We start from the raw sequence: 54,725 nt of genomic DNA, 5'->3' as shown, positions 1-54,725 counted from the left end.
GTAACCCCCCCGGCCGGGCCCGTCCCGGGCCCGACCCCCCGGGCCCCCCCCGCCCCCCCCCGGCGCGCGGGGGGGGGGGGGGGCCCCCCCCGCCCCCCCCGCCACCGTTCTCGTCGTCGTGGCGGCTGCTGCTTCGCCTACTTCTTCTTGCTGCGCTTCTCGCGCACGCGGACGGAGATGTGGATCGGCGTGCCCTCGAAGCCGAACTCCTCGCGCAGGCGGCGCTCGACGAAGCGGCGGTAGCCGGCCTCCAGGAAGCCGGAGGCGAAGAGCACGAAGCGCGGCGGCTTGGTGCCGGCCTGGGTGCCGAAGAGGATGCGCGGCTGCTTGCCGCCCCGGATCGGGTGCGGGTGGGCGGCGACGATCTCACCGAGGAAGGCGTTCAGCCGGCCGGTGGGCACCCGGGTCTCCCAGCCCTCCAGCGCCGTCTCGATCGCCGGGACGAGCTTGTCCATGTGCCGGCCGGTGCGCGCCGAGACGTTGACCCGCATCGCCCACGGGATCTGCACCAGGTCCCGCTCGATCTCCCGCTCCAGGTAGAAGCGGCGCTCCTCGTCGAGCTGGTCCCACTTGTTGTACGCGATGACCAGCGCACGGCCCGCTTCCACGGCCATCGTGATGATCCGCTGGTCCTGCACGCTGATGGATTCGCTCGCGTCGATCAGGACGACCGCGACCTCGGCCTTCTCCACCGCCGCCGCGGTGCGCAGCGAGGCGTAGTAGTCGGCGCCCGCCTGGAGGTGGACCCGCTTGCGGATGCCCGCGGTGTCCACGAACTTCCAGGTCTTGCCGCCCAGCTCGATCAGCTCGTCGACCGGGTCGCGGGTGGTGCCCGCCATCTCGTTGACGACCACCCGCTCCTCGCCGGCGAGCTTGTTCAGCAGCGAGGACTTGCCGACGTTCGGGCGGCCGATCAGCGCGATCCGGCGCGGCCCGCCGAGCGGGGTGCCGAAGGTCTGCGCGGGCGCCTCGGGCAGCGCTTCCAGGGCGGCGTCCAGCATGTCGCCGGTGCCGCGGCCGTGCAGCGCGGAGATCGGGTGCGGCTCGCCCAGGCCCAGCGACCACAGCATGGCGGCGTCGGCCTCGCCGGACGGCCCGTCCACCTTGTTGGCGACCAGCACGACCGGCTTGCCCGCCCGGCGCAGCAGCTTGACCACGGCCTCGTCGGTGTCGGTGGCGCCGACCTTGGCGTCCACCACGAAGACCACCGCGTCGGCGGCCTCGATCGCGAACTCGGCCTGCATCGCCACCGAGGCGTCGATGCCCAGGACGTCCTGCTCCCAGCCGCCGGTGTCGACGACCTTGAAGCGGCGGCCGTTCCACTCGGCCTCGTAGGTGACCCGGTCGCGGGTCACCCCGGGCTTGTCCTCGACGACCGCCTCACGGCGGCCGATCATGCGGTTCACCAGGGTCGACTTGCCGACATTGGGGCGGCCGACGACGGCGAGGACGGGCAGCGGGCCGTGCCCGGCCGCGGCGATGTCGCCCTCGACCTCCTCCAGGTCGAAGCCCTCCTGCGCGGCGAGCTCCATGAACTCCGTGTACTCGGCGTCACCAAGCGCACCGTGCTCGTCGCCGGTGGGGGTCTGGTCGTTCATGAAGTCCGTTCCTCGTTCTCCGTCAATCGGCGGCCGCTCGTGCGCGGGCCGCCCTACAAGTCTCGTTCAGTGCCCGGTCAGGCGCCTGGCCCGGGCAAGGTGAGCGGTCAGCCGCTCCTGGATGCGCACCGTCGCCGCGTCCAGCGCCGTACGGGTGCGCCGGCCGCTGCCGTCGCCCGCCGCGAACGCGTCGCCGAAGACCACGTCCACCCGGCTGCGCAGCGGCGGCACCGCCTTGCTGACCCGGCTGCGGCGCGCCGCGCTGCCCAGCACGGCCACCGGCACCACGGGGGCGCCGGAGCGCACCGCGAAGTACGCCAGGCCGGCGCGCAGCGAGGCGAAGTCGCCGTCGCCCCGGGTGCCTTCGGGGAAGATCCCCAGCACCCCGCCGCCGGCCAGCACGGCCAGCGCGTCGGTGACGGCCTTGCGGTCGGTGCCGTCCCGGTCCACCTTCACCTGGCCGATGCCGCGCAGGAACGGGTCCAGCGGGCCGACGAACGCCTCCTTCTTGATCAGGAAGTGCACCGGCCGGGGCGCGGTGCCCATCAGCATCGGGCCGTCCAGGCCGTGGGTGTGGTTGACCGCGAGGATCACCGGCCCGGTGGCCGGCACCCGCCAGGCGCCCAGCACCCGCGGCTTCCACAGCCCGTACATCAGGCCGATGCCGATCCGCCGCCCGACCACGGCACCGCCCGGGCTGGGCGTCCGCCCGCCGGCCGCGTCCGCCGCCCGTCCGCTCCGCGTCACCGCGCCGCCTTCGCGGCCATCGCCGCCTCGGTGAGGGTGACCACGCACTCGACGACCTGGTCCAGCGTGAGGTCGGTGGTGTCCACCTCGACCGCGTCGTCCGCCTTGGCCAGCGGCGAGGTCTTCCGGGAGGAGTCGGCCGCGTCCCGCTTGGCCAGCGCCGCCTGGGTGGCCGCCAGGTCGGCGGCGTCCTTGCCGGTCAGCTCGCCGCTGCGGCGGGCCGCGCGGGCCGCCGGCGACGCGGTGAGGAAGATCTTCAGGTCGGCGTCGGGCAGGACGGTGCTGCCGATGTCCCGGCCCTCGACGACGATGCCGTGCGGGGCCGCGGCGGCGATCTCACGCTGCAGCTCGGTGATCCGGGTCCGCACCTCGGGGACGGCGCTGACGGCGCTGACCGCCGAGGTGACCTCCTGGGTACGGATCGGGCCCGCGGCGTCCAGGCCGTCCACCGTGATGGTGGGCGCGGCCGGGTCGGTACCGGAGACGATCACGGGCTTGGCCGAGGCGTCCGCCACGGCGACCGCGTCGTCCACATCGACGCCGTTGTTCAGCATCCACCAGGTGATCGCGCGGTACTGCGCACCGGTGTCCAGGTAGCCCAGCCCGAGCTTGCCGGCGACGGCCTTGGAGGTGCTGGACTTGCCCGTGCCTGCGGGGCCGTCGATGGCGACAATCACTGCGGCCGGGGCGGTCCGGGCGGGGGTTTCCACGGTGTCGGGCACCTTCCTCGATCACGGGGCGGGACGGGGGCCGCTGCGCGGGGCCCCGCACAAGGTTACTGGCAAGCAGGAGCGCCCCGCGCAGCCCGTACGCCCCCGGCCCGGAACCGGGCCGTGCCGCGGGCGGCGGGCCCTACTGACGTATCGACCAGCCCCGCTCGCGCAGCTCGGCGGTGAGCACCGGCGCCGCCTGCGGCTCGACCATGAGCTGGATGAAGCCCGCCTGCTGGCCGGTGGCGTGCTCGATCCGTACGTCCTCGATGTTGACCGCGGCCCGGCCGGCGTCCGCGAAGATCCGGGCCAGCTCGCCGGGCTGGTCGCCGATGTGCACCGAGACGATCTCGTACGCGGCCGGGGCGGCGCCGTGCTTGCCCGGCACCCGCTCGCGGCCCGCGTTGCCGCGCCGCAGCACGTCCTCGACGCCGCGGGCGCCCGCGGCGCGCTCGTCCTCGTCGGCCGCCTCCAGCGCGCGCAGCGCCCGTACGGTGCGCTCCAGGTCCGCCGAGACCTCACCGAGCACGTCGGCGACCGGCCCCGGGTTGGCGGCGAGGATGTCCATCCACATCCGGGGCGCGGACGCGGCGATCCGCGTCACGTCCCGGATGCCCTGCCCGCACAGCCGTACGGCCGTCTCGTCGGCGCTCTGAAGGCGGGCGGCGACCAGGCTGGAGACCAGCTGGGGCGTGTGCGAGACCAGGGCGACGGCCCGGTCGTGCGCGTCCGCCTCCATGACGACGGGCACCGCGCGGCACAGCGCGACCAGCTCCAGCGCGAGGTTGAGCACCTCGGTGTCGCCGCCCTCGGCCGGGGTCAGCACCCAGGGCCGGCCCTCGAAGAGGTCGGCGGTCGCGGCGAGCGGCCCGGAGCGCTCCTTGCCCGCCATCGGGTGGGTGCCGAGGTAGGCCGTCAGGTCGCAGCCCATCGCCTCCAGCTCGCGGCGCGGGCCGCCCTTGACGCTGGCGACGTCGAGGTAGGCGCGGGCGGCGCCGCGCCGGATCAGTGCGGCCAGCGTGGGCGCGACGTGCGCGGGCGGTACCGCCGCCACGGCCAGGTCGACCGGGCCGGGCGGCTCCTCGGCGGTGCCGGCGCCGAGCGCGGCGGCGGTCTCGGCCTGCGCCGGGTCGTGGTCGGCCAGGTACACCTGGACGCCGCGGGCCTTCAGCGCGAGGGCGACCGAGGTGCCGATCAGGCCGGTGCCGATGACGAGCGCGGTCCTCACTGGGCGATGTCCTTCCGCAGGGCGCCGGCGGCACCGAGGTACACGTGCGCGATCTCCGCCTTGGTGCGGTCGGTCTCGACGTGCGCCAGGACGCGCACCACGCGCGGCATGGCGCCGGCGATGTCCAGCTCCTGCGCGCAGATGAGCGGGACGTCGGTGATGCCGAGCCGCCGGGCGGCCACCGCCGGGAAGTCGCTGCGCAGGTCGGGGGTGGCGGTGAACCACACACTGATCAGGTCGTCCGCGACCAGGCCGTTGCGCTCCAGGACCGCGGTCAGCAGAGCGGACACCTGCTCATGCAGATGTCCGGCTTCGTCCCGTTCCAGTTGCACGGCCCCGCGCACCGCTCGTACCGCCACGTCACCGCTCCCCTGAGTTTCCACACGCGGCGCCCGGCACGCACCAGCGTCCGCCGCCGACTCCTGCGGGCAAGCCTAGCCAGGTCCCGGCCCCGGTCACGACGCCGGCCGGTCCGCGAGACGCGGACCGGCCGGTGCGGGGGCGCGCGTGGTCTTCAGGGCCGCCCTGCCGCCCGGGACGGCCGTCGGGTGACGAGGTCCTGGAACGCGGGGTCCGGCGGTATCCGGCCGTCCGGCGTGAGCCGGTCCACGGCCTGCGGCAGGGCATGGGCGAGCTGCTCCGCCGCCTCCTGGGCGCTGACCCCGTTCTCGGCCGCGACCCGCTGCAAGGTCTCGCCGGGCAGTGCCTTCGCAACCTGCTCGGGGGTGACCGGTTCGTTGGCGCCGCGCCCCACCCAGGAGTGCGCCTGCCGTCCCAGCTCTCCTTGGAGGAGTTTGCCGAGCACGACCTGTATGCCACCACGGCCGCCGGGGCCGCCCCCGTACCCGGTGCCGCCGTGCCCGCCGGGACCGGTGCCGCCGAGCGCCCCCAGCAGCGATCCGACGAGGTTTCCCGCCGCGCCGCCCGGGCCGCCGCCGGGCCGCCCGCCCATCAGTCTCCCGAGGTCTGGTGATCCCGTCATGTCCGTGCCTTTCCACGAATTTCCGGCAGATTCGATGAGGACCGCGCGACGAGTGACTTCCTTCAAACGTACCGACGCCCGGGGTTTCCGCCACCCGGAACCGGCTGGCGCCGGCCTCCCCCACCAGCCACAATTCCCCGCATGCCGTCCTTCGCCGCAGGCCACGCCCTGGTCACCGGCCACACCGTCTACGCCTGCGTCATGGGCTCGCGCGCCTTCGGGCTCGCCACCGACGCCAGCGACACCGACCGGCGCGGGGTCTACCTCGCGCCCACCCCGCTGTTCTGGCGCTTCGAGAAGCCGCCGACGCACGTGGAGGGGCCGCGCGAGGAGGAGTTCTCCTGGGAGCTGGAACGGTTCTGTGAACTGGCGCTGCGGGCCAACCCGAACATCCTGGAGTGCCTGCACTCCCCGCTCGTCGAACACGTCGACGCCACCGGCCGCGAACTGCTCGCGCTGCGCGGCGCGTTCCTCTCCCGCCAGGTGCACCGCACCTTCACCGGCTACGCGGCCGGCCAGGTCAAGAAGCTGGAGGCGGACGTGCGACAGCACGGCGCGCCCCGCTGGAAACACGCGATGCACCTGCTGCGGCTGCTGCGCACCGCCCGCGACCTGCTGCGTACGGGCGTGCTCACGCTGGACGTGGGCGAGGCGCGCGAGGAGCTGCTCGCCGTCAAGCGCGGCGAGGTCTCCTGGACCGAGGTCGAGCGCCGGATGACCGTACTGACCGAGCAGGCCGCGGCGGCCGAGTCCGGCTCCCCGCTGCCGCCGGAGCCGGACCGCCGGCGCGTCGAGGACTTCCTGTACCGGACCCGGCGCGCGTCAGCGCTCCGCAGCGCCGAGACGGGCCCGTACGAGCAGGTCGTGTAGCGCGTCGTGGCCGCCGGGCGCGTCCGGCAGCGCGGAGGCGGCCTGCGCCGCGTCCAGCCGGGCGTGCAGCTCCGTCACGTCCGCCCGCAGCCGCGCCGCGTCCACCAGGTCGGCGGCCGGCCCGTGCTCCGCCTCGGCCTTCGCCGCGATCAGCTCCGGTACGTACGCAGGCGCCGGCACCAGCCCGGTGAGCGTGGGCAGATGGGCCACCACCTCGCCACTGCCCATCAGGTGAATACCGGTCAGCAGCACCCGCAGCGTGTAGAGCAGCGGTTTCAGCTCGCCGGTCTTCTCGAAGAGGCGCCACTGGGTGGTGGCGAAGCCGCGGTAGTGGTGGGCGTGGTGGCGGGTGAGGACGGCGGGCGCCAGCGCCACCAGTTCCGCGTGCACCGCGCTGGTGCGCACCACCAGCGGCGACAGCAGCTGTTCCAGCACATAGCCGTTGCGCCGCAGCATCAGCCGCGCGAACTTGCGCAGGTCGTGGGTGACGAGATCGACCTCGACGCCGTCCCGGTCCGACATCCAGGAACGGGTCTCGTCCGGCTCCCGCAGCCCGACCAGCGCGGCGGCGGGCAGCAGGTGCACCCCGCGCAGGTCCACGTCCGAGTCGCGGGACGGGAAGCCGTACAGGTGGGCGCCGGAGACCGTGGCGAAGACCAGCGGGTCGTCCTCCCCGGCCGTCACCGCACCGAGGTCCAGGGCGGGCAGCCCGGCCCCGTCCAGAGCACCCTCACGCATCCCACGCCTCCCCCAGCGCCAGCAGCTCGTCGCGGTACTCGATCCGGCCCGCCCAGTCCGCGGGCCAGGCCGCGGCGCCCAGGTGGGCGCCCGCGAAGGCACCGGCGAGGCAGGCGATCGAGTCGGAGTCGCCGGAGGAGCAGGCGGCGCGGCGCAACGCGGTCAGCGGCTCGGCGGGAAAGAGCAGGAAGCACAGCAGGCCGGTGGCGAGCGCTTCCTCGGCGATCCAGCCGGCGCCGGTGGCCAGGCACGGGTCGGCCTCCGGGGCGGGCGCGCGCAGCGCCGCCTCCAGCCGGTCCAGCACGCCGAGGCAGTCGTCCCAGCCTCGGGCGATGAAATGCTCCGGGGAAGGGTCCTGGGCGTGCCGCCACAGGTCGCCGAGCCAGTCCGCCCGGTAGACGGTGCGGCTCCGCGTCGCGTACGAGCGCAGCAGCCCGGTCAGCTCGCCCGGCCGCGCGCCCTGCGCGAGCACGTACACCGCGTACGCCGTCAGGTCGCCGGCGGCGAGGGCGGTGGGGTGCCCGTGCGTGAGGGCGGACTGTAGCTGCGCGGCGCCGGCACGCTGCTCCGGGCTCAGCCCCGGCACCAGCCCGACGGGCGCCACCCGCATGTTGGCGCCGCAGCCCTTCGAGCCGGTCTGGCTGGCCTCCGTCCACGGCCGCGTGCCGTCGCTGAGCAGCTGGCACGCCCTGAGGCAGGTGTTGCCGGGCGCCCGGTTGTTGTCCGGGGAGCGCCACCACTCGACGTACTCCTGCCGTACGGGCGGGAGCAGCCGGGCGGCGCCCAGGCCGCCGGCCCCGTCCGCCACGGCCGTGCGCAGGCCGCGCCCGAGGGCGAGGGTCATCTGCGTGTCGTCGGTCACATACGCGGGATCGGGCAGCGCCATCTCCCGCCACGGACCGCACGCGGCCTCGATCGCGGCCACGTTCTTGAACTCGGTCGGGAACCCGAGCGCGTCACCGAGCGCCAGCCCGATGAGCGATCCGGTCGCGGCGGACGCCATGAAAAGAACCACCCCTTAATCGTCACAGTGACAATAAGGGGTGGTTCCGCCGTCGGGCAAGGCGCCCGGTGCCTACAGGTCCACCTCGCGCATCAACATGCCGACCTCGGTGTTGGTCATCCGGCGCAGCCAGCCGGACTTCTGGTCGCCCAGCGCGATCGGGCCGAAGCTCGTCCGCACCAGCTTCTCGACCGGGAAGCCCGCCTCGGCCAGCATCCGGCGCACGATGTGCTTGCGGCCCTCGTGGAGGGTGACCTCGACCAGGTAGTTCTTGCCGGTCTGCTGCACCACGCGGAAGTGGTCGGCGCGGGCGTAGCCGTCCTCCAGCTGGATGCCGTTCTTCAGCTGCTTGCCCAGGTCACGCGGGAGCGGGCCCTGGATGGCGGCCAGGTAGGTCTTCTGCACGCCGTACCGCGGGTGGGTCAGCCGGTGGGCCAGCTCGCCGTGGTTGGTGAGCAGGATGATGCCCTCGGTCTCCGTGTCCAGGCGGCCCACGTGGAACAGCCGCGTCTCGCGGTTGGTCACGTAGTCGCCCAGGCACTGCCGCCCGTCCGGGTCCTCCATGGTCGAGACCACACCGGCCGGCTTGTTCAGCGCGAAGAAGAGGTACGACTGCGTGGCGACCGTCAGGCCGTCCACCTTGACCTCGTCCTTCTCCGGGTCGACGCGGACACCCTGCTCGGTGACGATCCGCCCGTTGACCTCGACGCGCGCCTGGTCGATCAGCTCCTCACAGGCGCGGCGCGAGCCCATGCCGGCCCGGGCCAGCACCTTCTGCAAGCGCTCACCGTCCTGGTCGCCGAACGTCTTCGGCGTCTTGACCTGCGGCTTGTCGTGGCGGGCGCGGTTGCGCTCCTCCACCTGCGCGTCGTACTCACGGGGGCGCGCGGGGGCCTGGCCGCGGCCACTCTGCCGCCCCTTGGCGCCGGGCTTGCCGCCGGTCTTCGGGCTCGTACGGGGGCCGCCCTTGGCGCCGCCGCGCGCCGCCGCGCCGCGGCCCCGGCGCTCGCCGCCGCGCTCCGGGGCACCGCCGCCGGCCCCGCCGCGACCGCCGGAGCCCCCGCGGCCCGCGCCGTCGCCGCGGGCCTGCCCGCCCTCGCCCACGTCGTAGCGGCGCTCCTCGGGACGGGGCCGGCCGGCGCGCTGCTGCTTCTCGTCCTTCTTGTTGCCCGCACCCCGGTAGTTGCCCCTACCGGCGTCCCTGTTGTTCCTGCCGCTGCTTCGCATCAATGATCCGTCTGAGAGTCGCCGCTGTCGTCTACGTCGAACGACGGAACACCTTCCCGGGAATCGCCTTCGACCGCCTCCGCCTCCGGGAGGAAGGGAGCGAGCTCCGGGAGCTCGTCCAGGCCACGCAGGCCCATCCGCTCCAGAAAGTAGTTCGTCGTCCTGTACAGGATCGCACCTGTTTCGGGTTCCGTCCCCGTCTCCTCCACCAGACCGCGCTGGAGAAGGGTGCGCATCACGCCGTCACAGTTCACACCGCGTACGGCCGAGACCCGCGAACGGCTGACCGGCTGACGGTACGCGACCACGGCCAGAGTCTCCAACGCGGCCTGCGTCAGCCGGGCCTGCTGGCCGTCCAGGACGAAGCTCTCCACGGCGTCCGCGTACGCCGGGCGCGTGGAGAAACGCCAGCCCCCGGCCACCAGCCGCAGGTCGAACCCGCGCCCCTGCCGGGTGTACTCGTCCGACAGCTCCCGCAGCGCGAGCGCCACCTCGCGGCGGGGCCGCTCCAGCACCTTGGCCAGGTGCTCCTCCGTCGCGGGCTCGTCCACGACCATGAGCACCGCTTCGAGCGCGGGCTTGAGCTCCAGCTCGGCGACCCCGAGCGCCCCGGCCGGGCCGGCGTCCTCCGCGTGCGCCTCCGCCACGCCCCTCACACCCTCTCTCCGTCTTCCTCCGCCGTACGGTCCGGTCCGGCCTCCCGGTCGAACTCGTCCGTGACCACCGGTTCGGCCTCCGCGCCGCCCGTCCAGCGGACCGTCAGCGCCCCCAGGGCCTCATCCTGGTCCAGCTCCACCACCCGCTCCCGGTACAGCTCCAGCAGCGCCAGGAAGCGGGCGACGACGGTGAGCGTGTCCGGCGCGTCCTCGGTCAGCTCCGCGAAACCGGCCATCCCGGCCGCGCGCAACCGTGCCACCAGCACCTCGGCCTGCTCCCTGACGCTCACCAGCGGCGCGTGGATGTGGTCCACGTACACCTGCGGCTTCGCCCTGGGCTGCATGGCCTTCACGGCCAGCCTGGCGAACCCCTCGACCCCGATGCCGATCACGACCTCGGGCAGCAGCTCGGCGTGGTGCGGCTCCAGGCCGACGGTACGGGGGTGGCGGCGCCCCTCGTCCTCCAGGCGCTCGCTGAAGATGTCCGCGATGCGCTTGTACGCGCGATACTGCAGCAGCCGCGCGAACAGCAGGTCGCGCGCCTCCAGCAGCGCGAGGTCCGCCTCGTCCTCCACCTCGGCCGCGGGCAGCAGCCGGGCCGCCTTCAGGTCCAGCAACGTCGCCGCGACGACCAGGAACTCGGTGGTCTGGTCGAGGTCCCAGTCCGGCCCCATGGCCCGGATGTGCGCCATGAACTCGTCCGTCACCTTGGACAGGGCGACCTCGGTCACGTCCATCTTGTGCTTGGAGATCAGCTGGAGCAGCAGATCGAACGGCCCCTCGAAGTTCTCCAGCCGAACGGTGAACTTCCCGTCACCGGCCTCACCGTCCGCGAGGGACGGGGCGGGGTCTTCGATCGTGGGCATCGTGATCCAGGAGGAGGGCGACGGACGCCCCCAAGCGTAGCCTTCCCGGGGGCAGCCGAATCCCAAGGCGCGCGCCGGGTGCGCATACTGCGCGGTCTGTCCGGTGAAGGTGCGCGTCCTGTGCCTTACGCCCGGTGGGGGTGCGCGTCCTGCACCTTACGCCCGGTGGGGGTACGCCCCTTTTCGCGGTCTGTCCGGTGGGTGGGGCTCGGGGCCCCTCCGGGATCTCTCCTCGGCGCCGTTGAGCCCGCGCGGACGTAATACGTAACCAAGTCGCCCGGTCGTCCTGCGGGGAGACCCCGGAGTGTCCCCGAGCCCTGCCGTCGGGCGACTATCCCGTCGTCGCGGCTGGGCACTGACACCACAAGGCCGCCACTCCGCGCCGCGCGGAGTGACGCCCCGGCCGGCGCATACGTGTACGCGAGCCTTGCCACCTGGTGGGCGCCCGCCCCGGTCACCGTTCTTTTCCACCCCCACCGGGCCGAGCACGCCCAACGACCGGAGGGGGCGTGCAGGGGGCCATCCCCGCAGGACGACCGGGCGACTAGGTTGCCGAATACCCCCGCGCGGGCTCAACGGCGCCGAGGAGATGGTCCCCTGCACGCCCCCGCACCACGACGAAACCAAACGCGATCAGCGCGCAGCGCAAAGGCCCACACCCCCACCCGCCGCGATAGCGGCATGCTCAGCGACCCCGCAACCGCCGCACCAAAATGCTCGCGTCCCCACGCGACTCCAGGTCCGCCAGAACCACCGCCACCGCCTCGCGGACGATCCGCCCCCGGTCGACCGCGAGCCCGTGTTCCCCGCGGAGCACCAGGCGGGCGTGTTCGAGGTCCATCAGTTCCTCGGCCGACACATAGACCGTGATCTTCTCGTCGTGCCGCTCCCGCCCACTGGGGCGCCGGTTCGCGCCGCGGCCCCGGCGACGGGCCGGGACGGGCTGGGCGCCGCCGGACGCCACCGCGTCCGCGGCGTCCTGCCGGCGACGCCCCTTCGGGGCCTCCGCTTCCGCTTCCGTGCCGCGCCCCCGGCCCGCGTGTTCGGCCGACGCCGGGCCCTCCGCCCCGGGCCGCCGCTGCCGCGGGGTCGTTTCCTCGCCCTGCGTGAACTCGGCGGATTCCGCGGAGTCCGTGGGCTCGGGCTCGCCGCCCGGCGCGGGCACACGCGGCGTCTCCCCGTTGACCGGGGAGGCGCCGTTGGTCTTGCGGGGCGCCGGGGACTGCAGCCCCGACCCCCCGGTCGTGCGGAACAATTCGTCGGCTCCGGGCAGACTCACTCGGCGTGACACCGGGCGAGCACCTCCCTGGCCAGCTGACGGTAGGCGGCGGCACCGACGGAGTTGGACGCGTACGTGGTGATGGGTTCACCCGCGACGGTGGTCTCGGGGAAGCGCACCGTACGGCCGATGACGGTGTGGTAGACGTGGTCGTCGAAGGCTTCCACCACACGCGCGAGGACCTCGCGGCTGTGCACGGTGCGGGAGTCGTACATCGTCGCCAGGATGCCGTCGAGTTCCAGGTCGGGGTTGAGCCGCTCCTGGACCTTCTCGATCGTCTCGGTGAGGAGCGCCACACCGCGCAGCGCGAAGAACTCGCATTCGAGCGGCACGATGACCTTGTGAGCCGCCGTCAGGGCGTTGACGGTGAGCAGGCCAAGGGAGGGCTGGCAGTCGATGACGATGTAGTCGTAGTCGGCCATCAGCGGCTTCAGCGCACGCTGGAGCGTCGACTCGCGCGCGACCTCGCTGACCAGCTGCACCTCGGCGGCTGACAAATCGATATTGCTGGGCAGCAGGTCCATGTTCGGGACCGCGGTCTTCAGCAGCACCTCGTCGGCCGACATGCCCCGCTCCATGAGCAGGTTGTAGACCGTCAGGTCCAGCTCCATCGGGTTGACGCCGAGCCCGACGGACAGCGCGCCCTGCGGGTCGAAGTCGACGAGCAGCACCCGCCGGCCGTATTCGGCGAGGGCGGCACCCAGATTGATGGTCGAGGTGGTCTTTCCCACCCCGCCTTTCTGGTTGCACATCGCGATGATTTTGGCGGGGCCGTGGTCGGTCAACGGTCCTGGGATCGGGAAGTAGGGAAGCGGGCGTCCCGTGGGGCCGACGCGTTCGCGGCGCTGGCGGGCGGCGTCCGGTGCGAGCGTCGCCGCGTATTCGGGATCCGGTTCGTACTCCGCGTCGGGGTCGTAGAAGTGCCCCTCGGGCAGGTCGTCGTAGTCGGCGAGCCGGGTGGGATCTGAGCCGCCCCGGTCGCCGGCCATGGCGTTCACGTGATGGCCGTCCATGCTCTGGTGGGCTGTCGTCGTGGTGCTCTGATGGGCTGCGAAGGTGTGGACAGTGACGGAGCCGACAGCCTGGAGCCCCGAGGGACCCTGGCCCCGTGCAACCGCTCCTGGTCGACCACCTCCGGGAGTAAATGTCGACTCATTCACAAGTCGTCTTACCTCCTTGGATGTGACCAGGAAACTTATCGATAGGTCAGCGTGGCACTATGCCGACGGTTGGCGACTCTATGGCGTGTCGGGCGTTCGCAGCAACACAATCCACCGGACCCGGCCCGATGTGTCGGCAATCGAACATGCCGATGTCAAGGGTGCAAGCAGCACAAGCCCGAGGTTTCGCGGGTGTGCGAATCGGTTAAAGGGTTACGTTCTCGGCGAGTTGAGGACCGTCCGTGCGGTTTCGGTCGTGCGGCGTGTCGGCGAACGGCCGCGGCCGGGCCTTGCGGACAAGGCCCGGCCGGCAGTGCGTCATTGACGCGCGCTATTGACGCCTCAGCCGAGGAGCGTGTTCAGGTCGGTGGCCTCCAGGCCGTGCGCCTCGGCGACCGGGCCGTAGACGACCTTGCCGTCGTGGGTGTTCAGGCCCTTGGCGAGGGCGGCGTCGCGGCGCAGCGCCTCGACCCAGCCGTTGTTGGCCAGCGACACGATGTACGGCAGCGTGGCGTTGGTCAGCGCGTAGGTGGAGGTGCTGGGCACCGCGCCGGGCATGTTGGCCACGCAGTAGAAGACCGAGTTGTGGACCTGGAAGGTCGGCTCCGCGTGGGTGGTGGGACGGGAGTCCTCGAAGCAGCCGCCCTGGTCGATGGCGATGTCGACAAGGACACTTCCGGGCTTCATCTTGGCGACCAGCTCGTTGGTGACCAGCTTCGGGGCCTTGGCGCCCGGGATGAGCACCGCGCCCACGACGAGGTCGGCCTCGACGACGGCCTTCTCCAGCTCGTAGGCGTTGGAGACGATCGTCTGCACCTTGGTGCCGAAGATCCGGTCCGCCTCGCGCAGCTTGTTGATGTCCTTGTCGAGCAGGGTGACGTGGAAGCCGAGGCCCACGGCGATCTGCACGGCGTTCCAGCCGGAGACGCCGCCGCCGATGACGACGGCCTTGCCCGCGGCCACGCCCGGCACACCGCCCGGCAGCACACCGCGGCCGCCGGCCTGGCGCATCAGGTGGTAGGCGCCGACCTGCGGGGCGATGCGGCCCGCGACCTCGGACATCGGGGCGAGCAGCGGCAGCTGGCGGCCCGCGGTCTCCACCGTCTCGTAGGCGATGGCGGTGGTGCCGGACTCCAGGAGGGCGTCGGTGCACTCGCGGGAGGCGGCCAGGTGCAGGTAGGTGAAGAGCGTCTGGTCCTTGCGGAGGCGGTGGTACTCCTCCGCGATCGGCTCCTTGACCTTCAGGAGCAGGTCCGCGGTGGCCCAGACCTCGTCGGCGGTGTCGAGGATCTCGGCGCCGGCCGAGACGTACTCCTCGTTCGGGATGGCGGAGCCGAGGCCGGCGTCCTTCTCGATGACGACCTGGTGGCCGTGGCGGACCAGCTCGTGCACACCGGCGGGCGTGATCGCCACCCGGAACTCGTTGTTCTTGACCTCGCGGGGGATGCCGACCTTCACGTCGATCACGGTCCTTGTAAGAGAGCTTGCAGGAAAAATCCATGCATGCGAGGCATGCCGGGACTGACCGCGGTGTCCGCGGCCTGGCCAGTCTATTTAAGGATTCTGTGTTGTCTAGCCTTGCAAAGCATCTATTACTGAGAGGAGCACCACCGATTTCGTAGGTCACTGTGGGTGATCTGAGAGGAGACGTTCCCCTATCCCCCGGTGGAGCCGTGCGGCTGCCGGGTCGCCGAGCCGGTCGAGGGTGTCCGCGATCCGCAGCTGGAGGGCGGCCTCCAGCCGTCCGTCCCGGGCCTCGGCGGCCAGCGAGAGGGCCGCGGTGCAGGTCCGCAGCGACTCCTCGGGCCGTCCCGCGTACTCCTGCACCCGCGCCACCTCGCCCAGCGCGCGGGCCTGTCCCGCCACATCCCCCAGCCGCCGGTACGCGCCACAGGCGGCCCGCCACTCCTTGAGCGCCTCGCCCCACCGCGCCGCGTAGGTGTGCACCGCGCCGATCCGGCCGTGCAGCCGCGCCCCGTCCGCGCTCTCGCCGCGGGTCAGGCGCAGCTCCAGCGCGCGCCCGTACCAGTCGGCGGCCCGCTGCCAGTCCCCCAGCTCCGTGTAGGTACCGCCCAGCGACTCCAGTGCCCGTACGGTCGCGATGGGGTCCCGGACCTCGCGCGCGGCGCTGAGTGCGCCCCGGTAGCGGGCCATCGCGTCCGTGGTCCGCCCGGCCTGCGCGTCCAGGTCGCCGAGGTTGAGCAGCGCCGCGGCCCGCTCCCGCGCCAGCCCGCGCCGTTCGGCGACCTCCAGCACCAGGCCGTGCAGCCCGTACAGGTCCGGCGCGGCGGCCTCGGCGCCCTGGTGGGCGATCAGCGTACGGACGATCGCGGCCATCAGCCGCCGGTCCAGGGTGTCCAGCTCGCCTTCCTCGACGGCGATCCGGGCCGCCTCCAGGAGGGCGGGGCGGCGGCTGCGCAGCCAGGCGGCGGCCGAGGCGGTGGAGGCGAAGCGCAGTGAGCGCGGCAGTCCGGCCACCTTCTGCCGGGCCGGCGACCCGGCGGGCTCCCCCAGCGCCCGGCAGGACTGGAGCAGCCGTACGGTGCGCTCCAGCATCCGCGCCCTGGCGAGCTGGATCTCGGCGGGCCGCTCCTTGTCGTACAGCGCGGCGCGGACGAGCGGTGCCAGGCAGCCGGGCATGCGGTACTGCGCCTGGAGCCCGGCGCTCCCGGCGGCCCCGGAGCCGTGCCCCCCGGGCTCCGCCGCTTCCTCCTCGACGGGCCTCAGCAGCCCCCGGGCGGCGAAGTCCCGCAGGGCCGATTCGGCCGCGGCGACCGAGCACCCGGCCAGGGCGGAGGCGATGTGCGCGTCCGCCAGGCCGGCCGGGGCGAGGGTGAGCAGCCGCAGGGTGCGGGCCGCGACCGGCGGCAGGGAGTCGTACACGAGGCGGAACGCGCGGGCCAGGGGGCGGCCGCCGGCCGGTTCGCCGGCCTGCTCCGGCACCTCGCGCAGCGCCTGGAGCAGGTCGGCGACGGAGGACTTGGGCCGTCCGGCGAGCCAGCCGCCGGCCAGCACGAGCGCGGCGGGACGGCCGCCGCACTCCTCGGCGACGGCGTCGGCGGAGCGCGGGTCGACGGTGATGCGGGTGGCGCCCGCGTACCGGCTGAGCAGGGCGACGGCGGACGCGTTGTCCAGGCCGCCCAGGGTGCACGGCCGGACGTCCGTGATGCCGGTGAGCGGGCCTTCGGAGACCGCGACGACCAGGCAGCCGGCGGCGTCCGGCAGCAGTGGTTCGACCTGCTCGGCACCGGCCGCGTCGTCCAGCAGGAGCAGCGTGCGGCGCTCGGCGAGGGCCCCGCGCAGCGCCTCGGTCAGCTCGTCCTCGGCGGCGCCCGGCTGGACCGGGACACCGAGTTCGGTGAGCAGGTCGCGGGCGACGAGGTCGAGGGGGACGGGGCTGCCGCCCGGGGTGGTCAGGGCGGCCCGGAGTACTCCGTCGGGGTAGTCGTCGGCGAGTTGCCGGGCCAGTTCGGCGGCGAGGGCGCTGCGGCCGGAGCCGGGCCGTCCGGCGATCAGCAGGACGCGGCTGCGGGCGCCCCGGCGGCCGGAGAGGGTGTCCAGGCCGGTACGGGCGATGTCGGCGCGCAGGGCCTTGAGCTCGCGGCGGCGGCCGGTGAAGCCGCCGGCCGCGGTGGCGGCGGGCGGCACGGTCCGGCGGGCGGCCGGGCGCCGGGTGCCGGGGCGGTCCGGAGCGGGGCGCCCGCCGGCGGCGGTCCGGTCGGCCGGGGCCGCACCGTCCGGGTCCGGCCCCGGCCGCCGCCGTGCCGCCGTCGCGGGCCCGCCCGCCTTCCCCGGCGGGACACCTCCCCCGCCCACCGCCTGATCCGTCACGGGTCACGCTCCCGTCCACCTGCGCTTACGAGCCCGCCGCGGTCGCGGAACGGGCACGCGGTCGAGCGTAGTTCACGACCCGTCACGCGCCCGGTGGAGCACGACGGTTGGGTCACCCGTCCGGATCAGATCATCATCGGACCGCAGGGGCGCGGACGGGTGACGCGGCGGCGCTCACGCCTCGAACGGGCGGGCCGGCCACGGCGCGTCGGCCGGGCGCAGCGCGTCCAGGCCCTCCCCCGCCCGGGCGGCGGCCAGCGCGAGGACCCCGACCACCAGGCAGTTGTTGTGCAGTTCGCCGGCGAGCGCGCCGCGCACCAGGTCGGCGACCGGTACCCGCGCCAGCTCCATGTCGGCCTCCTCCTCGGACACCTCGAAGCGCTCGCCCTCCACCTCGGACAGCTCCCGGGCCAGGAAGATCCGTACGGCCTCGTCGCAGCCGCCGGGAGTGGTGTAGACGTCGGTCAGCACCCGCCAGTCCTCGGCCTTGACGTGGGCTTCCTCGTACAGCTCGCGCTGCACCGCGCGCAGCGGGTGCTCGCCGGGGACGTCCAGCAGCCCGGCCGGGATCTCCCAGAGCTTGTGCCGCACGGGGTGGCGGTACTGGCGCAGGACCAGCACCCGGTCCTCCTCGTCGAGCGCGACGACGGCCACCGAGCCGGGGTGGACCTGATAGTCGCGGGTGGCCGTGGAGCCGTCCGGCATGACGACCTCGTCCGTGCGCATGCTGGTCTTCTTGCCGGTGAAGGGCGTCGCGGTCGCGGTGACCCGCCACGCTTCCGGGGTGTCCTGGATGGCCATGTACGTGTACGTCCTTCCGCAAAGCAGTCGACCGGGGCACCCGGCCGGGAAAGGCCGGGCACCCCGGTCAACGGTACCCGTCGGCGATCCGCCCACCCCGCCCGTTCGCAGGTGAGGGGGCGGACCGCCGGCCGGGTCAGGCCTTGGCGGCCTTCTTGCCGCCGGCCGCCGCGCCGGTCTTGCGCTCGACGGCCGCCTTCACCAGGCCGGCGAAGAGCGGGTGCGGGCGGGTCGGGCGGGAGCGCAGCTCCGGGTGCGCCTGGGTGGCGACCAGGTAGGGGTGCACCTCGCGCGGGTACTCGACGTACTCCACCAGCTTGTTGTCCGGGGAGGTGCCGGAGAAGACCAGTCCGGCCTTCTTCTCCAGCTCGCCGCGGTAGGCGTTGTTGACCTCGTAGCGGTGGCGGTGGCGCTCCTCGACGTACGGCTGGTCGTCGTAGACCTCGCGCACGATCGAGCCCTCGGCCAGCTTGGCCGGGTACATGCCCAGTCGCATGGTGCCGCCCATGTCGCCCTCGCCGGCGACGATGTCCATCTGCTCGGCCATGGTGGAGATGACCGGGTCGGCGGCGGCCGGGTCGAACTCGGTGGAGTTCGCGCCCTCGATGCCGGCCAGGTTGCGGGCCGCCTCGATGACCACGCACTGCAGGCCCAGGCAGAGGCCCAGCAGCGGGAGCTTGTTCTCGCGGGCGTAGGTGATGGCGCCGACCTTGCCGTCCACGCCGCGGTCGCCGAAGCCGCCGGGAATGCAGACCGCGTCGCAGTCGGCGAGCTGCTGCTTGGCGCCGGCCGGGGTCTTGCAGTCGTCGGAGGTGACCCACTTGATCTTGACGCGGGCCTTGTTGGCGAAGCCGCCGGCGCGCAGCGCCTCGGTGACCGACAGGTAGGCGTCGGGCAGGTCGATGTACTTGCCGACCAGCGCGACCTTCACCTCGTGGTCCGGGTTGTGCACCCGGTCCAGCAGGTCGGCCCAGACGGTCCAGTCCACGTCGCGGAACGGCAGGTCCAGCTTGCGCACGACATACGCGTCCAGGCCCTCGGCGTGCACGACCTTGGGGATGTCGTAGATGGAGGGGGCGTCCGGACAGGCGATGACGGCGGCCTCGTCCACGTCGCACATCAGCGAGATCTTGCGCTTGATGGCGGTGGGCACCTCGCGGTCGGCGCGCAGCACGATCGCGTCCGGCTGGATGCCGATGTTGCGCAACGCCGCGACCGAGTGCTGGGTCGGCTTGGTCTTCAGCTCGCCGGAGGGGCCGATGTAGGGCAGCAGCGAGATGTGCACGACGAAGACGTTGTCCCGGCCGACCTCGTGGCGGACCTGGCGGACGGTCTCCAGGAACGGCAGCGACTCGATGTCGCCGACCGTGCCGCCGACCTCGGTGATCACGACGTCGACGTCGTCGTGGGCCAGCCGGCGGATGCGGTGCTTGATCTCGTTGGTGATGTGCGGGATGACCTGCACGGTGTCGCCCAGGTACTCGCCGCGCCGCTCCTTGGCGATCACGGTGTTGTAGACCTGGCCGGTGGTGACGTTCGCCGAGCCGTCGAGGTCGACGTCCAGGAAGCGCTCGTAGTGGCCGATGTCCAGATCGGTCTCGGCGCCGTCGTTGGTGACGAAGACCTCACCGTGCTGGAACGGGTTCATCGTGCCGGGGTCGACGTTCAGGTACGGGTCGAGCTTCTGCATGGTGACCCGCAGGCCCCGCGCCTTGAGCAGCGCACCCAGGCTGGAGGCGGTCAGGCCCTTGCCGAGCGAGGAGGCGACGCCCCCGGTGACGAAGAGGTGCTTGGTCGTCGAGGCTTTGCTGTTTCGAAAAGCAGCGGGCGGCATGGCCAAGAGGGGGCTCCCGTGGTCGCGTGGTGAAGAGGTGCGGATCGGCCGCGCCCTGCGGTTGTCAGGGGTGCCGTCGCTGCGGTCGGGGGTGCCGTGTGACTTGCGCCGGGCCCACCGGTCCACGGGGTACCAGGCTATCAGCGACCGGGCATGGTCGCGCCCGGCGACGCTCGCGCCACCCGGGTGGGGCCGCTCCGCACCGGGCGCGCGGCGCCCCGCGTGACCCAGGCCACCCGTTCGGCGCAGTGCCGTCTTCCCGCAGCGGCAAGCGGATCACTGCCGTGCGTCGTATCCTGCTCGGACACTCGCCACGAGCCGTCCGGCAAGGCACCACCCCCGCCCGATTTCCGGACTCGCTGCTCGGCAGAGTTTCATGGGCAGGACGGACAAGATCACACGTCCCATGGGGGGCGTCACTCCAGTTCGACGGGAGATGCACGTGGCCGGGCGCATCGAGGACTACGCACTCATCGGCGATATGCAGACCGCCGCTCTTGTGTGCCGGGACGGCACGGTGGATTGGCTGTGCCTGCCCCGCTTCGACTCACCCGCGGTCTTCGCAGGACTGCTGGGCACGGAAGAGAACGGTTTCTGGCGGCTGGGGCCCGCGTACGGCCCCGAAGGCGCGCCGGTGCCCGCGGACCGCCGCCGCTACCGGGGCGACTCGCTCGTCCTGGAGTCCGAGTGGGACACCCCGCGCGGCACGGTGCGGGTCATCGACTTCATGCCGCCGCGCGAGGGCGCGGCGCCGCAGCTGATCCGCATCGTCGAGGGCGTCAGCGGCCGGGTGCCGATGCGCTCGGCGCTGCGCATGCGGTTCTCGTACGGCTGGGTGGTGCCGTGGGTCCACAAGGTGGACGAGCGCACCGTCGCGGTCGCCGGGCCCGACTCCGTGTGGCTGGACACGGACGCCGAGACCTACGGCAAGGACCTGACCACGTACGCCGACTTCACGGTCGGCCCGGGCGAGCGGATCGCCTTCACGATCAGCTGGCAGCCCTCGCACAGCCGCCCGCCGGGCGTGCCGGAGCCGGAGGCGGCGCTGGAGGCGACCGAGGACTTCTGGCGCGAGTGGGTCGACCACTGCACGTACCACGGCCCGTACCGGGACGCGGTGGTGCGCTCGCTGATCACGCTCAAGGCGCTCACGTACGCGCCGACCGGCGGCATCGTCGCGGCGCCCACCACCTCGCTGCCCGAGGACATCGGCGGCTCGCGCAACTGGGACTACCGCTTCACCTGGCTGCGGGACGCGGCGATCACCCTGTCCTCGCTGCTGCGCACCGGCTACCGCGAAGAGGCCCGCGCCTGGCGCGAGTGGCTGCTGCGCGCGGTGGCCGGCGACCCGGAGAACCTCCAGATCATGTACGGGATCGCGGGCGAGCGGGAGCTGGGCGAGAACGAGCTGACCTGGCTGACCGGATACGAGGGCTCCCGGCCGGTGCGGGTCGGCAACGGCGCCGCCGGACAGCTCCAGCTGGACGTGTACGGCGAGGTCACCGAGGCGCTGCACCTGGCGCACAACACGGGCCTGGCCCGCAACGACTACGCCTCGCTGCTCCAGCTGAAGCTGATCCAGTGGGTGGAGAAGCACTGGGACGAGCCGGACGAGGGCATCTGGGAGGTGCGCGGCCCGCGCCGGCACTTCGTGCACTCCAAGGTGATGACCTGGGTGGCGGTGGACCGCACGATCAAGCTGATCGAGTCCGGTGACGTGGACGGCCCGCTGGACCGCTGGCGGCAGCTGCGCGAGACGATCCACCGGGAGGTGTGCAAAAAGGGGTACGACAAGGAGCGCAACACCTTCACGCAGTCCTACGGCTCCCAGGAGCTGGACGCCTCGCTGCTGCTGATCCCGCAGATGGGCTTCCTGCCGCCGGACGACAAGCGGGTGATCGGCACCATCGAGGCCATCCAGCGGGAGCTGGGCACCGAGGACGGCTTCATCCTGCGCTACCCGACCTCGGGCGAGGACGCGGGCGTGGACGGTCTGGAGGGCGACGAGGGCGCCTTCCTGGCGTGCTCGTTCTGGCTGGCCGACGACCTGGCGATGATCGGCCGGGTCGAGGAGGCCCGGATTCTGTTCGAGAAGCTGCTCTCGCTCCGCAACGACCTGGGCCTGCTGGCCGAGGAGTGGGACTCCCGGCTCCAGCGGCAGGTCGGCAACTTCCCGCAGGCGTTCAGTCACGTTCCGCTGATCGACACCGCGCTGCGGCTGACGGCCAGCGGGGCGTACGGCGGGTAGCGGCGGACGGGTGAGGGGCCACGGCGGTGCCGTGGCCCCTCGTCGTGTGTCCGGGCGGCTCAGAAGGGCGTCAGCGTGAGGGTCATCTCGCGCGGCGCGCCGTCCTCGATGTACGGGGCGAAGTTGCCCACGTCGTCGAAGGCGAAGCCGTACGCCTTGCCGTCGGCGGATTCGGCGTGCAGGACCCGTGCGTAGTGGTTGGCGAGCTGCCCCTTGTAGAAGGTGGCCGGGTCGGTGGTGGGCTGGGCGGCGTGGTCGGCGAGGGTGGCGCGGTTGAGGGCGGCGCCGAGCACCGCGGCGACCGGCCCGCGCAGCCCGTCGTTGGGGGCCTGCAGGGCGCCGTGGCAGAAGAGCACGTCGCGGGTGGAGGGCTTGGCTATGGAGAACTGGCCGGGTCCCCGGAAGGTGAACTGGTTGCCGCTGACCCGGCCGGTGAAGGTGCCCCGGTTGGTGGTGACCCTCAGGTCCTTGGCGGTGTACGCGTTCCAGGAACGGTCGATGTACGGCGCGAAGTAGTTCCGGTCGAACAGTCCGGCGTCCAGGCCGTGGCTGGGCGCGATGACGCGCTTGTCGCCGACGACCAGCTTGCCGAAGCCCGGGGCGCGGCCGACCTCGGAGAAGATGCGGGCGCGGGCACCGGACTTGAGCGTCCCGGCCGTCTGGTCCCTGGCGCCGACCAGGCGGATGGCCATCGGGACGCTGAACATGTCGACCATCGTGGTGTTGCAGTGCATACCGGCTTGGTCGTACGTGAACTCCGCGCAGTCGTGCACGATCGGGTAGTTGGGGTCGCCGGACACCCACCCCGCGGGGTAGGCCAGCGCGGGCCTGCCGTTGCCGTCCGGTACGGCCTTGAACTTGAGCTTGCTGCCGAGCGCCACGTAGATGCGCCCGGACATGCGCGGGACGCGCAGGGTCGTGGTGCCGTTCGCGGCGAGCGGTATGCCGTAGTCGGTGAAGCCGTCCGGGCGGTTGTCGGACAGGGCGACGGGCTTGGTCTCGCCGCTCGCGGTGACCCGTACCTGCTGGCCGCCGGTGTTGCCGACGATGTAGATCCAGACGGCGTTGTTGGCGTAGCGGCCGGTGCGGTTGACGATGTGCAGCGGCAGTCCGGCCGCCGCCGCGCCGCCGGCGGGAGCGGCTCCGGCGGTGTTGCCCAGGAGGAGACCGGCACCGGCTCCGGCGGCGGCGCCCGCGGCGAGGCCGCCGAGCAGGGTACGACGGGAGATCATGCGGTGGCTCCTTGCTGTACGGAGACGGACACGTGGTCGACGAGCAGGGAGCCGCCGGGGCGCGTCGCGTCGGTGGGCGTCGCGCGGCCCGCGACGCCGTCCGGGAAGGCGCCGCCCATCGCGAGGTTGAGCAGGATGAAGTGGCCGTGGTGGGTGGTCCGGGCCCAGGTGCCGGCGTCCATGTCGGCGGAGCTGACGGTGTGGAAGCGCTGCCCGTCCACGGACCAGTGCAGGTATTCGGTGGACCCGGTGCGGTCCAGTTCCAGGGCGTAGGTGTGGAAACCGGCCTGGCAGGAGGCGCCGGGGCAGACGCGTGAATTGCCGCGGCCCTGGGACTCGTTGCAGGGGCCGCCGGGGTTGACGCCGCAGTGCAGCACACCCCAGACGCGGTTGATCCCGTTGACGTTCTCCATGATGTCGTACTCGCCGATGCCCGGCCAGTTCCAGTAGTTGCCGCGGAAGGCGGCGCCGAGCGTCCAGAACGCCGGCCAGTAGCCGAGCGCGGCGTCGCCGGAGACGTCGGGCATCTTGATGCGCGCCTCGATGCGCAGCTTGCCGTGGGCCGGGGCGGCGAAGTCGGTGCGGCGGGTCTCGATGCGGCCCGAGGTCCAGGTGCCGTTCTTCTTCAGGGCGGTGATCTTCAGATGTCCGGCGCCGTCGAGTTGCAGGTTCTCGGGGCGGTCGGTGTAGGTCTGGCGTTCGCCGGTGCCCCAGTTGGCGGGGCCGCCCGGGTAGCCGGTGCCGGTGTCGGTGATCCAGTCGGCGGTTGACGGGCGGGCGCCGGCGGGGCCGTCGAAGTCGGTGCGCCACACCTCCGCGAACCGCGCCGCCGGTTCACCGGCCGATGCGGCGGGCTGGACGGGAGGCCAGGCGAGGACGAGGGCGAAGGCGGCGCCGAGCGAACCGAGCACTGCCGCGGTTCTGCCCCGGAGCCGCTTCCGGGCGGGTATTTTCGCGTTCATGACATGTGCTCCTCGGCGAGGTGGGGCGATGAGGAGTTCCGTGTGCGCACGCGGCCTGGGAGCATTGAGAGCGCTCTCACGCCGTGTCGGGGCACACAGTGCCGATTTCCCGGCGGGCCGTCAAGGTTTGGGGCCGCCAAAGGGGTTGGCCCGATTTCGACTTCGGGGGTTGAATGGTGCATACATCGAAAGACCGGCGGCCGACGCTGGAGGCGGTCGCCGCCCGGGCCGGCGTCTCGCGCGCCACGGTCTCCCGGGTGGTCAACGGCGGCGCCGGGGTCCGCGACGAGGTGCGGGAACGGGTCCGGCGCGCGATCACGGACCTGGGGTACGTACCGAACAGCGCGGCCCGCTCGCTGGTGACCCGCCGTACCGGCGCGGTCGCCGTGGTGATCGCCGAGCCGGAGACCCGGGTCTTCGCCGACCCGTTCTTCGGCCGTCAACTGCGCGGAATCAGCCGGGAACTGTCCGCCGCCGACACCCAGCTGCTGCTCCTCCTCCAGGAGACCCGCGCCGACCACGAGCGCATCGGCCGCTACCTGTCCGCCGGCCACGCCGACGGCGTGCTGATGTTCTCGCTGCACCGCGACGACCCGCTGCCCGCGATGGCCGAGGCGTCCGGCCTGCCCACGGTCTACGGCGGCCGTCCCGGCTGGGCGGGCGCCGAGCGCGCGCTGTACGTCGACACCGACAACCGCGACGGCGCCCGGCAGGCCGTACGCCACCTCCGCACCCGGGGGTGCCGCCGGATCGCGGTGATCACCGGGCCGCTCGACCAGACCTCCGCCCAGGACCGCCTGGAGGGCTACCACGACGCCCTGGCCCCCGCGGCGCCCGATCCCCGGCTGACCGCGGACGGCGGCTTCACCGCCCGGGGCGGCGAGCGCGCCATGGCCGATCTGCTGGCCGCCGCACCGGACCTGGACGGCGTCTTCGCCTGCTCCGACCTGATGGCCTCCGGCGCCCTGCGGACGCTGCGCGCACACGGCCGGCGGGTGCCGGAGGACGTGGCCGTGGTGGGCTACGACGACCTCGATCCCGCAGCCTGGACGGACCCGCCGCTGACCACGGTGCGCCAGGACGTGGAGCAGATGGGCCGCCTGATGGCCCGGCTGCTGCTCCGGCGCCTGGCGGTGGGCCCGGGGACCGCCGGGGAGGGGCTGTCCCCGGTGGTCACGGCGGCGACGCTGGTGGTGAGGGAGTCGGCGTGAGCGGGGCGGGGGACGGGCCTGCGGACGGGCGGGGAGGCCGGGTGAGCACGCTTGCGGGCGGGCGGAGGCTGAGGGCAAGCGCGCCCGCGGGCAGGCGGAGGCTGCGGGCAGCGCGCTTGGGGGCGGATGGAGGCTGTGGGCAGCGCGTTCGCAAGCGGCCGAGGAGCCCGGTGAGCGCGTCTGCGGGCGGCCGGGGGCTCCGGGCAAGCGCGCCCGCGGCCCGGTCCGTCCGGATAACGGACTGCGGGTACCGTTCGACGCCATGGGGCCGGAAGCGAAGATCGAAGCGGTGATCACGGTACGCAGGGCGCTGGAGCTGCCCGCGCTGCGGCGCGGACTGCCCGAGGTGGTGGCCGGCGAGGACCGCCTCGACCGCGCCGTGCGCTGGGTGCACGCGGGCGAGGTGCCGCACATCGCCTCGCTCCTCAAGGGCGGCGAGCTGCTGCTGACCACCGGCCTCGGTCTGGGGACCCGGCCCTCCGAACAGCGCGCCTTCGTCCGGGAGCTGGCCGACCGCGAGATCGCCGCCCTCGTGGTGGAGCTGGGCTCGCGCTTCGACGCACTGCCTTCCGCCGTCGTCGACAGCGCGCGGGCCTGCGGACTGCCGCTGGTGCAGCTGCACCGCGAGGTGCCGTACGTCGTCGTCACCGAGGAGATCCACACCGAGCTGGTCAACAGCCACTACCTGCTGCTGCGGCAGGCCGACGAACTGCTGCGCAGCTGTACGGACGTGCTGCTGCGCGGCGGCGGCGCCCCCGAGGTGCTGCGACGGCTGGCCGCCTTCACCGGCAACCCGCTCTGCCTGGAGGCCCCCGACGGCGGTCCCCTGTACGCCGCGGGCCCGGACGACGGCGGCGCCGCGGACGCCGATCCCCTCCAGGCGTGGGAGGGGCTGCGGGAGACCGGCCTGCGGGTGGACGTGCCCGGCGGCGGGCCCGGCCCGGACGCGGTCCGCGCCCGGCTGGTCCTGCTGCCCGTCAACGGGCCCGTCGCACCGGTGCACCGGATCGCCGCCGAACGCGCCGCCGACCTGCTCGCCGTCGTGATGCTCCAGTCCCGGCAGGAAGAGGTGCTGGCCGCGCGCGGGCGCGGCGACTTCCTGGCGGACCTGGCGGAAGGCCGGATCACCGCCGGCGAGGCCCCGGCCCAGGCCCGTCTGCTGGGCTTCCGGCCGGGTGGCGAACCGATCGTGCCCGTGGTCATGCGGCTGCCCTCCCAGCTGCCCGCGCCGGGCAGCTGGGCGGTGCTGGCCCGAGCCCTGCGCGAGGAGCTGTCCGCCCTGGGCGTGCCGGTCCTGCTGGGGGTACGGCCGGTGGAGGGGCGGGTTCCGCTGCTGGTGGCGCTGCGCGCGGGGCAGGACCGTACGGCCGTCGCCGACCGGGTCGCGGAAGCGCTGCGCGCGGGCGTCGTACGGGCCGGGGCGGACCGGCCTTCGGCGCGGCGCCCGGTGGTCGTCGTCGGCGCGGCGGGCGACTGGGCGGCGGCGGGCCCCGGGCTCGGGCACGCGACGGAGGCGGCGGCCGCCGCGCAGGGCCTGCCGGAACAGCCCTGGCACGACGCGCGCCGGCTCGACATCGAGCTGCTGCTGTGGCGGATGCGCGAACACGGTGAACAGGGCGTTCTGACGGACTTCGTGGACCGCGCCATCGGTCCGCTCCTGGTACACGACCGGTCCGCCCGCCAGCCGCTGCTGCCGACGCTGGAGGCGTACCTGGCCAGCGCCGGACGCAAGGCGGAGACGGCACGCGACCTCAACGTCAACCGGCAGACGCTGTACGACCGGCTGGCCCGGATCGCCCAGCTGCTGAGCACGGACCTGGACGACCCGCAAACGGTCCTCGGACTACGGCTGGCCCTACGGGCCAGGAGGCACACGGAACGGGCGTGAGGCCCGGGTTCGTACGGGCGTGAACGCGGGCCGGCACCTGACGTGGGCGCGCGCCTCGTACCGAGCCCGGTCACGCCCGTAGCGTCTCGGTTACCGGGCCGATGCCCAGCGCCGGCAGGACGCCATCGGCGCACCCGGGAGCGCCGCAGCCACTGGAGCAGCCGTACGGCCAGGAAGGCGGCGTCCCGGCGCTGCTGGGCCGCCGCCGGCCCGATCGCGGGCGAGTCATGACGCGCGCGGTGCCGGGCGGCTCCCCCGCCGCCACCTGCGCGGGGACCCCGGTTTCCGGGCCGCCCGAAGTCTTGTGCGCAGGCCCCCGCCGGGTCAGCGCTCCCGCCGCTGCATCAGCTCGTCGTACACGCTCAGCACCTGGGCCACCGTGGCGTCCTCGGTCGGCCAGCCCGCGGCCTGCGCGCGGCCGGCCGCGGCGAGCGCGTCGCGGCGGGCGGGGTCGGCGAGCAGGTCCAGGACCGTACGGGCCAGGGCGGCGGCGTCTCCGTACGGGACCAGCTCGGCGGCGCGGCCGACCAGTTCGCGGGTGCCGCCGACATCGGTGGCCACCAGGGGGACCCCGGCCCGCAGCGCCTCCTGGGCGATCAGCGAGCGGGCCTCCCAGCGGCTGGGCAGCACCAGGAGGTCGGCGGCGGCGAGGAGTTCGGGCACGTCGTCGCGGCGGCCGAGCAGCCGCACCGGCAGCCCTTCGGCGTCGATGCGCCGCTGGAGCGCCGCCCGCTGCCCGCCCTCCCCCGCGACCGCGACCATCGGCTGCGGGTCCAGGGAGCACCAGGCGTGCGCCGCGTCCAGCAGCAGGTCGTGTCCCTGGTGCGCCTCCAGCCGGCCGACGACGAGGATCAAGGGGCGGTCCACCGCGCCCAGTTCGGCCCGCTGCTTGTGGGCGGGGCGGTCCTCCGCCGTGAGCGGGCGGGCGCACGGACGGGGCGCGGGGATCGCGACGGGCGCCAGGCGCGCGTCGCGGGCGCCGCGCTCGCGCGCCCGGTCCACCAGGTCCGAACAGGCGCCCAGGACGACCGCGGCGGCCCGGGCCACGCGCCGTTCCAGCAGGTGGACGAGGCGGGCCCGGGGGCCGTCCGTATGCGCCTTGGTGTGCCAGGTGACCACGAGGGGCACCCGGCGGCCCCGCGGGCCCTGGAGGGCCAGCGAGGCGCGCAGGCCCGCCCGGAGGCCGTGCGCGTGCACGAGGTCGGCGCTCCCGCAGGCGGTGCGGAGCGAGGTCACGCTCACCGGGTCGGCACGCGGCGGGACCGGTACGAACCGGGCGCCCGCGTCCGTGTAGTCGTACGTGTCCTCGGCGTCGGGCGAGGCACACACCGTGACCTTGATGCCCCGGGCCACCAGCCCGGCGGCCAGCGAACGGACGTGGGCGGCGCTGCCCGCGCTGCCGCGGCCCAGCACCTGGACCGTGCGCAGCGGCGGCTGTCCGTGCGGCGGGGCCGGGATGCTGGTCACGTGGGCGGTGCTCCATGGGTCGGTGGCGGGCCGGGCGGCGCGCCGCGGGTTCCGCCGCCGCCCGGGGCGGGGCCCGGACGCGGCGCGGCCGTGCGCGCCGAACGCGCTGGCCCCAGGATGCCAGCCCGTGCTGAGCGTCCGGCACCGCCGACGAGCCGTTCCAAAGGCACACTTCGCCCATACGCCCATGTGACCACCCATATGGGCGACTACCGGCCCACTCCTCCGGCCCAGCGGCAGTGACCTGGTGCGGGGTCCCTCCGTTACGCGCCGACGGCGCCGGCCGCCCGGCTGACCCGGTCGCCGGCCATGGCGGCCACGACCAGGGCGGCGGCGTGCGCGGCCAGTCCCGTACGGCCGTACCCGGCGGCGACCGCGAGGCCGAGGCCCGCGCCCAGGGCGTGGGCGCCCGCGTCCCCGATCATCGTGCGCTCCCCCAGGTCGTCCACGAGGACCGCCGCCGCGGCCCCTGCCGGGGCGGCGGACAGGGACCCGGCCGGGCCGCGCCGCAGCAGCCCCGGCGCCGCCACGGCGAGCGCGGCGGCGGACGCCCGGCCCGGCCGTACGTCCACCAGGTTCACGAAGTGCGCGGCGCCCGCGATCACCACCCCGGCGAGCACCTTGTCCAGCGGCCGGTCCTTGAGCAGCGCGCCGGCGGCCAGCCCGGCCGCGCCGATGCCGAACAGTTTCACCGCACCGCTGGTCAGCTCCCCGTCCCGCAGGGCCGACAGGTGCGCCCGGAAGCCGCGCCGCGGATCGCCGGCCCCGGCGAGGTCGTCGTACACGCCGCAGCCGCCCGCCGCCAGGACGGCCAGCGCCGCCGCGCCCCTGGTACGGGCGGGCAGCCCCGGCGCGGTCACGGCAGCGGCGGCGGTGCCGAGCGCGACGGCCGGGCCGCTGTACAGGCCGACCGTGCGGCCGGCGTAGTTGGTCCGCTCCCAGCGCCCGCGCCCGCCCGGCGCCATGCTCCGGAGCCGGCCGTACGCGGCGCGGGTGACGGCCGCGGCGGCACCGAACGGCAGTCCCTTGTGCGACGTTGCGATCATGATCGCCAGCGTAGAGGGCGGGAACGGGGCCGTTCGAGGGGTCCGGGAGATCCGGGCCGCCCAGGGCGTCCGCAGCGTCCGGGGCGAAAAGCCGCTCCCGCCCGTTCGGTTCAGCGCCCGGCGCGGGCGGTTTCGAGCAGTTCCTCCGCATGGGCCCGGGCCGTCTCGGAGTCCTCCTGCCCCGCGAGCATGCGGGACAGTTCACGGACCCGCTCCTCGCCCTCCAGGACGGTGACGCCACTGCGGGTCACCGAGCCGTCGTGGGTCTTCTCCACGAGCAGCTGGCGGTCGGCGAACGCCGCGACCTGCGGGAGGTGGGTGACGACCACGACCTGCGCCGACCGGGCCAGCCGGGCCAGCCGGCGGCCGACCTCCACGGCCGCCTTGCCGCCGACCCCCGCGTCCACCTCGTCGAACAAATACGTCGGTACGGGGTCGGAACCGGCGAAGACCACCTCCACCGCGAGCATGACACGGGAGAGTTCACCGCCCGAGGCCCCCTTGGCGATCGGGCGCGGCGGCGTCCCCGGGTGCGGCGCGAGGAGGAGTTCCACCTCGTCGGCGCCGGTGGGCCCGAAGGTCACGGTCCGGCCGCCGACCTCGATGCCGTCGTGCTCGTCGGCGGTCTCGGTCTGGGTGATCCGCACGCTCACCCGGGCGTGCGGCATGGCCAGCTCGGCCAGTTCGGCCGTCACCGCGTCTGCGAATCGCTTCGCCGACGCCTCGCGGGCGTCCGTCAGCGCCTGCGCCAGCCGTCCCAGTTCCGCGCGGAGCGCGTCCCGTTCGGCCGTCAGCTCGCCGATCCGGTCGTCGTCGCCGTCCAGTTCGGCGAGCCGGGCGGCGCTCTCCTCGGCCCAGGCCAGCACGGCGCCGATGTCCGCGCCGTACTTGCGCGTCAGGTGGGTGAGGGCGGCGCGGCGCTCCTCCACGGCGGCCAGTCGCAGCGGGTCCGCGTCCAGCCCGTCCGCGTAACTGGCCAACTCCCCCGCCACGTCCGCCATCAGGATGCCGATCTCGCCCAGCCGCTCGGCGAGCGCGGACAGCGCCGGGTCGTGGCTGCGGACCGCGTCCAGCGCCCGGTGCGCGCCCGCGACCAGCGTGGTGGCGTCCACCGCCTCCAGGTCCTCGGGGTTGCCGGCGAGCGCGGCGTGCGCGGCGGCGGCCGCGGACGCCAGCGCCTCGGCATGGCCGAGCCGTTCGGCCTCGGCGGCCAGCTCGGCGTCCTCGTTCGGCTGCGGTTCGGCCGCGGCGATCTCCTCCAGGCCGAAACGCAGCAGATCGGCCTCCTGGGCGCGTTCGCGGGCCCGGGTGGTCAGCTCGTCCAGCTCGGCGGCGACGGCGCGCAGCCGGCGGTAGGCGGCGGTGTACTCGGCGAGCGGTACGGCCACCGCGTCGCCCGCGTAACGGTCCAGGGCCTGCCGCTGGCGAGCCGGGCGCAGCAGCCCCTGCTGGTCGGTCTGGCCGTGCACGGCGACCAGGTCGTCCGCCAACTCCCCCAGCAGTCCGACCGGTACGGAACGCCCGCCCACATGGGCGCGTGAGCGGCCCTCCGCCGAGACCGTGCGGCTGATCAGCAGCGTCCCGTCGTCCAGCTCGGCGCCCGCCTCCTCGGCGCGCACCGCGGCCGGTGCCGCCGGCTCCACCGCTATGCGGCCCTCCACGACCGCCGACTTGGCGCCGATCCGCACCAGGGCGGGGTCGGCGCGCCCGCCGAGCAGCAGCCCGAGGCTGGTGACGACCATGGTCTTGCCCGCGCCCGTTTCGCCGGTCACCGCCGTGAAACCCGGCGACAGCTCGACGACGGCATCGTCAATGACGCCCAGGGACCTGATCCGCATCTCCTCCAACACGGATACGACCTTACGAGGTCCCGGGCCCGCCCCGCGACGGCCGCCCCTCGCCCCGGCCCTTCGTCCTGCGGAAAACCCCACCCGGGAACGGGTGGTTTCCTCATGGCGGTACCCCCGTCCCAGCCGTCACGCTGAAAAAAGAACACGATCGGAAGGGTGTGCCACATGTCCGGGGGAAGCATGGCGGGAGCCGGTGCGGCGCTGGGCCGCGCGGCGGCCGGGAGCGACGGGGTTCCGGCCGCCGGGGGCCGGGTGACCGGCATTCCGGCGGCCGGTGCCCCTGCGTCCGGCGTCCTGACGTCCGACATTTCCGTATCGGGTGGTACGGCATCCGGCATCCCGGCGTCCGACGGCCCGGTATCCGGCATCCCCGCATCGGGGGGTCCGGAGTCCGGGATCCCGACGTCAGGTGGTCCGCCATCCGGCGGTCCGGCGCGCGGCGGCCCGGCGGGCCCGCCGCCCAAAGGCCCCGCGACCAGCGGGCTGGCGCGGGCGGCGCTGCGCGGGCACCGGGCGTCCTTCACCGGCACGGTCCTCGCGGCCCTGTTCGCGGCCACCGTGGTCAGCGCCTCGACGATGCTGCTGGCCGCGACCGGCGCGGAGGGCGTCCCGGCCGAAGCCCGGCGCGCCCTGGCCGCCTCCGACGTCGGCATCATGGCCGCCGGCTTTCTGATCGTCTCGGTCTACCTCTCGGTGTTCGTGATCGCCTCGACGATGGGCACGGCCGTCACCCAGCAACACCGCGAATTCGCGATGCTGCGGGCGATCGGCGCCCGGCCGTGGCAGATCCGGCGCGCGGTCGCCGCGCAGGCCGTGGCGGCGGCGGTGCCGTCCGCGGTGGCCGGGTTCGCGCTCGGCGGGCTGCTCGCGCGCTGGTGGTTCACGGGCATGGCGGACCACGGCCTGATCCCGCCCGGCGTCGGCTTCACGTTCAGCTGGGTGGCGCTGCCCGTGTGCCTGGCGGTGGCGACGGTCACCTCGGCCCTCGCGGGCGTGCTCGCCGCGAGCCGCTTCGCCGCGCTGCGGCCCGCGCGCGCCCTGGAGGAGGCCGCCGCGGGCCGGCGCGAGCTGGGGTGGCTGCGGCTGCCGCTGGGCCTGGCCGCGGTGGCGGGCGGCGCGGTCGTCGTCACGGTCCTGGCCGGGCGGCCGGAGAAGGCGGGCGAGGGTTCCTTCCTGGTCCTGCTGCTGTTCTGCTTCGGCGTCGGTCTGCTCGGGCCCCGTATCGTCGGCCCGGTGGCCTGGCTGGTCGCCCGGTCGGCGGGCCGCCTCGGCAGCGCCGCCGAACTGGCCATGCTGAACGTGACGACCCAGTCGCGCCGCTTCTCCGCCGCCGTGGTCCCGCTGGTGCTGGTGGTCGCTTTCGGCACGACGAAGATCGCGTTGCACACCACCGCCCGGCACCACACCGGCTCCGCGGGCCCGGCGTCCTCCGTCTGGATGGACTACGTGGGCACCGGTCTGTACGCCGGCTTCGCCGCCATAGCCGCCGCCAACACCCTCGCCATGATCACCACCGAGCGCCGCCGTGACCTGGCGCTGCTGCGCCTGATCGGCACCCACCCGCGCCGGCTGCGATCCATGGCCGCCTGGGAGGCGGCCGTCGTCGCGGGCACGGCCCTGCTCCTGGGCACCGCCATCGCGCTCTGCACCCTCGCCCCGCTCCTGCGGGCCACGTACGGCAGCGCCCTGCCGTATCTGCCCTGGACGGCGGCCCTCGGCATATCCGGCGGCGTGCTCCTGCTGGCCCTGCTCGCCACCGGTCTCCCGGTCCACTTCGCCCTGCGCCGCCGCGCGACAGAGACGCTGGCGGCGGCGTGACGCGCCCCGGCTCCGCGGCCGGGCCGCAGGAGTCGGCAGGACGCGCCAAGAGGCGGGGCGGCAGAACGCGCCCTCCGCACGGCCCGGCCCATCCCAAGCGAACGACACGAAACACCAACGGGGGACGAAGCGATGACCAAGCACCGGCCTGGACCGACATCGAGGCCGAAAGCGGGACCAGCCACGGTCCCGGCCTCGGCCCCGGGGCCAAGCTCGGGACCGGCCTCGGGGCCGACCTCGGAGCGGAAATCGGGGCCGAAACCGGGGCCGCCGCCCGCACCGGCACCGTCATCGGCGCCCGCACCGGCACCCGCCCCCGCACCGACCTCGGCACCGTCAAGGATGACCGCTCGCCCCAGCACCGGACCGGCCACCACCCCCCGCCGCCCCGCCCGTCTGTCGGCTGCCGTCACCGTCCTGGCCACTGTGACCGCCCTGACCGGCGCCTGCGCGGCGCCCGTCGCGGCGCACGCGGACCGGCCCGCCCGGCCCGCGCCGGCCTCCCTGGAGGGCGTATGGCGGATGGACGGGTACGGCACCCTCGTCACGATCGAGGGGCGGCAGCTGCGGACGTACGAGACCACGGCGGTGAGCTGCCTCCCCGGCTCCGTCCGCGGCACCCGTACGGGCCTGCCGGGCCCCGGCGGGCGGATGGTCTTCGCCGTACGGGACGGGGCCCGCGTCACGGTCGCGCCGCGGAGCGACGGCGTGGCCCGCCTGAGCATCCAGGACAACGTCGGCCACCGCACCCTGCACCGGATCACCAGGCTGCCCTCCCGCTGCCACCAGCGCCCCGCGCAGGACCCCCGTACGGTCTTCGACGTCTTCTGGCGCACCTACGCCGAGAACTACCCGTTCTTCGCCGCCAAGCGAACCGACTGGGCCGCGGTCCGCGACCGTTACCGGCCGCGGGTCACGGCCCGGACCACGGACGACGAACTCTTCGCGATCCTGCGCGAGATGATCGAGCCGCTGCACGACGGGCACACCAACCTGTCCGCGGGCCCCGGCCGCGTGTACGCGGGCTCGCGGCCCGGCACAACCGTCCCCACCGCGGCCTTCCTCAAGCAGGTGGACGCGGCGATCACCGCCGGTCTCGGCCCGGGCGTCACCCGGCGGCAATGGGCCGGCGGCGCGCTCTCGTACGCCGACCTCCCCGGCCGGCTCGGCTATCTGCGCATCACGTCCTTCCACGGCTACACGGGCCGGGAGGACTACGACAGCGACCTGGCAGAGCTGGACCGCGCGTTGGACGCGGTGTTCACCAAGGCGCGTACGTCCGGCGCGCAGGGCTTGCGCGGGCTCGTCGTCGATCTCCGGCTCAACGGCGGCGGTTCGGACCGGCTCGGATTGCGCGTCGCCTCCCGGCTGACCGGCCGCCCGTACCTCGCCTACCGCAAGCACGCGCGCAACGACCCGGACGACCCACGGAAGTTCACCCCGGCGGAGCCTGTGCGGGTGCTTCCGCACGACGGCCCGCGGTACACGGGCCCGCTGGCCCTGCTGACCGGCCCGCTCACGATCAGCGCGGGCGAGACCTTCGCCCAGTCCCTGCTGGGCCGTACGCCCGCGCCGGTCCGGATCGGTGAGAACACCCAGGGCGTCTTCTCCGACACCCTGGACCGCACGCTGCCGAACGGCTGGAAGTTCGCGCTGCCGAACGAAGAGTTCCTGACCGCCGACGGCCGCACCTTCGACGGCACGGGCATACCCCCGACCGTCCGCACACCGGTCTTCGCCCCCGAGGACCTGGCGGCCCGCCGCGACCCCGCCCTGGCCCGGGCCCGCGCCCTGCTGTCCCCCGACCACCCGAAGCCATGACCTCTTCCGAAGCCATGCTCCTCCCGAAGCCGTGCCTTCTCCCAAAGCCGTGCCTTCTCCCAAAGCCGTGGCCCCGCCCGAAGCCGTGACCCGCGTACCGGCGAGGGGCGGATCGCCGCTGGCGTTCGTCGTGCTCCTGGCCGTCCTCTCCGTCCCGTTCTGGGTGGCCGGGGCCGTCTTCGACCAGACCGGCGCGCTGCCCATGGGCATGCCGGTGAGCGCGTTCCAGTTCGTTCTGCCGGTCACGGTGGCCGCGGCCCTCAGCTTCCGGGAGGAGGGCGGGCGCGGGGTACGGCGGCTGCTGAAGCGGACCGTCTCCGTGGGCGGAGCCGGCCCGTGGAGCCGGTGGGCGACCGCCGTTCTCCTGGTGCCGTCCCTGATGCTCGTCACGTACGGGCTGACGGCGCCGGCCGGGAAGCCGCCCGGCGGACCGCATTCCCCGCTCGCGTCCCTGCCGCTGCTGGTCGCCCTGTATTTCCTCGCCGCCGTGGCCGAGGAGGCGGGCTGGACGGGGTATCTCCTGCGGCCCGTGCGGGAGCGGTTCGGGACGTTCGGCGCCGGGGTGGTGATCGGGCTGGTCTGGGGCGCCTGGCACCTCGTGGCGTACGCCCAGGCGGGCCGCTCGGTCTCCTGGACCGTCGGCCAGGTGCTCGGTTCGGTGGCGGTGCGGGTCCTGATGGTCCGGCTGGTCACCGTCACCGACGGGGCCATGCTCACCGCGGTCGTCGTGCACACCACGATCAACGTCGCCCAGTCGGTGTTTCCCGGCTACCCCGACCAGCCCGCGCCCCCTCTGGTCCACGGCCTGCTGGCAGCACTCGCGGCCACAGGCACGACGCCGGCACGGGGCCCCGGCCCGACCCGCACAAGGTCACCGAAGGCTCATGCCGGCACCGGACCACCGGAGACGCATGCCCGCACAGGACCACCGGAGGCTCATGACTGCACGGAGCCACCGGAGACTCAGAACCCGCACCGGCCCACCGGGGGCTCAGCCCCGCAAACACCCTGAGCCCCCGGAAACCCCGTCCCCCTGACCGCGCGGGGCCGTCGGGCCCCGCTACTGCGGCGCCCCGCGCCACCCCGCCACCGGCAGGGCGAACTTGGCGACCAGGCGGTCCGTGAAGGAGGCGTGGTGCAGCCGGGCGAGTCGTACGGGCACCGCACCGCGGCGGACCTCGACGCGGGCGCCCGCGGGCAGTTCGACGCTCCGGCGGCCGTCGCACCACAGCACCCCGTGCGGCGTCTTGGGCTGCACCTCCACCGCCAGCACCGAGTCCGGCGAGGTGACCAGCGGCTTGGCGAACAGCGCGTGCGCGCTGATCGGCACCATCAGCAGCGCCTCGACCTCGGGCCAGACCACCGGGCCGCCCGCCGAGAAGGCGTAGGCGGTGGAGCCGGTGGGCGTCGCGCACACCACGCCGTCGCCGCCGAAGCGCGAGACGGGCCGCCCGTCGACCTCCGTGACGACCTCCAGCATCCGTTCCCGCGCCGCCTTCTCCACCGACGCCTCGTTCAGCGCCCAGTCGGTGTGCGCGATGCTGCCGTTGTTGCGGACGAGCACGTCGAGGGTCATCCGCTCCTCGACCTCGTAGGAGCGGGTGACGACCCGGTCGACGACCTTGTCCAGGTCGTCCCGTTCGGCCTCGGCGAGGAAGCCGACCCGGCCCAGGTTGACGCCGAGCATCGGCACCCCGGACGTCCGGGCGAAGTCCGCGCCGCGCAGCAGCGTGCCGTCGCCGCCGAGGACCACCAGCAGTTCGCAGCCCTCGGCCGCGCACTGCTCGGACTCCACGCGTACGACGGACGCCGGCAGCGGCAGGTCCGCGGCCTCCTCGGCCAGCACCCGTACGCCGATGCCGCTGCGCAGCAGCCCCTGGACGACGAGTTCGGCGCTGCGCACGGCCGCGGGGCGGCCGGTGTGCGCCAGCAGGAAGACGGTGCGCTGCCCGGCCGCCGCGGCCGGGCCGGTACCGTGCGCCGACGCCGCGGTACGCGCGCCGGCCGAGTCGGCCGTCCCGGCCGCTCCGGATGCTTCAGAACTGGTCAACGGGGCCCCTCCGCCACTGCTCGGTCGACGTCTGCCGGGTCCAGTGCAGCCGCCCCGGCGCGCAGCCACAGAAAGTACTCGACATTGCCGGAGGGGCCGGGCAACGGGCTCGCGGTCACCCCGGCCACCCCCAGGCCCAGCGCGGCGGCCCGCTCGGCGACGCCGCGCACCGCCTCGGCCCGCAGCTCGGCGCTGCGCACCACACCGCCGCTGCCCAGGCGCTCCTTGCCGACCTCGAACTGCGGCTTGACCATCAGCACCAGGTCGGCGTCGGGCGCGGCACAGCGCACGAGGGCGGGCAGCACCAGGCCGAGCGGGATGAAGGACAGGTCGCCGACGACGAGGTCGACGGGCACGTCGTCGATCTGCTCCAGCGTCAGTTCGCGGACGTTGGTGCGGTCCTTGACGGTGACCCGGTCGTCGCTCTGCAGCGACCAGGCGAGCTGGCCGTACCCGACGTCCACGGCGACGACGTGCCCGGCCCCGGCGCGCAGCAGCACGTCCGTGAAGCCGCCGGTGGAGGCGCCCGCGTCCAGCGCGCGGCGGCCCGCCACCTTCAGACCGAGGGGGGTGAACGCGGCGAGCGCCCCGGCCAGCTTGTGGCCGCCGCGCGAGACGTAGTCGGGGTCGCTGTCGTCGGCGCGTACGACCAGGGCCGCGCTGGTCTCCACCTGGGTGGCGGACTTGGTCGCCGTCGCCCCGGCGACGGTCACCCGCCCCGCGGCGATCAGCTGGCTCGCGTGCTCCCGCGAACGGGCCAGCTTGCGGCGCACCAGCTCCGCGTCGAGTCGGCGTCGTGCCACACCTGCCACCTGTGGTTCAGCTCCTGTTGTCGTACGTTGCGGACGGCTGCGGGGACCGGGGCGCGCCGGACGGGCCGGCGGGCCCGGGGTGCCGGTCGAGAGCGGCCAGCGTGTCGCGCAGTCCCCGGTGCACATCCTCGTACACCTCCAGGTGCCCGCTCGCGGCGAGGTGGTCGGCGTCGGCGAGGCGCCGCAGCTGGGCGTCGACGGCGGCGTCCCCGGTGGGCGTGACCACGACACCGAGCGGCTGCGGCCCGGCGGCACCGCGCGCATCCGTATCGCCCGCGTCCGCACCGTGCGCGTCCGCGCCGTCCGCATCGGTACCGCCCGCGTCCGCACCATCCGGTCGCGCGCCGTCCGGTTCCGTACCGTCCGGCACCCGCTCGTCAGGTGCCCGCCCGTCCGGCACCTCGGCCACCGGCTCTCTCGGCTCTTCCATGCCTTGACGCTACCGCGAACCACCCGCCGGCCGGGCCACCGGCCGCCCGCACCGCATCGGCGTATCGTCGATCGGGATGGCAACCCTCGAAGAGTGCCGCGCCGCTCTCGGCCGGCTCGCGCAGAACCTCTCCACCGCCAACGGCGACGTGCGCAGCGCCGCCGCCCTCGACCGTTCGCTGAGCTGCCGGATCACCGACCTGGACGTGACCTTCGTCGGCCGGCTGGCGGACGGCACCCTCCAGGACGTCACCAGCGTCCCCGGCCCACCGCCCGAACGGGCCGAGATCCGGCTCACCATGAGCGGTGACGACCTGGTGGCCCTGGTCGACGGTGAGCTGCACTTCGCCAAGGCGTGGGGCAGCGGCCGGGTCAAACTGGAGGCGGGCCTGCGCGACCTGCTCCGGCTGCGCAAGCTGCTCTGACGGCGCCCCGGCCGCACAGACCTGCCCGGCCGCACGCATCCGCCCGGCCGCACGCATCCGCCCGGCCGCGCACGACGGCCGCCCCCGCCACCGGCCTCAGGACGCCGCGCCGGCCGCAGCCCCCGCCGCGGCCTCCGTACGCGCCTTGCGCGCCGCCGGGACCACCAGCGGAGTGCCCGTCTCCGGGTCGTCGATGACCTGGCACTTCAGGCCGAAGACCCGCTCGACGAGGTCGGCGGTGACGACCTGCTCCGGCGGCCCCTCGGCGACGATCTCGCCGCCGCGCATGGCGATCAGGTGCGTGGCGTAGCGCGCGGCGTGGTTGAGGTCGTGCAGTACGGCGACGAGCGTGCGGCCCTGCTCCTCGTGGAGTTCGGCGCACAGGTCCAGTACCTCGATCTGGTGCTGGATGTCCAGGTACGTGGTCGGCTCGTCCAGGAGCAGCAGCGGCGTCTGCTGGGCGAGCGCCATCGCGATCCACACGCGCTGCCGCTGCCCGCCGGAGAGTTCGTCGACGTAGCGCTCGGCCAGCTCGCCGACGCCGGTCGCGTCCATCGACTCCCGTACGATCCGCTCGTCCTCCCCCGACCACTGGCGCAGCAGCCCCTGGTGCGGGTAGCGGCCGCGGGCCACCAGGTCGGCGACGGTGATCCCGTCGGGGGCGATGGAGGACTGCGGCAGCAGCCCGAGCGTGCGGGCGACCTTCTTGGCGGGGAGGGAGGAGATGGCCGCGCCGTCCAGCAGCACCGAGCCGGCGGCCGGCTTGAGCATCCGCGACAGCGCGCGCAGCAGCGTGGACTTGCCGCAGGCGTTCGGCCCGACGATCACCGTGAAGGACTGGTCCGGTATGGCCACCGAGAGGTCCTCGGCGATGACCCGCTGGTCGTAGGCGAGGGTCACGTTCTCGGCCGTGAGACGGCTCACTGCGTTGCTCCTTGTCGGGTCTGCGTCATGGGGGCCCGGTGCGGTTCTGAGCGGCGCGGTCGGCGTCGCGTGGTGGCCGGTGGCGGTTCGATCCGCGTCCCGCGCGCTCATATCCGGCCCGCCTTGCGCTCGGAGGCCAGCAGCCACAGCAGGTAGCCGCCGCCGAGTACGCCGGTCAGCACGCCCACCGGCAGCTGGTCGGCGCCGAAGAGCTGCTGCGAGAGCCAGTCGGCGCCCACCAGGAGGGCGGCGCCCATGAGGGCGGCGGGCAGCAGGTTGGGGCCGGGCGAGCGGGTCAGGCGGCGCGCGAGCTGCGGCGAGGTCAGCGCGAGGAAGGCGATCGGCCCGGCCGCCGCGGTCGCCGCGGCGACCAGCACCACGGCCGCCGCCAGCAGCACGACGCGCACCCGGTGGACCTTCACGCCCAGCGCGTACGCGGCGTCGTCGCCCATCTCCAGCATGCGCAGCGGCCGTCCGTACAGCAGGGCCAGCGGGATCAGGACGGCGCACACCAGGGCCAGCGGCCACACCTGGTCCCAGTCCCGGCCGCTGAGGGTGCCGACCATCCACGTGGTGGCCTGGGACGCCTCGACGATGTTCGCCTTGGTCATCAGGTAGAGGACCATCGCGTAGAGCATCGCGGCGGCGCCGATGCCGACGAGCACGAAGCGGTAGCCGTGGATGCCGCCCTTCCAGGCCAGCAGGAAGATCGCCAGTCCGGTGGCCACGCCGCCGGCGACCGAGCCGGCCGCGACGGCGAAGGTGCCGCCCTGGAAGAAGACGATGACGAGCAGCGCGCCGACCGTCGAGCCCTGGGAGAAGCCCAGCACGTCGGGGCTGCCCAGCGGGTTGCGGGAGACGGCCTGGAAGACCGCGCCGGCCACCCCGAAGGCGGCGCCGACCAGCAGCCCGACCAGGACCCGCGGCAGCCGCAGGTCGTTGACGATGAATTCCTGGGCGGTGGTGCCGGAGCCGGTGAGCGTGGCGAGGACGTCGCCCGGGCTCATCGGGAAGTCGCCGGTGCCGATCAGCAGCACGCTCGCGGCCAGCGCGAGCACCGCCAGCAGTACGGCGACGACGACGGTCCGCACGTCCAGGCGCACGGACAGCCCGCCGGCGGTGCGCACCGCCCGTACGGGCCCGCCGGTCTTGCCGGTGTCGGTCTTGACGGTGGAACTCACAGCTGGGCCATCCTCCGGCGCCGTACGAGATAGATGAAGACCGGGCCGCCGACGACGGCCGTCACGATGCCGACCTGGATCTCCCCGGGCCGTGCCACGACCCGCCCCAGGACGTCCGCGCCGAGCAGCAGGACCGGCGAGAGCACCGCGGAGTACGGCAGGATCCAGCGCAGGTCGGGGCCGGTGAGGGCGCGGACGACGTGCGGGACCATCAGGCCCACGTAGACGATCGGGCCGCAGGCGGCGGTCGCGCCGCCGCACAGCAGGGTGACGGCGATCATGGCCAGCACCCGGGTGCGGGTGAGCCGCGCGCCGAGCGCCCGCGCCTGGTCGTCGCCGAGCGCGATGGCGTTCAGGGGCCGTCCGACGGCGAGCGCGAGGACCGCGCCGGCCGCGAGGAACGGCGCGACCTCCTGCACGGTGGTCATGGTGGCGGAGGCGAGCGAGCCGACCGTCCAGAAGCGCATCTTGTCCAGCGCCGCGGTGTCCATGAGGTTGACGGCGTTGATGTAGCCGATCAGTACGGCGGACAGCGCGGTGCCGGCGAGCGCGAGCCGTACGGGCGTGGCGCTGCGGGTGCCGCCGAGCACGTACACGGCGACCGAGACGGCCGCGGCGCCGAGGAAGGCGAACCAGACGTACCCGGTCAGTGAGGTGATCCCCAGGAAGCTGATGGCGGAGACGACGGCCGCCGAGGCACCCGCGTTGATGCCGAGCACGCCGGGGTCGGCGAGCGGGTTGCGGGTGAGCGCCTGCATCACCGTGCCGGCCAGGCCGAGGGCCGCGCCGGCCAGCAGGCCGAGGAGGGTGCGGGGCAGCCGGACGTCCCGGACGACCACGTCGGAGTCGTCGCCCGTGTAGTGGAAGAGGGCGTGCCAGACCTGGTCGAGGGGTACCTGTTTCGCGCCGACGGCGATGCCCAGGACGGTGACGACCACGAGCGCGCCCACGGCGGCGACGAGCCCCGCCGAGCGAGTGATCTGCCGCCGTCGCGGTGCCACGGGGGCGTTTGCTGCTTCGGGGGGACTGTCAACCAACACGGGAGTTAGGTTAGCCTACCCTCACGATCAGACATCAAGTCGTTCTGCAGGGCCTTTTACCGGGCCTTTGCCGTACGTCCGCGATGTCCGGCCGACCACCCACCGAAGACCGTGAACGACCGGCTGAAGTCCCGTCAAGCCCGGCCGGCCGCGCCGGGGCCCAGCCCAGAGAGAAGCACAGCAGCCATGAGCACCTCCCGCAGCGTATCCCTGACCCGACGCGGCGTCCTCGCCGCCGGTGGCGCCGTCGGCATCGGCGCCCTGCTGGCCGCCTGCGGAGGCGGCAAGGAATCGGGCTCACAGGGCGACGTCAAGGGCGGCGCCTGGTCCTTCACCGACGACCGCAAGAAGAAGGTCTCCCTCGACCACACTCCGCAGCGCATCGTCGCCTTCACCGGCACCGCCGCCGCCCTGTACGACTTCGGCATCGACAAGCAGATCGTCGGCGTCTTCGGCCCGACCAAGCTGAAGAACGGCAAGCCGGACCCGCAGGCCGGGGACCTCGACGTGGACCGCCTCACCATCATCGGCAACGCGTACAACCAGTTCGCCGTCGAGAAGTACGCGGGCCTCAACCCGGATCTGCTGATCACCAACATGTACGAGCCCGGCGCCCTGTGGTTCGTGCCGGACGAGAGCAAGGACAAGATCACCAAGCTGGCCGAGCAGGTGGCCATCACCTCGGCCCGGGTCCCGCTGGTCAAGATCATCGAGCGGTACGCCGAGCTGGCCCGGTCGCTCGGCGCCGACCTGAAGGCCAAGAAGGTCACCGACGCCAAGGCCCGCTTCGAGAAGGCCGCGGCCGAGCTGCGCAAGGCCGCCAAGTCCAACCCGGTCCGGGTGCTCGCCTGCTCCGGCAGCGCCGACCTCTTCTACGCCTCCAACCCCGGCATCAACTCCGACATCATGTACTTCAAGTCGCTGGGCGTGGACGTCATCGTCCCCGACAACCTGGACAAGGGCGGCTACTTCGAGAGCCTGAGCTGGGAGAACGCCGACAAGTACCCGGCCGACGTGCTCATGCTCGACAACCGCACCTCCGCCCTCCAGCCCAAGGACCTGGCCTCCAAGCCCGCCTGGAACAAGCTGCCCGCCGTCAAGGCCGGCCAGGTCACCGGCTGGTCCAGCGAGCCGCGCTTCTCCTACGCGGGCGCCGCGCCGCTGATCGAAGAGCTCACCAAGGCCATCCAGAACGCCAAGAAGGTCGCCTGACGCGACGCCGGGCCGGCCGCCGCACCGGCCGGCCCGGCCGAGCACCCCGCCCCCACCGCAGTCACCGAGTCACGGTTCCGGGAGGTTCCTCCGCATGACCACGACCGCCGCACCCGCCACCACCCCGTTCCGCTTCTTCGACGTGCACGTCGTGCGCACCCGCCGGCTCGGGCCCTCCATGGTCCGGATCACCTTCGGCGGCGAACGGCTCGGCGAGCTGGCCTCCGGCGGCCGTGACCAGCGCTTCAAACTGTTCCTCCCGCAGCCCCACCAGGCGGCGCCGGTCTTCGCCGACCAGGGCGAGGGCTGGTACCCGGCCTGGCGCGCCCAGGACCCGGCCGAGCGCCCGCTGATGCGCTCGTACACGATCCGCGAGCAGCGCCACGAACCGGCGGAGATCGACGTGGACTTCGCGCTGCACGGCGCGGACGCCCCGGGCGCCGCGGCCGGCGGCCCGGCCTCGCGCTGGGCGGCGTCCGCCGAGCCGGGCGACCGCGTCTCGATCCTCGGCCCGGCCGTCGAGGACAACGGCGGTGTGGACTTCCGCCCGCCGCCCGGCACCGACTGGATTCTGCTGACCGGCGACGAGACGGCACTGCCCGCGGTGGCCGGCATCCTGGCCTGGCTCTCCCCCGGCACCGAGGCCAAGGTCTTCCTGTCCGTCGCCCACGCGGCCGACCGCCAGGAGCTGCCCACCTTCGCGGACGCCGACGTGACCTGGCTGGCCGCCGACGAGCGGCCGGCGGACGGGACGGACGCGCTGCTCGAAGCGGTACGCGCCGCCGAACTGCCCGCGGGCACGCCGTACGCCTGGATCGCGGGCGAGGCGGGCAACGTGAAGGCGCTGCGCCGGCACCTCGTGCGGGAGCGCGGGTTCGACCGCCGGGCCGTGAAGTTCACCGGCTACTGGCGGCGCGGCGCCAGCGAGGAGGACCTGCTCGCGGAGTACGTGGCGGGCACGGCCGCCGCCACCGACGAGGACTGACCCGGACGCAGTCCCCCGTACCGTGCGGGTACGACGGTCCGTACCCGCACCCTGGGGAGGGGCCCGTTCAACACCGAGCGGGCCCCTCCTGTCTTCCTACGCGCGCTTCGGCGCGCGCCTCACAGCCCGAGCCGCGCCAGCGCCTTGCCCGCGTCCGCGCCGCAGCTGCCGTCGCCCGCCGCCGTCCAGGCCGCCGCGCACAGCGCCCGCAGGCCGTCCATCGGAGCGCCCTCCCCGTCCAGCGCCAGGGCGTCGTCCCGTACGGACGCCGTCCAGCCGCCGCACCGGAAGCCGCCGTCCGCCGCCTCGGCTACCTCCGGCTGCGGGCCGAGCAGGCCGCGCAGGTCCGCGTCGACGTACGTCGGGCGGTGCTGCGGCGGCGCGGCCAGCAGCTCGGCGGCGGTGGTCACGCCGGTCAGCACCAGCAGCGAGTCGACACCGCCGTTGTAGGCGCCTTCGATATCCGTGTCGAGCCGGTCGCCCACCACCAGCGGCCGCTGTGCGCCCGTGCGCAGGACCGTCTCCCGGTGCATCGGCGTCTCCGGCTTGCCCGCCACCTGGGGCGTACCGCCACCGGCGGCGGTCCGTACGACCTCGACCAGCGCGCCGTTGCCCGGCGCGATGCCGCGCTCCTTGGGGATGGTCAGGTCGGTGTTCGACGCGAACCAGGGCACCCCGCGCTGCACGGCGTACGCGGCCTCCGCCAGCCGTTCCCAGTTCAGCTTGGGGTCGAAGCCCTGCACCACCGCCGCCGGGCCGTCCTCCGCGGACTCCACCGGCACCAGCCCGCGCTCGCGCAGCGCCACCCGCAGGCCCTCGCCGCCGACCGCCAGCACCCGCGCGTCCGCGGGCACCTGTCCGGCGATCAGCCGGGCGACCGCCTGCGCCGAGGTGATGACGTCCGTCGGGGCGGTCGGCAGCCCGAACCCGGTGAGCTGGTCCGCGACCGTGTCCGGCGTCCGGGCGGCGTTGTTGGTCACATACGCCAGGTGCATGCCGCCGTCCCGGGCCGTGGTGAGCGACGCGACGGCGTGCTCGATCGCCGAGCCGCCGGCGTAGACGACTCCGTCCAGGTCCAGCAGCGCCGTGTCGTACGCCTCGCGCAGTGCCCGCTCGCACCGTCCGGGCCGCTTGCGCAGCACCCGCTCGCTCATGCCGTTTCGCTCCCTATTCACACAGGTACAGAAGTGGGTAACAGCGGTACGCGAAGCGGAACCCCGCATACCGATATATCCAGCCGGACAAGGGTTTCCCCCCGATCATCCCGCACTCGGGAAGGCGGCATAGCATTCCCCAATGACCACCGACGGCCTTCGCCTCCACCCCTTCCGCGGACTGCGCTACGCCCCGGACCGCGTCAGCAGCCTCACGGCCGTCACCTCGCCGCCGTACGACGTCGTCGTACGGCCGGACGGCGTGCGCCACCTGGAAACCGCCGACCCGTACAACATCGTGCGGCTCATCCTCCCGCAGGCCCCCGACCCCGCCACCCGGCACCTCCAGGCCGCCGAGACGCTGCGCCGCTGGCGCGCGCAGGGCGTCCTGGCGACGGACGACCGGCCGGCCCTCTACGTGTACGAGCAGAGCAAGGGCGGCCTCCTCCAGCGCGGCCTGATCGGCGCCCTGGACCTCGACGGCCCGGTCCTGCCGCACGAGGACGTGATCCCCGAGGTCGTCGAGGACCGCGCCGCCCTGATGCGCGAGGCCGCCGCCAACTTCGAACCGCTGCTACTCTCCTACGTCGGCCAGGGCACCGGCAACGGCGCCACCGGCGTCATCGAGCGGACCGTGCTGACCACCCCGCTGCTCGCCACCACCACCGAGGACGGCTTCTCCCACCGGCTCTGGGCGGTCACCGACCCCGACGAGCTGGCCGCCGTCGACAAGGACCTGGCCCTGCGGCACGCCCTGATCGCCGACGGGCACCACCGCTGGGCCACCTACCAGCGGCTGCGCGCGGAGCACCCGGGCGGCGGCGCGGCCGGCCCCTGGGCGAGCGGGCTGGTACTGCTCGTGGACTCCGCCCGCCACCCGCTCCAGGTGCGGGCCATCCACCGCGTCCTGCCGCACCTGTCGCTGGACGACGCGCTGGCCGGGCTGGACGGGGCGTTCCGTGCCCGTCCAGTGGAAGGCCCTCTGGATGCGGCACTGGCCGCGCTGGAGGAGACGCCCGGCAGCGCCTTCCTGGTGTCCTCGGGCCCGGAGCGGTTCTGCCTGCTGGACCGGCCCGACACGGAGCTGCTCGACCGGACGATCCGCCGGGACCGCCCCGAGGCGTGGCGCCGGCTGGACGCCACCGTGCTGCACTCGGTCCTGCTGGACGAGGTGTGGCGGGTCCGCGACCACTCGTCCGAGATCAGCTATCTGCACAGCGCGGGGGACGCCGTCGAGCAGGCGGCGAAGCATGGCGGTACGGCCGTGCTGCTGCGCCCCGTCCTGGAGCAAACGGTGCGTCAACTCGCGCTGGACGGCGTGACGATGCCCCGCAAGTCGACGTCGTTCGGCCCCAAGCCGGCCACCGGTCTTGTCCTGCGCGTCCTGGACGACGGGGCCTGACCCCAAGCCGTTCCGCCCCCCTGATGCCCGATGACGGCCCGGCGCGCGCCCGCGCCGGTGCCTGGGCACCCCTTTCCCTCCCGCCGCACAAGTTAGGTTAGGCTTACCTCATCACGTAAGCGGATGGGGCCGTTCCCCCCTGCGCCGACCGTCTTCTGCCCAGGCGCGGGCGTTCCATGCGCATCCCCCACGTGAGCAAGTCCGCATCAGGGAGGACACGTTCATGAGCCCCCTCGCGCGCTCCGCCGAGGACCCGTCACCCGCCGCAGGCGCCGGGACGCCGGACAGCCGGTCCCAGCTGTTCAACAACAGCACCGCCGACCGCTATCGCCGCTCCGTCGCCGAAGGCGTCGACCGCATAGCCGACAAAATATCCCGTACCGAACGCCCCTTCACCGGCGTCACGGTCGACGGCCTGACCCCCACCGTGGCCGGCATCGACCTGGACCGGCCACTGCACGACCCCGCCGCCGCGCTGGACGAACTCGAAGAGGTCTACCTGCGCGACGCCGTCTACTTCCACCACCCGCGCTACCTCGCGCACCTCAACTGCCCGGTCGTCATCCCGGCCCTGGTCGGCGAGGCGGTGCTCTCCGCGGTCAACTCCTCGCTGGACACCTGGGACCAGAGCGCCGGCGGCACCCTCATCGAGCGCCGCCTGATCGACTGGACCGCCCGGCGCATCGGCCTCGGCGAGCGCGCCGACGGCATCTTCACCAGCGGCGGCACCCAGTCCAACCTCCAGGCCATGCTGCTGGCCCGCGACGAGGCGTGCCGCACGGCCCTCGCCCGCGAGAACAACCCGGACGAAACCCCTCAGGCCACGGCACATCCGGTACGCCGTACCGACATCCTGCCCCGGCTGCGCATCCTCGCCTCCCAGGTCGGCCACTTCAGCATCGAGAAGGCCGCCACCCTGCTGGGCCTCGGCGCGGAAGCCGTGATCGCGGTGCCCTGCGGCCCGGACAAGCGGATGCGGGCCGACGCGCTCGCCGACGAGCTGGCGCGCTGCGCGGCCGAGGGCCTGATCCCGATGGCGGTCGTCGCCACCGCGGGCACCACCGACTTCGGCAGCATCGACCCGCTGCCCGAGATCGCCGACCTGTGCGCGCGGTACGGCGCCTGGATGCACGTGGACGCGGCGTACGGCTGCGGCCTGCTGGTCTCCCGGCGCCGCGCCCTCCTGGACGGCATCGAGCGCGCCGACTCGGTGACCGTGGACTACCACAAGTCCTTCTTCCAGCCGGTCAGCTCCAGCGCCGTGCTCGTCCGCGACCACGCCACACTGCGGCACGTCACGTACCACGCGGACTACCTCAACCCGGCGCGGATGGCCGAGCGCCGCATCCCCAACCAGGTCGACAAGTCGATCCAGACCACCCGCCGCTTCGACGCGCTCAAACTGTGGCTGACCCTGCGCACCATGGGCGCCGACGCCATCGGCGAGCTCTTCGACGAGGTCGTGGACCGGGCTGCCGACGCCTGGAAGCTCCTCAACGACGACCCGCGCTTCGAGGTCGTGGTCGAGCCGCAGCTGAGCACCCTGGTCTTCCGCTACCTGCCGTACGCCGACGACCGGGACCCGGTGCTGAGCGACGAGGTCAACCTGCACGCCCGGGAGGCGCTGTTCGCCTCCGGCGACGCCATCGTCGCGGGCACCGTCGTGGACGGCCGGCACTACCTGAAGTTCACCCTGCTCAACCCCGAGACCACGCTGGCCGACATCGCCACGGTCCTCGACCTGATCGCCGAGCACGCCGGCGCGTACCTCGCCGCGCGCCCCGAACCGGCCCTCAGCGCCGCGAGCTGACCGTCCCCGCCGACCGGCCCCGCGGCCGACCGACACCCGCAAACGGAGACCCCACGTGTCCGCCCCTCACGATTTCCTCGCCATCGGCCTCGGGCCCTTCAACCTCGGCCTCGCCTGTCTGACCGAGCCCATCGAAGAGCTCGACGGCCTGTTCCTGGACAACAAGCCGTCCTTCGACTGGCACCCCGGCATGATGCTGGAGACCAGCACCCTCCAGGTGCCCTTCATGGCCGACCTGGTCACCCTCGCCGACCCGACCTCCCCGTTCTCCTTCCTGAACTACCTGAAGGAATCGGGACGGCTGTACTCCTTCTACATCCGCGAGAGCTTCTACCCGCTGCGCGCCGAGTACAACGACTACTGCCGCTGGGCCGCCGCCAAACTGGACTCCATCCGCTTCGGCCACCAGGTCACCACCGTCGAGTACGACGAGGCCGAGCAGGTCTACGTCGTGCACGCCGATCACCTGCCCACCGGCGAGAAGAAGACCTACCGCGCCCGCAAGCTGGTCCTCGGCACCGGCACCCCGCCGCACATCCCCGAGGCGTGCCAGGGCCTCGGCGGCGACTTCCTGCACAACGCCGACTACCTGGAGAACAAGGCCGCCCTCCAGACCAAGGACTCCATCACCATCGTCGGCAGCGGCCAGAGCGCGGCGGAGATCTACTACGACCTCCTCCAGGACATCGACAGCCACGGCTACCACCTGACCTGGGCCACCCGCTCCCCGCGGTTCTTCCCCCTCGAATACACCAAGCTCACGCTGGAGATGACCTCTCCGGAGTACGTGGACTACTTCCACGCGCTGCCCGCGGCCACCCGCGACCGGCTCAACGCCGCGCACAAGAACCTCTACAAGGGCATCGACTCGGAGCTGATCAACGAGATCTTCGACCTGCTCTACCAGAAGAACCTGCACGGCCCCTGCCCGACCCGGCTGCTGACCAACACCGCGCTCACCGGCGCCGGCTACGACGCGGCCTCCGGCACGTACACCCTGGGGCTGCGCCAGGAGGAGCAGGGCCAGGACTTCACCCACGCCACCCAGGGGCTGATCCTGGCCACCGGATACCGGTACGAGAAGCCGGAGTTCCTCGCTCCGCTGACCGACCGCATCGCCTGGGACGACGCCGGCCGCTACGCGGTGGCCCGCAACTACAGCATCGACACCGCGGGCCGCGACATCTTCGTGCAGAACGCCGAGCTGCACACCCACGGCTTCGTCACCCCGGACCTGGGCATGGCCGCGTACCGCAACTCCTGCATCATCCGCGAGCTGCTCGGCCGCGAGTACTACCCGGTGGAGAAGTCCATCGCCTTCCAGGACTTCGCCGCCCCGGCCGGCCCGCACCACCCCGTGGAGGTGTCCCCCGTATGACCGCGCCCGTCTTCACCCGCACCCACGCCTCGCTCGGCGAGTTCGCGCTGCGCCCGGTCGACCCGGCCGGCGACGCGGAGCTGCTGCACGGCTGGGTCACCCACCCCAAAGCCGTCTACTGGATGATGCAGGACGCGGACCTCACGGCCGTGGAGAAGGAGTTCGCGCGCATCGACGCCGACCCGTACCACGACGCCTTCCTCGGCCTCCACAACGGCGAACCGGCCTTCCTGATGGAGCGCTACGACCCGGCGCACCGCGAGGTCACCGAGGTCCACGAGGCGGCGCCCGGCGACGTCGGCATGCACTTCCTGACCGCGCCGACCGACACCCCGGTGCACGGCTTCACCCTCGCCGTGATCACCACCGTGATGGACATGCTGTTCGCCGAGCCGGGCAACCAGCGCGTCGTCGTCGAACCGGCCGTCGGCAACACCGCGGTGCACGCCCTCAACAAGGCCGTCGGCTTCGAGATCGTCCGCACCGTCACGCTGCCCAAGGGCGAGGCGTACCTGAGCACCTGCACCCGCGGCCAGTTCCTGGCCGCCCGAGGAGAAAACCCATGCTGAACCCCACCGCGGACACCTCCGGCACCGCGGCGCGCGACGCCGTCCGCCACCTCACCCCCGAGCTGTGGGCACGCGCCAACCGCCTCCTGGTGCGCAAGGCCCTCGCCGAGTTCGCGCACGAGCGCCTGCTGACGCCGCAGCGGCTGCCGCAGGACGGCCACTACGTCGTCCGCAGCGACGACGACCGCGTCGAATACCGCTTCACCGCCCGCCGGCTGAGCCTGGACCACTGGCACATCGACGCCGACGCCATCACCCGCCGCCGCGACGGCGCCGAGGTCCCGCTGGACGCCCTCGACTTCTTCATCGAGCTGCGCCGTACGCTCGCCCTCAGCGACGACATCCTCCCGGTGTACCTGGAGGAGATCAGCTCCACCCTCTCCGGTACGGCGTACAAGCTGGCCGCCGGGCCCGCGTCCGCCGCCGAGCTGGCGAAGGCGGACTTCCAGACGATCGAGACGGGGATGTCCGAGGGCCACCCCTGCTTCGTCGCCAACAACGGCCGCCTCGGCTTCGGCGTGCACGAGTACCACGCGTACGCCCCCGAGGCCGCGAGCCCCGTCCACCTCATCTGGCTGGCCGCGCACCGCGACCGCGCCACGTTCACCGCGGGCGAGGGGCTGGACTACGACCGGCTGATCAAGGAAGAGCTGGGCGGTCCGACCCTGGACCGGTTCGCCGCGACCCTGCGCGACCTCGGCCTGGACCCGGCCGACTACCGCCTCATCCCCGTCCACCCGTGGCAGTGGTGGAACAAGCTCTCCGTCACCTTCGCCGCCGAGGTCGCCCAGCAGCACCTGGTCTGCCTCGGCCCCGGTGACGACGCCTACCTGGCGCAGCAGTCCATCCGTACGTTCTTCAACACCAGCGACCCGGCCAAGCACTACGTCAAGACGGCCCTGTCGGTCCTCAACATGGGCTTCATGCGGGGCCTGTCCGCCGCGTACATGGAGGCCACCCCGGCCATCAACGACTGGCTGGCCGGCCTGATCGAGCGCGACGAGACCTTCCGGGCCGCCCGCTTCTCGATCATCCGCGAGCGCGCCGCCATCGGTTACCACCACCGCCAGTACGAGGCCGCCACCGCCAAGGGCTCCCCGTACCTGAAGATGCTCGCCGCCCTGTGGCGCGAGAGCCCGGTACCCACCCTGGAGCCGGGCCAGCGGGTCGCCACCATGGCGTCCCTGCTGCACACCGACCCCGAAGGCGGCTCACTGGCGGCCGCCCTCATCGAGGAGTCCGGCCTGGAACCGGCGGACTGGCTGCGCCGCTACGTGGACGCCTACCTGACGCCCGTCCTGCACGCGTTCTACGCCTACGACCTGGTCTTCATGCCGCACGGCGAGAACGTCATCCTCGTCATCGAGGACGGCACCGTACAGCGCGCGATCTTCAAGGACATCGCCGAGGAGATCGCCGTCATGGACCCGGACGCGGTACTGCCGCCCGCGGTCGAGCGCATCCGTGCCGACGTCCCCGAGGACAAGAAGCTCCTCTCCCTCTTCACGGACGTCTTCGACTGCTTCTTCCGCTTCCTGAACGGCATCCTCGTCACGAACGGCGTACTGGACGAGGACACCTTCTGGCGCACCGTCGCCGACTGCGTACGCGCGTACCAGGAGGCCAACCCGCAGCTCGCCGACAAGTTCCGGCAGTACGACATGTTCGCGGACGAGTTCGCGCTCTCCTGCCTGAACCGCCTCCAGCTGCGGAACAACGAGCAGATGGTGGACCTCCAGGACCCGGCGGGCGCCCTCCAGCTGATCGGCACGCTGGAGAATCCGATCGCCCGGTACGCGCCGGGGGCGGCGGGCTGACGGCCGCGCACGGATAGCAGTAAGGGCGGGACCCCGGTGGGATCCCGCCCTTACTCATGTACGGCTACGCGGCCGGGCCGCGACGGCCTCAGCCCTGCTCGGGACGCTCTTCACGAGGGGCGTCGGCGGGCGTGCCGCCTTCGGTGGCCTCGCTCGCCTCGGTGGCCTCGGTGGCCTCGGTGGCCTTCGCTTCGGAGGCGTCCCGCTGCTCGGGGGCGGCGGGCTCGGCCACGTCCTCGGCCGCGGGGGCCTCGTCCGCGATCCCGTCCTCGTCGGTCTCGTCCTCGTCCGCGTCTTCCAGCGCGTCCGTGAACTCCACGCCGTCCAGCTCGGCGAGCCGGTCCGAGGCGTTCGTGGTGCCGCCCTGGTCGGCCTCCAGCGCCTTGGCGAACCACTCGCGCGCCTCGTCCTCGCGGCCGACCTCCAGCAGCGCGTCGGCGTAGGCGTAGCGCAGCCGGGCGGTCCACGGCTGTACGGAGTTCGACGCCAGCTCGGGGCTCTGCAGCGTCACCACGGCCGCGTCGGTCTGGCCCATGTCCCGGCGGGCACCCGCCGCGACCAGCCGCATCTCGACCTGGCCCGCCCGGTCCAGCTTCTGCACCTCGGGCTCACCGGCCATCGCCAGGGCCTTCTCGGGCCGGCCGAGGCCGCGCTCGCAGTCGGCCATCACGGGCCACAGCTCCACGCTGCCGGTCATCCGCCGCGCCGCGCGGAACTCGGCCAGCGCCTCGCCGTACTTGCCGACGGCGTACGCGGCGAAGCCGGCCGCCTCGCGCACGGAGGGGACCCGCGACGCCAGCCGCAGCGCCACCCGCGAGTAGCCGTACGCCTGCTCCGGGTCCTCGTCGAGCAGCTTGGCCACCATCACCAGGTTCCTGGCGACATCGTCGGCGAGCGTCTTCGGCAGGCTCAGCAGCTCCTGCCGTACGTCCTTGTCGATCTCCTCGCCGGTGACGTCCTCCGGGATCGGCAGCCGCTTGATCGGCTCCCGGTCACGGCGGTCCTCCTGCCGGAAACCGCCGCGGTCACCGCGGTCGTCCCGGCCGCGTCCGGCACCGTACGGGCGTCGGCCGCCGCGGTCGTCACCCCCACGGAAGCCGCCACGGTCGTTGTCGCGCCGGAAGCCACCCCGGTCGTCATCGCGGCGGGGGCCACGGTCGTCGCGACGGAAGCCGCCACGGTCACCGTCGCGGCGGTCGTCGCGGCGCGGGCCGCGGTCGTCCCGGCGGAAACCGCCCCGGTCGTCATCACGGCGGGGGCCGCGGTCGTCCCGGCCGAAGCCGCCACGGTCACCCTCGCGGCGCGGGGCACGCTCGTCACGCGGGAAGCCGCCGCGATCGTCGTCGCGACGCGGACCGCGCGGACGGTCGTCCCGCCGGTCGTCCCGACGGAACCCACCATGGTCATCGTCACGGCGCGGACCACGGTCATCGCGACGGAAACCACCGCGGTCGTCGTCACGGCGGAACCCGCCGCGGTCATCACGGCGGTCGTCGCGGCGCGGAGCACGGTCGTCACGACGGAAGGAGCCGCCGCGCTCGTTGTCGCGCCGGAAGCCACCCCGGTCGTCATCGCGGCGGGGGCCACGGTCGTCGCGACGGAAACCACCGCGGTCGCCGTCGCGCCGCTCGTCGCGGCGGAAGCCGCCGCGGTCATCGTCCCGGCGGAAGCTGCCGCGGTCGTCATCCCGGCGCGGACCACGCGGACGGTCGTCCCGCCGGTCGTCCCGACGGAACCCACCACGGTCATCGTCACGGCGCGGACCACGGTCATCGCGACGGAAGCCGCCACGGTTGTCATCACGGCGGGGGCCGCGGTCATCGTCACGGCGGGGGCCGCGGTCATCGCGGCGGAAACCGCCGCGGTCGTCATCACGGCGGGGGCCGCGGGGCGCGCGGTCGTCGCGCGCGAACCCGGGGCGGTCGTCACGGCGGAATCCACCGCGATCGCCCTCGCGGCGCGGGGCGCGGTCGTCGCGCGGGAAGCCGCCACGGTCGTTGCCACCGCGGTCGTCGCGACGGAAGCCGCCACGGTCGTCGTCACGTCGCGGGGCGCGGTCGTCACGGCGGAAACCACCGCCGCGGTCGTCCCGGCGTCCGCCGCCGTATCCACCACCAGAGGGCCGGCCGCCCCGGTCGTCACGGCGCGGACCGCGGTCGTCACGCCGGAAACCGCCACGGTCACCGCCCTCGCGCCGCTGCGGCCGGCGCTCCGAACGATCGTCGGAAGAGTTGGGGGACATCGACGTGACTCCTGTCTTCGGTACTGCAAACATTCTCGCGCACCGACCTCGTCGGCGCGCTTCGACCAAATAAAAAAGGACCCTCGGTCCCAGCGTGAACGCTGGGACCGAGGGTCCTCCAAAGATTGTTCGGCGGCGTCCTACTCTCCCACAGGGTCCCCCCTGCAGTACCATCGGCGCTGAAAGGCTTAGCTTCCGGGTTCGGAATGTAACCGGGCGTTT

46 protein-coding genes and 1 rRNA gene are annotated in these 54,725 nt (G+C 73.6%); 15 read left to right on the top strand and 32 right to left on the bottom strand.

Annotated features, from left to right (window positions below; translation table 11 throughout):
• Window positions 1-137: 137 nt before the first annotated feature.
• The 6 genes from der to ACH4FX_RS39785 all read right to left on the bottom strand — a co-directional run bounded on the left by der (window position 138) and on the right by ACH4FX_RS39785 (window position 5,265).
• Window positions 138-1,598 carry a ribosome biogenesis GTPase Der gene (der, locus tag ACH4FX_RS39810; RefSeq protein ID WP_398486400.1) on the bottom strand — a complete coding sequence of 487 codons (1,461 nt, stop codon included), beginning with the start codon at window positions 1,596-1,598 and terminating at the stop codon, window positions 138-140.
• 66 nt (window positions 1,599-1,664) lie between these two features.
• Window positions 1,665-2,252 (bottom strand): lysophospholipid acyltransferase family protein, encoded by a 588-nt coding sequence (locus ACH4FX_RS39805; protein WP_398486405.1) that lies wholly within the window; start codon window positions 2,250-2,252, stop codon window positions 1,665-1,667.
• An 89-nt stretch (window positions 2,253-2,341) separates the two neighbouring features.
• The gene (cmk, locus tag ACH4FX_RS39800) at window positions 2,342-3,055 is read right to left on the bottom strand and encodes a (d)CMP kinase (protein WP_398486399.1); all 714 of its coding nucleotides are present in this window, start codon (window positions 3,053-3,055) and stop codon (window positions 2,342-2,344) included.
• Window positions 3,056-3,197: 142 nt separating this feature from the next.
• The gene (locus ACH4FX_RS39795) at window positions 3,198-4,283 is read right to left on the bottom strand and encodes a prephenate dehydrogenase (protein ID WP_398486398.1); all 1,086 of its coding nucleotides are present in this window, start codon (window positions 4,281-4,283) and stop codon (window positions 3,198-3,200) included.
• Window positions 4,280-4,642 carry a chorismate mutase gene (gene aroH, locus ACH4FX_RS39790; RefSeq protein WP_398486397.1) on the bottom strand — a complete coding sequence of 121 codons (363 nt, stop codon included), beginning with the start codon at window positions 4,640-4,642 and terminating at the stop codon, window positions 4,280-4,282. The genes ACH4FX_RS39795 and aroH overlap by 4 nt, the downstream gene beginning before the upstream one ends.
• A gap of 155 nt (window positions 4,643-4,797) precedes the next feature.
• A complete protein-coding gene (locus ACH4FX_RS39785; protein WP_398486396.1) occupies window positions 4,798-5,265 on the bottom strand; it encodes a YidB family protein in 468 nt (155 codons plus the stop codon).
• A gap of 141 nt (window positions 5,266-5,406) precedes the next feature.
• On the opposite strand from ACH4FX_RS39785, the gene ACH4FX_RS39780 reads away from it, so the two are divergent.
• Window positions 5,407-6,135 carry a DNA polymerase beta superfamily protein gene (locus tag ACH4FX_RS39780; RefSeq protein WP_398486395.1) on the top strand — a complete coding sequence of 243 codons (729 nt, stop codon included), beginning with the start codon at window positions 5,407-5,409 and terminating at the stop codon, window positions 6,133-6,135.
• Here ACH4FX_RS39780 and ACH4FX_RS39775 read toward each other — a convergent pair.
• From ACH4FX_RS39775 to ACH4FX_RS39725, 11 genes are all read right to left on the bottom strand, one after another.
• Window positions 6,088-6,873, bottom strand: a complete 786-nt coding sequence (locus ACH4FX_RS39775; RefSeq protein WP_398486394.1) for a DNA polymerase beta superfamily protein — start codon at window positions 6,871-6,873, stop codon at window positions 6,088-6,090. The two genes, ACH4FX_RS39780 and ACH4FX_RS39775, sit on opposite strands and share 48 nt — an antisense overlap.
• Window positions 6,866-7,876 (bottom strand): ADP-ribosylglycohydrolase family protein, encoded by a 1,011-nt coding sequence (locus ACH4FX_RS39770; protein ID WP_398486393.1) that lies wholly within the window; start codon window positions 7,874-7,876, stop codon window positions 6,866-6,868. The genes ACH4FX_RS39775 and ACH4FX_RS39770 overlap by 8 nt, the downstream gene beginning before the upstream one ends.
• A 72-nt stretch (window positions 7,877-7,948) precedes the next feature.
• Entirely contained in the window at window positions 7,949-9,103 is a 1,155-nt protein-coding gene (locus ACH4FX_RS39765) for a pseudouridine synthase (RefSeq protein ID WP_398486392.1), read from the bottom strand.
• Window positions 9,103-9,759, bottom strand: a complete 657-nt coding sequence (gene scpB / locus ACH4FX_RS39760) for an SMC-Scp complex subunit ScpB (protein WP_398486391.1) — start codon at window positions 9,757-9,759, stop codon at window positions 9,103-9,105. The genes ACH4FX_RS39765 and scpB overlap by 1 nt, the downstream gene beginning before the upstream one ends.
• Window positions 9,756-10,691 carry a segregation and condensation protein A gene (locus ACH4FX_RS39755; protein WP_398486390.1) on the bottom strand — a complete coding sequence of 312 codons (936 nt, stop codon included), beginning with the start codon at window positions 10,689-10,691 and terminating at the stop codon, window positions 9,756-9,758. Before ACH4FX_RS39755 ends, scpB begins: the two co-directional genes overlap by 4 nt.
• 619 nt (window positions 10,692-11,310) lie before the next feature.
• Complete coding sequence (locus ACH4FX_RS39750; RefSeq protein WP_398486389.1) at window positions 11,311-11,916, bottom strand: hypothetical protein; 606 nt, start codon at window positions 11,914-11,916, stop codon at window positions 11,311-11,313.
• Complete coding sequence (locus tag ACH4FX_RS39745; protein WP_030019435.1) at window positions 11,901-12,917, bottom strand: ParA family protein; 1,017 nt, start codon at window positions 12,915-12,917, stop codon at window positions 11,901-11,903. The genes ACH4FX_RS39750 and ACH4FX_RS39745 overlap by 16 nt, the downstream gene beginning before the upstream one ends.
• A 489-nt stretch (window positions 12,918-13,406) precedes the next feature.
• Window positions 13,407-14,522 carry an alanine dehydrogenase gene (ald, locus tag ACH4FX_RS39740; RefSeq protein WP_398486404.1) on the bottom strand — a complete coding sequence of 372 codons (1,116 nt, stop codon included), beginning with the start codon at window positions 14,520-14,522 and terminating at the stop codon, window positions 13,407-13,409.
• Between the two features lie 165 nt (window positions 14,523-14,687).
• The gene (locus ACH4FX_RS39735) at window positions 14,688-16,895 is read right to left on the bottom strand and encodes a tetratricopeptide repeat protein (RefSeq protein WP_398486388.1); all 2,208 of its coding nucleotides are present in this window, start codon (window positions 16,893-16,895) and stop codon (window positions 14,688-14,690) included.
• 174 nt (window positions 16,896-17,069) lie between these two features.
• Window positions 17,070-17,696 carry an NUDIX domain-containing protein gene (locus ACH4FX_RS39730; RefSeq protein WP_398486387.1) on the bottom strand — a complete coding sequence of 209 codons (627 nt, stop codon included), beginning with the start codon at window positions 17,694-17,696 and terminating at the stop codon, window positions 17,070-17,072.
• A gap of 136 nt (window positions 17,697-17,832) precedes the next feature.
• Window positions 17,833-19,530, bottom strand: a complete 1,698-nt coding sequence (locus ACH4FX_RS39725; RefSeq protein ID WP_398486403.1) for a CTP synthase — start codon at window positions 19,528-19,530, stop codon at window positions 17,833-17,835.
• 436 nt (window positions 19,531-19,966) lie between these two features.
• Between ACH4FX_RS39725 and ACH4FX_RS39720 the strand changes: the two genes are divergently transcribed.
• Window positions 19,967-21,778 carry a glycoside hydrolase family 15 protein gene (locus tag ACH4FX_RS39720; RefSeq protein ID WP_398486386.1) on the top strand — a complete coding sequence of 604 codons (1,812 nt, stop codon included), beginning with the start codon at window positions 19,967-19,969 and terminating at the stop codon, window positions 21,776-21,778.
• A 59-nt stretch (window positions 21,779-21,837) separates the two neighbouring features.
• Here the strand turns inward: ACH4FX_RS39720 and ACH4FX_RS39715 are convergent, their stop codons facing one another.
• Both ACH4FX_RS39715 and ACH4FX_RS39710 read right to left on the bottom strand, forming a co-directional pair.
• Window positions 21,838-23,010, bottom strand: a complete 1,173-nt coding sequence (locus tag ACH4FX_RS39715; RefSeq protein WP_398486385.1) for a beta-1,3-glucanase family protein — start codon at window positions 23,008-23,010, stop codon at window positions 21,838-21,840.
• Complete coding sequence (locus ACH4FX_RS39710) at window positions 23,007-23,972, bottom strand: glycoside hydrolase family 16 protein (protein ID WP_398486384.1); 966 nt, start codon at window positions 23,970-23,972, stop codon at window positions 23,007-23,009. The genes ACH4FX_RS39715 and ACH4FX_RS39710 overlap by 4 nt, the downstream gene beginning before the upstream one ends.
• Window positions 23,973-24,145: 173 nt before the next feature.
• Here ACH4FX_RS39710 and ACH4FX_RS39705 point away from each other — a divergent pair, with 173 nt between their 5' ends.
• Together ACH4FX_RS39705 and ACH4FX_RS39700 are read left to right on the top strand one after the other, a co-directional pair.
• Window positions 24,146-25,183 carry a LacI family DNA-binding transcriptional regulator gene (locus ACH4FX_RS39705; protein ID WP_398486383.1) on the top strand — a complete coding sequence of 346 codons (1,038 nt, stop codon included), beginning with the start codon at window positions 24,146-24,148 and terminating at the stop codon, window positions 25,181-25,183.
• 262 nt (window positions 25,184-25,445) lie between these two features.
• Complete coding sequence (locus ACH4FX_RS39700; RefSeq protein WP_398486382.1) at window positions 25,446-27,071, top strand: PucR family transcriptional regulator; 1,626 nt, start codon at window positions 25,446-25,448, stop codon at window positions 27,069-27,071.
• 324 nt (window positions 27,072-27,395) lie between these two features.
• Here the strand turns inward: ACH4FX_RS39700 and ACH4FX_RS39695 are convergent, their stop codons facing one another.
• The 3 genes from ACH4FX_RS39695 to recN form a co-directional block, all read right to left on the bottom strand.
• The gene (locus ACH4FX_RS39695; protein ID WP_398486381.1) at window positions 27,396-28,538 is read right to left on the bottom strand and encodes a glycosyltransferase family 4 protein; all 1,143 of its coding nucleotides are present in this window, start codon (window positions 28,536-28,538) and stop codon (window positions 27,396-27,398) included.
• Window positions 28,539-28,801: 263 nt separating this feature from the next.
• Entirely contained in the window at window positions 28,802-29,584 is a 783-nt protein-coding gene (locus ACH4FX_RS39690) for a hypothetical protein (RefSeq protein ID WP_398486380.1), read from the bottom strand.
• A 110-nt stretch (window positions 29,585-29,694) separates the two neighbouring features.
• Window positions 29,695-31,422, bottom strand: coding sequence for a DNA repair protein RecN (recN, locus tag ACH4FX_RS39685; RefSeq protein ID WP_398486402.1), 1,728 nt, complete (start codon window positions 31,420-31,422; stop codon window positions 29,695-29,697).
• 177 nt (window positions 31,423-31,599) lie between these two features.
• Between recN and ACH4FX_RS39680 the strand changes: the two genes are divergently transcribed.
• From ACH4FX_RS39680 to ACH4FX_RS39670, 3 genes are all read left to right on the top strand, one after another.
• Window positions 31,600-33,252 carry an ABC transporter permease gene (locus ACH4FX_RS39680; protein WP_398486379.1) on the top strand — a complete coding sequence of 551 codons (1,653 nt, stop codon included), beginning with the start codon at window positions 31,600-31,602 and terminating at the stop codon, window positions 33,250-33,252.
• Between the two features lie 342 nt (window positions 33,253-33,594).
• A complete protein-coding gene (locus tag ACH4FX_RS39675) occupies window positions 33,595-35,073 on the top strand; it encodes a S41 family peptidase (protein WP_398486378.1) in 1,479 nt (492 codons plus the stop codon).
• A 49-nt stretch (window positions 35,074-35,122) separates the two neighbouring features.
• Complete coding sequence (locus ACH4FX_RS39670; protein ID WP_398486377.1) at window positions 35,123-36,085, top strand: lysostaphin resistance A-like protein; 963 nt, start codon at window positions 35,123-35,125, stop codon at window positions 36,083-36,085.
• A gap of 48 nt (window positions 36,086-36,133) precedes the next feature.
• Here the strand turns inward: ACH4FX_RS39670 and ACH4FX_RS39665 are convergent, their stop codons facing one another.
• The 3 genes from ACH4FX_RS39665 to ACH4FX_RS39655 are packed head-to-tail and all read right to left on the bottom strand — an operon-like array spanning window position 36,134 to window position 38,365.
• The gene (locus ACH4FX_RS39665; protein WP_398486376.1) at window positions 36,134-37,123 is read right to left on the bottom strand and encodes an NAD kinase; all 990 of its coding nucleotides are present in this window, start codon (window positions 37,121-37,123) and stop codon (window positions 36,134-36,136) included.
• Window positions 37,120-37,935 carry a TlyA family RNA methyltransferase gene (locus ACH4FX_RS39660; protein WP_398486375.1) on the bottom strand — a complete coding sequence of 272 codons (816 nt, stop codon included), beginning with the start codon at window positions 37,933-37,935 and terminating at the stop codon, window positions 37,120-37,122. Before ACH4FX_RS39660 ends, ACH4FX_RS39665 begins: the two co-directional genes overlap by 4 nt.
• A gap of 7 nt (window positions 37,936-37,942) precedes the next feature.
• A complete protein-coding gene (locus ACH4FX_RS39655; protein ID WP_398486374.1) occupies window positions 37,943-38,365 on the bottom strand; it encodes a hypothetical protein in 423 nt (140 codons plus the stop codon).
• A gap of 76 nt (window positions 38,366-38,441) precedes the next feature.
• Between ACH4FX_RS39655 and ACH4FX_RS39650 the strand changes: the two genes are divergently transcribed.
• Complete coding sequence (locus ACH4FX_RS39650) at window positions 38,442-38,789, top strand: sterol-binding protein (protein ID WP_398486373.1); 348 nt, start codon at window positions 38,442-38,444, stop codon at window positions 38,787-38,789.
• 96 nt (window positions 38,790-38,885) lie between these two features.
• Here ACH4FX_RS39650 and ACH4FX_RS39645 read toward each other — a convergent pair whose 3' ends face one another.
• From ACH4FX_RS39645 to ACH4FX_RS39635, 3 genes are all read right to left on the bottom strand, one after another.
• On the bottom strand, window positions 38,886-39,713 hold the full coding sequence (locus ACH4FX_RS39645; protein WP_398486372.1) for an ABC transporter ATP-binding protein: 828 nt from the start codon (window positions 39,711-39,713) through the stop codon (window positions 38,886-38,888).
• A 107-nt stretch (window positions 39,714-39,820) separates the two neighbouring features.
• A complete protein-coding gene (locus ACH4FX_RS39640) occupies window positions 39,821-40,894 on the bottom strand; it encodes a FecCD family ABC transporter permease (protein WP_398486371.1) in 1,074 nt (357 codons plus the stop codon).
• On the bottom strand, window positions 40,891-41,895 hold the full coding sequence (locus tag ACH4FX_RS39635; RefSeq protein ID WP_398486370.1) for a FecCD family ABC transporter permease: 1,005 nt from the start codon (window positions 41,893-41,895) through the stop codon (window positions 40,891-40,893). Before ACH4FX_RS39635 ends, ACH4FX_RS39640 begins: the two co-directional genes overlap by 4 nt.
• 225 nt (window positions 41,896-42,120) lie before the next feature.
• Here ACH4FX_RS39635 and ACH4FX_RS39630 point away from each other — a divergent pair, with 225 nt between their 5' ends.
• Both ACH4FX_RS39630 and ACH4FX_RS39625 read left to right on the top strand, forming a co-directional pair.
• Window positions 42,121-43,146 carry an ABC transporter substrate-binding protein gene (locus ACH4FX_RS39630; RefSeq protein WP_398486369.1) on the top strand — a complete coding sequence of 342 codons (1,026 nt, stop codon included), beginning with the start codon at window positions 42,121-42,123 and terminating at the stop codon, window positions 43,144-43,146.
• Window positions 43,147-43,240: 94 nt separating this feature from the next.
• Window positions 43,241-44,131 (top strand): siderophore-interacting protein, encoded by an 891-nt coding sequence (locus ACH4FX_RS39625; protein ID WP_398486368.1) that lies wholly within the window; start codon window positions 43,241-43,243, stop codon window positions 44,129-44,131.
• Window positions 44,132-44,250: 119 nt separating this feature from the next.
• Here ACH4FX_RS39625 and ACH4FX_RS39620 read toward each other — a convergent pair whose 3' ends face one another.
• Window positions 44,251-45,285, bottom strand: a complete 1,035-nt coding sequence (locus ACH4FX_RS39620; protein WP_398486367.1) for an HAD-IIA family hydrolase — start codon at window positions 45,283-45,285, stop codon at window positions 44,251-44,253.
• Window positions 45,286-45,427: 142 nt separating this feature from the next.
• Between ACH4FX_RS39620 and ACH4FX_RS39615 the strand changes: the two genes are divergently transcribed.
• The 5 genes from ACH4FX_RS39615 (at window position 45,428) to ACH4FX_RS39595 (ending at window position 52,261) form a co-directional block, all read left to right on the top strand.
• The gene (locus ACH4FX_RS39615) at window positions 45,428-46,687 is read left to right on the top strand and encodes a DUF1015 family protein (protein WP_398486366.1); all 1,260 of its coding nucleotides are present in this window, start codon (window positions 45,428-45,430) and stop codon (window positions 46,685-46,687) included.
• A 223-nt stretch (window positions 46,688-46,910) separates the two neighbouring features.
• A complete protein-coding gene (locus tag ACH4FX_RS39610; RefSeq protein ID WP_398486365.1) occupies window positions 46,911-48,497 on the top strand; it encodes a pyridoxal phosphate-dependent decarboxylase family protein in 1,587 nt (528 codons plus the stop codon).
• A 55-nt stretch (window positions 48,498-48,552) separates the two neighbouring features.
• A complete protein-coding gene (locus ACH4FX_RS39605; protein ID WP_398486364.1) occupies window positions 48,553-49,875 on the top strand; it encodes a lysine N(6)-hydroxylase/L-ornithine N(5)-oxygenase family protein in 1,323 nt (440 codons plus the stop codon).
• Window positions 49,872-50,444, top strand: a complete 573-nt coding sequence (locus tag ACH4FX_RS39600; RefSeq protein ID WP_398486363.1) for a GNAT family N-acetyltransferase — start codon at window positions 49,872-49,874, stop codon at window positions 50,442-50,444. Before ACH4FX_RS39605 ends, ACH4FX_RS39600 begins: the two co-directional genes overlap by 4 nt.
• Window positions 50,438-52,261 carry an IucA/IucC family protein gene (locus tag ACH4FX_RS39595; RefSeq protein WP_398486362.1) on the top strand — a complete coding sequence of 608 codons (1,824 nt, stop codon included), beginning with the start codon at window positions 50,438-50,440 and terminating at the stop codon, window positions 52,259-52,261. Before ACH4FX_RS39600 ends, ACH4FX_RS39595 begins: the two co-directional genes overlap by 7 nt.
• 88 nt (window positions 52,262-52,349) lie before the next feature.
• On the opposite strand, the gene ACH4FX_RS39590 is transcribed toward ACH4FX_RS39595, so the two are convergent.
• The 3 genes from ACH4FX_RS39590 to rrf form a co-directional block, all read right to left on the bottom strand.
• Window positions 52,350-53,234 (bottom strand): hypothetical protein, encoded by an 885-nt coding sequence (locus ACH4FX_RS39590; RefSeq protein WP_398486401.1) that lies wholly within the window; start codon window positions 53,232-53,234, stop codon window positions 52,350-52,352.
• On the bottom strand, window positions 53,171-54,424 hold the full coding sequence (locus tag ACH4FX_RS39585) for a hypothetical protein (RefSeq protein ID WP_398486406.1): 1,254 nt from the start codon (window positions 54,422-54,424) through the stop codon (window positions 53,171-53,173). The genes ACH4FX_RS39590 and ACH4FX_RS39585 overlap by 64 nt, the downstream gene beginning before the upstream one ends.
• A 206-nt stretch (window positions 54,425-54,630) precedes the next feature.
• A 5S ribosomal RNA gene (gene rrf / locus ACH4FX_RS39580) occupies window positions 54,631-54,725 on the bottom strand; the annotation flags it as partial.

Origin of the sequence: Streptomyces sp. NPDC018019, from assembly GCF_044327805.1 — a bacterium.
Classification (GTDB): Bacteria; Actinomycetota; Actinomycetes; order Streptomycetales; family Streptomycetaceae; genus Streptomyces.
Note: the sequence above shows the minus strand (reverse complement) of the source record. Positions and strands in the feature narration are given on the sequence as shown.

Excerpts from the sequence above, each read along its gene's own strand:
- der (WP_398486400.1), bottom strand. The coding sequence starts at position 1,598 with ATGAACGACCAGACCCCCACCGGCGACGAGCACGGTGCGCTTGGTGAC.
- ACH4FX_RS39805 (WP_398486405.1), bottom strand. The coding sequence starts at position 2,252 with ATGTACGGGCTGTGGAAGCCGCGGGTGCTGGGCGCCTGGCGGGTGCCG.
- ACH4FX_RS39785 (WP_398486396.1), bottom strand. The coding sequence starts at position 5,265 with ATGACGGGATCACCAGACCTCGGGAGACTGATGGGCGGGCGGCCCGGC.
- ACH4FX_RS39780 (WP_398486395.1), top strand. The coding sequence starts at position 5,407 with ATGCCGTCCTTCGCCGCAGGCCACGCCCTGGTCACCGGCCACACCGTC.
- ACH4FX_RS39775 (WP_398486394.1), bottom strand. The coding sequence starts at position 6,873 with ATGCGTGAGGGTGCTCTGGACGGGGCCGGGCTGCCCGCCCTGGACCTC.
- ACH4FX_RS39770 (WP_398486393.1), bottom strand. The coding sequence starts at position 7,876 with ATGGCGTCCGCCGCGACCGGATCGCTCATCGGGCTGGCGCTCGGTGAC.
- ACH4FX_RS39765 (WP_398486392.1), bottom strand. The coding sequence starts at position 9,103 with ATGCGAAGCAGCGGCAGGAACAACAGGGACGCCGGTAGGGGCAACTAC.
- ACH4FX_RS39745 (WP_030019435.1), bottom strand. The coding sequence starts at position 12,917 with ATGGACGGCCATCACGTGAACGCCATGGCCGGCGACCGGGGCGGCTCA.
- ACH4FX_RS39730 (WP_398486387.1), bottom strand. The coding sequence starts at position 17,696 with ATGGCCATCCAGGACACCCCGGAAGCGTGGCGGGTCACCGCGACCGCG.
- ACH4FX_RS39725 (WP_398486403.1), bottom strand. The coding sequence starts at position 19,530 with ATGCCGCCCGCTGCTTTTCGAAACAGCAAAGCCTCGACGACCAAGCAC.
- ACH4FX_RS39720 (WP_398486386.1), top strand. The coding sequence starts at position 19,967 with ATGCACGTGGCCGGGCGCATCGAGGACTACGCACTCATCGGCGATATG.
- ACH4FX_RS39715 (WP_398486385.1), bottom strand. The coding sequence starts at position 23,010 with ATGATCTCCCGTCGTACCCTGCTCGGCGGCCTCGCCGCGGGCGCCGCC.
- ACH4FX_RS39710 (WP_398486384.1), bottom strand. The coding sequence starts at position 23,972 with ATGAACGCGAAAATACCCGCCCGGAAGCGGCTCCGGGGCAGAACCGCG.
- ACH4FX_RS39705 (WP_398486383.1), top strand. The coding sequence starts at position 24,146 with ATGGTGCATACATCGAAAGACCGGCGGCCGACGCTGGAGGCGGTCGCC.
- ACH4FX_RS39700 (WP_398486382.1), top strand. The coding sequence starts at position 25,446 with ATGGGGCCGGAAGCGAAGATCGAAGCGGTGATCACGGTACGCAGGGCG.
- ACH4FX_RS39690 (WP_398486380.1), bottom strand. The coding sequence starts at position 29,584 with ATGATCGCAACGTCGCACAAGGGACTGCCGTTCGGTGCCGCCGCGGCC.
- recN (WP_398486402.1), bottom strand. The coding sequence starts at position 31,422 with ATGCGGATCAGGTCCCTGGGCGTCATTGACGATGCCGTCGTCGAGCTG.
- ACH4FX_RS39680 (WP_398486379.1), top strand. The coding sequence starts at position 31,600 with ATGTCCGGGGGAAGCATGGCGGGAGCCGGTGCGGCGCTGGGCCGCGCG.
- ACH4FX_RS39675 (WP_398486378.1), top strand. The coding sequence starts at position 33,595 with ATGACCGCTCGCCCCAGCACCGGACCGGCCACCACCCCCCGCCGCCCC.
- ACH4FX_RS39655 (WP_398486374.1), bottom strand. The coding sequence starts at position 38,365 with ATGGAAGAGCCGAGAGAGCCGGTGGCCGAGGTGCCGGACGGGCGGGCA.
- ACH4FX_RS39650 (WP_398486373.1), top strand. The coding sequence starts at position 38,442 with ATGGCAACCCTCGAAGAGTGCCGCGCCGCTCTCGGCCGGCTCGCGCAG.
- ACH4FX_RS39630 (WP_398486369.1), top strand. The coding sequence starts at position 42,121 with ATGAGCACCTCCCGCAGCGTATCCCTGACCCGACGCGGCGTCCTCGCC.
- ACH4FX_RS39625 (WP_398486368.1), top strand. The coding sequence starts at position 43,241 with ATGACCACGACCGCCGCACCCGCCACCACCCCGTTCCGCTTCTTCGAC.
- ACH4FX_RS39620 (WP_398486367.1), bottom strand. The coding sequence starts at position 45,285 with ATGAGCGAGCGGGTGCTGCGCAAGCGGCCCGGACGGTGCGAGCGGGCA.
- ACH4FX_RS39615 (WP_398486366.1), top strand. The coding sequence starts at position 45,428 with ATGACCACCGACGGCCTTCGCCTCCACCCCTTCCGCGGACTGCGCTAC.
- ACH4FX_RS39610 (WP_398486365.1), top strand. The coding sequence starts at position 46,911 with ATGAGCCCCCTCGCGCGCTCCGCCGAGGACCCGTCACCCGCCGCAGGC.
- ACH4FX_RS39600 (WP_398486363.1), top strand. The coding sequence starts at position 49,872 with ATGACCGCGCCCGTCTTCACCCGCACCCACGCCTCGCTCGGCGAGTTC.
- ACH4FX_RS39595 (WP_398486362.1), top strand. The coding sequence starts at position 50,438 with ATGCTGAACCCCACCGCGGACACCTCCGGCACCGCGGCGCGCGACGCC.